We start from the raw sequence: 55,846 nt of genomic DNA, 5'->3' as shown, positions 1-55,846 counted from the left end.
TGGAGTAGCGCCGGCAAAAGGTCAGGAGGCGAAAAAGGTGTCGCGCATCACATCCGTCGAACAGCTCGAGGTCCTCTACGGCCTGCCGGGCGAGGCTTCGGTCGTCAAGGAACTCGACCATGTGATTCCCGAATATGCCGCCTTCATCGAGGCCTCGCCCTTCGTGGCGCTGGCGACGAGCGGGCCCGAGGGCCTCGACTGCTCGCCGCGCGGCGATCTCGCCGGCTTCGTGCGCATTGTCGACGACAAGACTCTGATGATGCCCGACAGGCGCGGCAACAATCGCGCCGATTCGCTGAAGAACATCATTCGCGATCCGCGCGTCGGCCTGCTCTTTCTGGTGCCGGGCTCGGGCACCACGCTGCGCGTCAACGGCCGCGCTCACATCACGACCGATGCCGGGCTTTGCGCGTCCTTCACGGTCGACGGCAAGCCGGCCCGCTCGGTCACTGTCATCGATGTCGATACGGTCTATTTCCAATGCGCCCGCGCTATCGTCCGCTCGGAACTATGGAACCCGGCCAGGCATATCGACCCGAAGTCGCTGCCGACACCCGGCCAGATTCTCGAGATCACCAGCCGTAAGAACATCGACGGCCAGAAGTACGACGAGGAATGGCCGGAAAGAGCGAAGAAGACGATGTGGTGATTGGAAGCCGCGCTCAGGCTTCCTTCAGCACGTCGGCGATCTTGCGCATCTGCTCGCCGATCATGTCGCACTGCTCCGGCGTCGACTGGCTCATCGCCTTCTCGATCAGCGCCATATGAACCTTCAGGGCCTTCATCAGCAGAGCCTCGCCCGCCTCGGTGAGGTTCAGCCGCAGCACCCGCTTGTCCTTCTCGTCGCCTTCGCGACGCAGCAACCCGCGGGCCTCGAGCTGCGGCAACAGCATGGTGATGTTGGAGCGGCCGACGAGCAGCTTGCGGGCAAGGTCGTGCTGCGACATGCCGGGGTGGCGGTAGAGGTTCATCAGCACGTCGAGCTGCGCCGGCTTAAGGTCGAGCGGGCCGAGCTTAACCGCCAGCGTGCGCTCCAGCACATGGCAGGCGCGCGCCACCGCAACCCAGTTGCGAAAGCGAGGGTTGTCCCAGGGTAGCTCTTGCTTAATGTTCATCTTTGAACTATTATGTTCATGCTTGAACGAATGGATGGACTGCCAATATGGCATCATTTGGAATGAAGGTCATCCGGGGCGTTTTCGGCGCGGCCGAGCATGTTGCGCCGCGTCTCGGCGGCCGTGCCGCCTTCGAATTGTTTTGCCGCACACCAAACATCAAGACCTTGAGCGACGGCGAACGCCGAGCCGTCGAGCGTGCCTCAGCCTTCATGGCCGAGGCGCGCCATCACAGGCTGAAAACCAGGACCGATTGCGTCGCAGTGCATGAATTCCGGCCGGAGCCGGGCAGGGAGTCGCGCGGCACGGTGCTCGTCATCCATGGCTGGCGCTCGCGCACCGAATATATGCGCGCCCTTATCGAAGGGTTTCGCGGCGCCGGCTACAAGGTTGTTTCGCTCGACCTGCCTGGGCATGGCCATTCGCTCGGCCGCCATCTCAACATGGTGACTGCCGTGGACGCGGCGCGGGTCGCCGGCGAATGGTTCGGCCCCTTTGCCGCCGCCGTCGGCCATTCCTTCGGCGGCGCGATTGCCGCCAATGCCGTTGCCGCATCGGTCAAGGGCATGCCGCCGCTTGCGGCGCAAAAGCTGGTGCTGATTGCGGCGCCGAGCTCGCTGCCTGCAATCTTCGACGACTTCAGCGATATGATGAATGTCGGGCCGCGCTCGCGCGTCGCCATGGCGGACAGGGTGAGATACCTTTCCGGGCGTCCGCTCAGCGAATTCACCGGCGACCGCCAGCTTGCGGAGGCGTCGGTGCCGACGCTGATCATCCACGCGCCGGACGATCGCGAAGTCCATGCCGATCATGCGAAGCGTTATGCGGGCGCCGGCGAGCATGTCCACCTGCATTGGGCCGAGGGGCTTGGCCACCGGCGTATCCTCACCGACAGGGACGTCGTCGCGCGCGCGGTCGGCTTTGTGACTGGGCAGCGGGAAACGGCCCTGCACTAATCAACCCATCAGTCCGCCTTCTTTTTCTGCCCCGGCTCTACGGGCAGGCCGGCTGCTTTCCAGGCGCTATAGCCGCCGAGGATATGCTTGACCTGCGTCAGGCCCATGTCCTGCGCCGTCTTCGTGGCAAGCGCCGAGCGCCAGCCTCCGGCGCAGAAGAAGACGAAGGTCTTGCCGCTGGCGAAGAACGGCTTGTGATACGGGCTTTCGGGATCGATCCAGAATTCCAGCATGCCTCGCGTCACATGCTTGGCGCCGGGGATCTTGCCGTCACGTTCGACCTCGCGCGGGTCGCGCAGATCGACGAAGATCGTGTCCTCATCCTCCAGCAGCCCCGCTGCCTCCTCAGGCGACACGACCTCGATCTCGGCATTCGCCTCGTCGAGAAGCTGGCGATATCCCTTCTTCACTGCACATCCTCCAGGCCGTGGCTCGAGGCCGCCGGAATTTCGATCACAAAGACCGCGCTTTGTCACGCCTTGGCCGTGCCGCACAGAGCGGCCGTCGAATCCGCCGGTGATTCCTGCTTGACGACAGTCCACTCGAAACGCTGCCCGCGTACCTATGTGACTTTTTCGCCTATCGGCAACGCCACGCCTGATTGTCCCGGGTGTCGGAACACTTGGAACGGCCAGCTCGTTTTAGGTCTCACAAGGATGTGAAACCGTTCTGCAACACGGCTCCGAAAATTTATGGAAGCTTAACGAAATCAGTATGAATCGGTATAGTCACGTCATACATCCGCCTTGCGGAGGGCGGGACCGTCCAGCGGCGTGGAACGGGAACCGGTTTCAACCGGTGCGGGTGAAGCATGAAAATCCTCGGAAACAAAAAAGCCGTCCTGCCGATCGCGGTCGCGGCGACTCTTGCCCTCGGGCAGCAGTCGGCAAGCGCGCAAGGGCTGTTCGACATGCTGTTCGGCGGCGGCATCCGGCACAGCCCGCAAGGCGAGTTTCCGCCGCCGCCAAAGCCGCGCAAGGTGCGGCCGGCCGGAGAGGATGGTGGCGGCGTCAGGATCAGCAGCCCGACCTATAACACCTACAGGGCCGACAAGCTTGTCCGGGTCGATTTCAAATCGCTGCTGCCGGCACCGCAGGCCGCGACCCCTCAGGACGCCGCCTTTGTCCCGTCGGTGACGAGCAATAGCTTCCGTGATGCCGTCGCAGGCTTGAGCGACTATGAGCTGTTTGCCGAGCCGGATATCGCCAAGGCGCTGATCGCCTATTATTCGGCCAATCCGGATTTCATCTGGGTGAGCGACAATACCCCCAACAGCCGGGCGCAGGATGCAGTGCGTGTCCTGGGGGAGGCGGCGAGTTACGGCCTGACGCCGGCCGACTACTCCGTCGATGTCCCGGCAGCCGCCAATTACGCCGCCACACCGGAAGAGCGGACCAAGGAACTGGTCCGCTTCGAGATGGCGCTGTCGGCCCGCGTGCTGCGCTATGCCCATGATGCCCAGAGCGGTCGCGTCGATCCCAACCGGATGACCGGCTATTACGATTTTCCGGCCAAGCCGCTCGATCTTGAAGGCGTGTTGAAGACGCTGGCGCATACCCAGGAGGTCCGCACCTATCTCGAATCGCGCCATCCGCAGAATGCCGAATACCAGGCGCTGCGCGTCGAGCTGGAAGCGCTCGAGGCGAGCGAGGAAAACGAGATCGTCGTCGATCCCAAGCTCCTGCTCAAACCCGGCGAAAGCAGCCCGGAATTGCCAAAGTTGCTGACGCTTATTTCCCGTAATCTCGATGACGAGATGGGCGGCAGCTATGGCGAAGTGCTCGCGAGGCTCGGCAAGAGCGAGCTCTACGATCCCGAGCTGGTGCCGGTGATCAAGGCGGTGCAGCAGCGCGCCGGCATGAAGGGCGACGGTGTCATCGGCCCGCGCACGGTGGCTTCATTGGCCGGCGCCTCAAAGGCGGACAAGGTCGAGAAGGTCAAGGTCGCGCTCGAGGAACTGCGCTGGATGCCGTCTGATCTCGGCAGCCCGCGCGTCTTCATCAACCAGCCCGCCTTCACCGCCAGCTATATCGACAATGGCGAGGAGAAGCTGAAGACCCGCGCGGTCATCGGCCGGGTCACCAACCAGACCGCCTTCTTCTATAACCAGATCAAGCAGGTCGACTTCCATCCTTATTGGGGCGTGCCGCAGTCGATCATCGTCAACGAGATGCTGCCAAGACTGCGCGGCGATCCGGGCTATCTCGACCGCGCCGGCTATGAGGTGACGGATTCGCGCGGCAAGCGCATCCCGTCGGCGGCGGTCGATTGGGGTGCCTATGGCGCCAACATTCCGTTCAGCGTGCGTCAGCAGCCGAGCGAGGCCAATGCGCTGGGCGAGTTGAAGATCCTCTTCCCCAACAAGCATGCCATCTACATGCACGACACGCCGCAGAAGTCGTTCTTCGAGCGCGACATGCGCGCGCTCAGCCATGGCTGCGTGCGGCTACAGGATCCGCGCGGCATGGCCGCCGCCGTGCTGGGCACCACGGTCGACGATATCGCCGAGAAGCTGAAGCACGGGCATTCGACCGAGAATGTCACGCGCGTCATTCCGGTCTATGTCGCCTATTTCACCGCATGGCCGGACATGTCCGGCAAGGTCGAGTATTTCGACGACGTCTATGGCCGCGATTCCAAGCTGATACAGGCGCTCGACGCGACCGAAGCGGTGCGCACGCCGTCAAGCTGAGCGCTTTTTACTCCAAGCAATTCCGGACGGAAGGTTACCGCGAAGCCGCCGAGCCCTGACCGCTTCACACTTTTCCCGAAATTGCTTTGATCAACGGCCGGCGCAATCCGGCGTTTCGCCCGGCGATCAGCCAATAGATCAGGCCGGCTACGAGGCCGCCGCCGGCGATGATGCCCATGTCGGCCCAGCGTTCCGGATCATTGGCGGCGTCCGGCCAGATCAGCATGAAACCGGCTGCCGCGGCAGCGGCGCCGAACAGCATATGCAGCCAGAAGCTCCGCAGCGAAAAGAACTCGGCGATCATTGCAAAGACCAGCGTCTGCATACCCGTCAGGATGATCGTCAGAAAGTAGATGAACATGCCGAGCGGCGGCACCACCAGTGCGGCGACCGGCGTGAACGCCATAAGCTCGAAGTAACCCGGAGCATTGGGCAGCGAACTCAATATCGCGTAGATCACCACCACGGCGATCAACCCGACAAGCACCGCGACCAGATAGCCGACAAGCACCATCAGGATGCGCTTCAGGACGTAGCCAATCATTGCCATGCACCCCCGTGCCCGCAATCACGGCGGGCAGTCAGCCACCAAAGTTGTGACGATGCAAGGGGTCCATCGCGCCGGAACGCGGCACAGGAGCGTTCAGGCGCTAGGTCAGGATGACGTTTCGTTGAATCGCCATCCGATCTAACTCTTGTTGGAGACGATCTTCTCTGAAAACCGGTTCCCACTTGTCGGGATAACGCTCTAACGCGCAGATGCCGGGGATCGGGCAGGGGTCCATTTGCCCCTAGTAGGTCTGGCGGAATGGCCGCAGGCGGACGCGGCCTATTTGGGTTCGCCGGTCACGGGATCGTAGGTGATTTGGACCTTGGCCTTGTCCGTCGTGTAGTAAGTGATGGTGTAGCCGTCGCTATCCCATTCGACCTCCTTCACATAGCGGAAGTCTGTGCGGTGCTCGACCTTGGCGACGATCTCCGAGAGCTTCTTGGCATTTTGCGACGGCAGTGGCTGGTCGTCCGCCGCAAAGGCTTGTCCACTGATAAGCAGGAAAGCGATACCGGTTGCTGAAACAACAGTGCGCATGAGAGCCCTCAAATCTCGTCGGCGTCAGTGCCGTCAGAAACTCGCGCGCAGGCAGGTTGGTTCCGCAGCGCCGCAATAACCGACTTTTGCGGCGCATTCCTCGATGCGGCCGCAGGAGCCGGCCAATATTGCGTAGCAGAGAAAATGTAATAATTTCAACTGGTAAGGTCGAACTTTGGATGTGTCTCCTGACGTAATGAACCACTAACCATGCGCCGGAGGGTGAATTCGCCATATTAGCTGTTCGTGGTAGAGCTTTCGGCAAGACCCTGATAGAATTCTGGTCATAAGAGGGTGGCAACAGTGCGCCGGGCCTGCCGAGGATTTCCGTCGGCAGCCGGTGACGCGTTTCTTTGAGCGCAGGTCGCCCGTTCTGGACTGCAGCGGGACTGGGGGCTCAATCATGGCTGAACGGAATTATACCCGTCAGCTTGCGACAATCATTTCAATCGACGCCGTAGGATTCTCGAGGCTTATGGGCATCGACGACGAGTTGGCTGTTGCCGCCTTCGAGGAAAGGCGCGACATCATCGCCGACAGTTGCGGAGCATTTGGCGGGCGCACGTTCGGCGATGCCGGCGACAGCATCATGGCCGAATTCGGCAATCCAATCGAAGCCTTGCGGGCAGCCTTCGATTTCCAGGCCCGGATCGTGGCGCTGAATGCCGCTGTCGCCGAGGACATGCGCATGCCTTTTCGCGCCGGGATCAACACCGGCGATGTCATCGTCCGCGAGGGCCGTCTCTATGGCGACGACGTGAATATCGCGGCCAGGCTTCAGGAATTCGCGCCGCATGACGGCGTCGCCATCTCGGCGACGACGTGGCATCACGTGAAGGACAAGACGGCGGCCGTATTCACCGATCTCGGCGAGTTCAGCCTGAAGAACATCGCCCTGCCGGTGCGGGTCCTAATCGCCGGTCGCGGCGGCAACGGCCCTGCCGCGACGGCTTCCTTCGCTTCCATTCCCGCCACGCTCAGTCATTCCAGGCCGATCGCCAAGGGCCCGCCGGCAATCGCCGTGCTGCCGTTCCAGGGCAACGGAAGCGAACCCGATGTCGGCTACATGGCCGACGGTATCGCCGAGGACATCATCTACGGTCTTTCCAACACGCGCTGGCTTTCGGTCATCGCCAAGGGCTCGAGTTTCCAGTTTCGGGACGACAGCCTCGGCACAAGGCTCATCGGCAACGCGCTGGGTGCCCGCTACATCGTCAGCGGCACGTTGGCGCGCTCCAACAGGCAGATCCGCCTTAATGCGTCGCTCACCGATACCTCGAACGGGCGCCTGGTCTGGTCGCAACGTTTCGACCGCGATCTCGTCGATATCTTCAGCCTGCGCGACCAGATCGGCAGCGAGATCGTTTCCATACTCGACAAGGAGGTCGACCGCGCCGAACAGGCGCGCACGTTCCAGGTGCCGTGGGAAAGCCTCGAGACCTGGCAACTGGTCAGGCGCGGCCGCTGGCACATGAACAGGCGGACACGTCGCGATACCGAAATCGCGCTCGACTTCTTCGACAAGGCCTACCAGGAAGATCCGAATTCGAGCGCCGTGCTCAACGAACTCGCATGGTGGTATTTCTGGAGGGCATGGCTGCGCTTCGGCGACAGCGACGATCTGGAGAAAGTCGAGACGCTTGCGCGCAAGGCGCTGCTGATGGACAGCCTCGATGCGCGTCCGCATGCCTATCTCGGCGCAGCCGACATCATGCGCGGCCAGCCGGCATTGGCGGCCGAGCATCTTGCCGAAGCGATCCACATCAATCCGAGCTTCGCCTTCGCCCGCTCGGCCATGGGCAGCGCACACCTTTTGCTTGGCGATGCGACCAGCGCGATCCCCTTCTTCCTCGACACTGACCGATTGAGCCCGTTCGACCTCTATCGCTTCCACAATCTGGGGGAACTGGCCGCGGCCTATTGCTTCGTCGAGGACTGGCAGGCCGCGATCGCCACCGCCGAGCGCTCGCTCAACCTGTCGCCAGGTTACTTCTACGCAAGATTCCTGAAGATAGGCGCCCTGATGAGAAGCGGTCGGCGCGACGAGGCGGCGCATGAACTCGCGATTTTCATGACCAGGCACCCCGATTTTTCCGAGCAGAGGATACGCTGGATACCATTCGTGGACCCAGCCAAGAACAATTTCCTGATCGGCAATTTCGATCAGGCCAAGTCTGCCGCATGATCGCCGGGGCCGACAACAAATGACTGTGAACGAATTCACATACGCCGGACCGATGCAAACCTAGGCCAGACAATGCCGGCATCGCATTGACGTGGATAGCCGGGGGGCTTGAACGCGATGATCACTTTGAAGTACTTCGCCGCCGTCCGCGCCGCTCAGAAGAGCCAGCGTCCGCTCGCCGAAATGCCACCGTTCGACATCAACCGGCTGCGTTCCAAGAGCGGCTTTGCTTCCCGCATCGCAGGTTTTCTTCTCAGCGATCCGCGCTGGCTGCTGGCGCTGCTGCGCCGTTTCTGGCCGAATCTCGGCTTCGGCAATTTCCTGCTCGTCACCAAGGGCGCGGATGTCCGCGACATATTGGAGCGGGGCGACGAGTTCGAAACGCCCTACGGGCCGGAAATGGCCGAACTCGCCCGGGGCTCGAATTTCATTCTCGGCATGCAGGACGGCGCCGCATACCGGCAGATGAAATCGGCGGTGCTGAGCGCGTTCCCGCCGGCGGAGGTCGAAGCCGCCGTCAGGCCGATCGCCGAGCGCCATTCGCACGACATCATGACCCGCGCCAGCCCCGGCTTCGATGCCATCGCCGGATTGATGAAGATCGTGCCGGTTCGCATCTGCCGCGATTATTTCGGCCTTGAGATCGACGACGAAACCGAGTTCGCCGACTGGTCGATCGCGCTCAGCGCGCTGTTCTTTTCCGATCCGACGGCAAGTCCCACCACGCGCCAGCTTGCCGTGGTCGGAGGCGATCGGCTGATCAAGGTCATAAACCGATCGATCGCGTCGGTCAGGGAAAGAGCGGACAAGGACGACCGGCCGCTTGCCCGCCTCGTCGCGCTGATGGACCAAGGGCGCCTGTCCTTGCCCGACATTCATTCCATCATGCTCGGCATGGTCGCGGGCTTTGTGCCGACGAACGTGCTTGCCGGCAGCAATTGCCTGGATGTGATCCTGTCGCGATCCGATGCACGGCAGGCCGTGGATGAGGCCATCGCGGCCGGCGACACCGACAAGCTCGACCGGGCGATCATGGAAGCCATGCGGTTCAAGCCGATCTGGATCGGGCCGTGGCGCTATACCAGGCGTGACGCGGTCATCGGCAAGGGCACGCGCCGCGAGCGCTTGGTCAAAGCCGGAACGGTGGTCATGCCGGCGACGCTTTCAGCAATGTTCGATCCGGAGATCGTGCAGCGGCCGAACGAGTTCGATACGTCGCGCCCGCATCGCGACTACATGGTCTTCGGTTACGGCATCCATCTGTGCATCGGCGCCGAGATCGCCCGCATCCAGATCGGCGAATGCATCCGCGCGCTGTTCGGCAAACCGAAGCTCGCCCGCGCGCGGGGCAGGGCCGGCAAGATGGTCAATGTCGGCGCCTATCCGGCAAGCCTCAAGGTCGATTTCGAGCGCCCGCCGCTTTGCCGCACCGCCGAGCAGTCGATGGTGACGGTTGTCTGCCCGATCACCCGCCCCACGCCGCTCGATGCGGTGCGCGACAAGGTCGCCGACCTAGGCAATCCCGCGATTGGCGAGATCAGCGCCGCACTCGACAAGGTCGCCACCATACATTTCACCAGCTTGGCCGTCGCTCCCACAGGCAGGGACAAAAAGACGGGGGTCGAGACCGGCGCGCTGGTGTTCGAAATCTCCGGCGACGGCAGCACCGACGACGTCATTGCCGCCATTGCGCAATCGATCGGGCACCGGCTGCGGCCGATCTTCAGGGAGGTCTGCGGCCTGCCCGATGGCGGTTCGCTGGAGGACTTCCTGAAGAAGAACCAAATCAAGATATCGCCCTCCTTCGGCAGCGCGGCAGGGCTGGTTTTTTCCGGCACGCCCGGCCATTCCGTACGCCGCATCCTTGCCGAGGCGCGGCTGGCCGACAGCGTGCGCGAGATCGTCGAAAAGCCGCGCGTGGGCGCCGGCAACGCGATGGATGTGCTGGCCGAAGCGCGCCGGCATGTCCGCTGCCTCGGGCAATTCGGTTGGGCGTTCGAGCCAGCCGAAAGCCCGCTGGAAAGGCCGCCCGGCCACTGGTCGCGCGCGCTGACAACGACGCTTTTGACGCCGGCGATGTTCGCCACCGTCGCGATCGTCGTTCTCGCCTTTTGGCGCATGACTTATGTGCTCGTGTTCGGGAACCCGCATGGCGTCACCTTCGCCAATATCGCTATCGCCGGCGCCGCGCTTCTGCTGACGGTGCTCGGTCTGCTGGCTATTCTGGCTCTGTTCGTGGGCCTTTGCTTCCTGGCGTTGCGGCGGCTCGAAGACAAGGACCGGCCGGCGAACACGCCGGTCGACATCGGCGCGCTGGAAAAGATCCTCGCCAATGAGGACCACTGCGCGCAGAACAATCTGACGGCGATCTCGACGATGAAGCCGGGGATCTTGCGGCGGCTGGCGCTAAGGCTCGCTTTCTACCTGATCTCGATATCGGCGCAGAAAGTGTTCAGGCCGGGCTTCCTCGCCACCATCAACACCATTCATTTCGCCCGCTGGGTGCTGCTGCCCGGCACCGACAGGCTGGTGTTCTTCTCCAATTACGGTGGCAGCTGGGAGAGTTATCTGGAGGATTTCATCGCCAAGGCTTCGGCCGGCCTGACCGGCGTGTGGAGCAACACCGAAGGCTATCCGCGCACGCGCTGGCTGTTCCTGGACGGCGCGCGCGACGGCGATCGTTTCAAGCGCTGGGCGCGGCGCCAGCAGGTGCCGACGCTGTTCTGGTACAGCGCCTATCCGCATCTCAACACACCGCGCATTCGCATCAACTCCAGGATCAGGCGCGGCATCGCATCGGCCACCGGCAACGAGGCGCGCGACTGGCTGAGCCTGTTCGGTTCGCTGCCGCGCCCGCAAGCACGGCCGGCGGACGCGACCAGCCTGCCTGAACCGCCGTCCGCGCCGCTCGAAGAACTGGAATCCGGAGAAATCCAGTCGATCTTCTTCGGTCCGTTCGGTGCGCTCGGCCATGCGCACATGCTTGCGATCGGGGTGCCGGACGGTTTGCCGGCAGCGAAGCGCAAGGCGTGGCTCGACTTCGTGACCGAAAAAACCAGTTTCGGCGACGGCGTGCCTGCCGGCCGCGCCATGACCGTGGCGTTCGGCCCCAACGGACTGCGCCGGCTGGGGCTCGAGGGCGGCGTCGACGACGAGCCGCTGGACACGTTTCCCGTGGCTTTTCGCCAGGGCATGGGAACGCCCGAGCGCAGCCGCATCCTCAACGATACCGGCCCCGACGCTCCCGACAAATGGCAGTGGGGATCGCCCGCTAATCCCGCCGACGTCGTCATCGTCTGTTATGCCGGGACGCCGGCCGCTTTGAAGGCGGAGATCGCGGTCATGAAGCGAAAGACGAAAGGCGCGGGGATGTCCGTGGCCGCCGAACTGCCGCTGACGGTTCGGCGCGACGGCAAGCGGGCCGTCGAGCATTTCGGCTTCGTCGACGGCATCTCGCAACCGATCGTTCGGGGCACGTCGCGCGCCGCCAAGGGAGCCGCGCCGATGCATTTGCTGGCACCGGGCGAGTTCCTGTTCGGCTACCGCGACGAGCACGGCTTCTACCCGGCTTCGCCGTCGGTGGACGCGGCGCTGGACCGAACCGGCATCCTGTCGCAGGTGCGGCGCAACCGTCAGATACCGGGGCAGCCGCCTCCGCCGCGCGATTTCGGCCGCAACGGCACCTTCCTCGTCCTGCGCCAATTCGAGCAGCATGTCGAACTGTTCGACGATTATTGCAGGAAGGCCGCGACGCAGGCAGCATACGAGACTGGCGACGCCGCCATCACACCGCATTGGGTGGCGGCAAAGATGCTCGGTCGCTGGCAGGACGGCAGTTCGCTGGTGCGCAATCCGAACGGACGCCCGGGCCGTGGCATCGACAATGATTTCGCGCTGGGCGCCGAGGATCCGCAGGGGCATGCCTGTCCGCTCGGCTCCCACATACGCCGGTCCAACCCGCGCGATTCGCTTGGCGAGGACCGCGAGACGCAGATCAGGATCGGCAAGCGCCACCGCATCCTGCGCGTCGGCCGCACCTATGAGAAGAAGGGCAAGGGCGGGAAGACCGAGAAGGGCCTCCTGTTCATGTGCCTCAATGCCGATATCGAGCGTCAGTACGAATTCATCCAGCAAACCTGGGTCTCGTCGAACTCGTTCCAGGGTCTTGTCGGCGAGACCGATCCGACGATCGGCGCGCGGGGCGGCGGCGGCCGGTTCTCGATCCCATCCTGGGAAAAGGTCACGGTGCTCAAGGATGTGCCGCAGTTCGTCACCACGAAAGGCGGCGGCTATTTCTTCATGCCGAGCCGGTCGGCGCTGCGCTATCTGATCTCGCGGCTCTGACCGGGTGCGCTGAAAGCAGTTCGTCGTTTCTCGAAAGCGACGAATCGGCGGAGCAATGGCGAAGGCGCCGCGCGGGCTACGGCGAAGGCGTCGAGCCTGCTCAGTCGTCGTCCTGCGATTCGGCGATCTGGTTCAGCGCGGCGGCGTTGGTGATGCGCAGGCCACCGCGCTTGATGGCGATCATGTGCCGGCTGCGCCAGTCGTTCAGCGTCTTGTTGACGGATTCGCGCGTAGCGCCGAGGAATTCGCCGAGCTCCGACTGCGAAATCGGAATCCAGCCGGCGGCGTCTGCCATCACGCCGCTCAGGAACACCAGCCGCTTTGCCAGCCTGGCCTCGATACCGAAAAAGGCCTGGTCGCCCAGCTCGCCGCTGACCCAGCGCAGCCGCGTGCACAGCAATTCGATCATCGCGCGGGCCAGAGACGGGTTTTTCTCAATGCGGTCGAAGAGTTGTGTTCGGCTTAGAGAAACCAGCTCGCATGCCGTAAGGCAGATGGCGGTCGCCGTGCGCGGGCGCCCATCCAGGGCTCCGATCTCGCCCACGAGGCTGCGCGACAGCTCGATATTGGCCACCAGCTTTTGCCCACCGGGCGAATAGATCGAAATCTCGACGGTTCCGCTCATCACGCCGTAGATGCGGTCGGAAGCGTCCTCCTGGACGAATAAATGCTGGCCGGCGGCATAGCGCTCAAGCTTGCAGCCGCCGAACAACAGATCGAAGTGGCGCGGGTCGATGCGCGCCAGGCGCGGCAGGTTCCTGTCGTCCGCGCCATTTGTAGCCATGATACGATTCCGCCTCTCGTTAGACGGAAATTGTAGGATAAGTGCGTGCTCGATCAAAGCGTCGTCTCCTTCTGTGTTGGCTGACCGAAATCGGCAGGTGGCGGACAGCCGTTCCAGGTCACGCGTCACACGCCGAAATTGGATAAGCCGGCAAACTGTAAGGAGACCGGGCGCACTGGCGGTTGCGGGCCGATCTTGGAAACGCCATCCGCGCGCTTGGGTGGGAGGTGCCCATGCGCGCAGACAGCAAACCTGAAAATGGCTAGGTGATCGAAATTTCTCCTCGAGAACCGCATCCATATCGCAGTCCGGCAGCAGCTTCGGACGCCATAGTCAGCTCGGGCCGTCGATGCCGCCGTTACAACATCTGAGCGCAAGCCCTGTTCGGCGTATGTGAAGGCGCTCACAGATATACGCATCGGGCGGACCGATGGTTATTTTAGAAGTGTATGGTCTTTGCTTTGCAACCGGCACGATTGCGTAGTCGGCAAATAGATCAACCGAAGTATGGCTGGAACCTTGTCTTGACTACAGGTGACGGTCGGCCTCATGGTTCATTTTGGGGAGGGGCAGGCCATGGCAGCCGCGAAGGGACTCCTTGTAAAGGTTCGCGGCGACGGCGCGGGGCTCTCGGTCCGAGGCGGCCCGCCCCGGATTGGCGGCATCGAAGCCTCGCCGATCCTCTCTCTGCCTGCCGACGCAAGCGCCGGCACGGCCGCGGCCCGGGATCGCGGCGCCACCTGGTTGCGGTTGGCCACGGACGCCGCCGATACGGACAACCCCTGGGACCATGCCCACGATCTTGTCGCCCGGAACCCGGCGCTGGCGGCCGCGGGCACCGAGGTGCTCGCAATCGAGCCCGATATCGTGCAGCAGTGGGATTATAAGGACAGCGGCGGCGATCGCGGCATGGCGGCAAGCGCAGCTCCGGTCTGTGCATTCGACGACCAGGACCCGCAGGGCGGACAGGCGGTGGTCGCGGGGCGCGTCGCCTGGAATGCCGCGCCGGACTTCAGCCAGTTCGCGGCGGCGCGCGAGAAGGTGGGCGCCAAGCAGGCCAACATCACCATCGCCCATCTCGATACCGGTTTCGATCCAGGCCATCAGACCATTCCCGCCGCGCTTCTTACAGCGCAGCAGCGCAATTTCGTCGACGACGGGACGGGTCCGAACAACGCGACCGACCACGCTCCGGCCGGCACGCTGACCAGCAATCGCGGCCATGGCACCGGCACGCTCAGCCTGCTTGCCGGCAACAAGCTCGACGGCTCCTCGCCGCACTGGCCGGGCTTCAACGATTTCGTCGGCGGTGCGCCACTGACGAAAATCCTGCCGGTGCGCATCGCCGACTGGGTGGTGCGGCTGACCACCGGCACCATGGTGCAAGGCATCGACTATGCACGCAAGCAGGGCGCGCAAGTGTTGTCGATGAGCATGGGCGGCCTCGCCTCGCAGGCGCTGGTCGACGCCGTCAACCTTGCCTACGACCACGGTGTGGTCATGGTCACGGCGGCCGGCAACAATTTCACCATCACGCCGCGCAGCATCGTCTATCCCGCGCGCTACAATCGGGTGCTTGCGGCCTGCGGCGTGATGGGCGACGGGCGCGCCTATGCCGGGCTCTCCTTCGGCACCATGCAGGGCAATTACGGGCCGCCTTCGAAGATGGATACGGCGCTCGGCGCCTACACGCCGAATGTGCCCTGGGCCGAGATCGATTGTCGCAAGGTGGTCGACATGGACGGCAGTGGCACCTCCGCCGCGACCCCGCAGGTCGCGGCCGCGGCCGCTCTCTGGCTCGCAGAGCATTGGGACGTGGTGAAGAAATATCCTCAGCCCTGGATGCGTGTCGAAGCCGTACGCAAGGCCTTGTTCGCGAAAGCCCTGAAATCGACGGCCAAGATGAATGCGGCGGAGACGAGGGAGAAGATCGGGCAGGGCGTTTTGCGGGCCTTCGATGCGCTGGGCTTCCCGCCGCCGGCAGCGAACAGCCTGACCAAGCTCGCTCGCGCCACCTATACGTGGAGCTGGCTGGACCTTTTGACCGGAGGGAATTCGTTGGCGGCGCCACCACCGGCGACGCTTCGGCAGCGAACGATGTTCGCGCTGGAACTGATGCAGATGGCGCAAACCACGGCGGCAGTCGACCAGGCGATTGCCGACCCGGATGGCGATCCGGACAAGGTTTCGGCCGCGGCGCGCAACCGCTACCTGGAGGCGGCGCTCGACCAGGGCAATCCGTCGAAGCCGTTGAAGGCCTTTCTGGAGGGATGGCTGGGCCGGCCAGGCGCCAGCGTAGCGGTTCCGGCGCCAGTCATGGGCCCGGCACCGGCCATCAGGCGCAAGCCGCGGCCGCTGCCGCCGCCGCAACGGCGCCTGCGCATCTACGCGCTCGATCCTTCGGTGGCGAAACGGCTGGATTCGGTTTCGGTCTACCAGGCGACGCTTTCGGTGCCGTGGGACGACGAGCCTGCGACCGACAGGCCGTTGCTGCCCGGTCCGATCGGCGAATATCTCGAGGTGGTCGATGTCGACCCCGCGTCCGACCGTCTACGATCCGGTCGACCTCAACGACAAGGTGCTGCTGGCGCAGGACGGCCTGCCGCCTTCGGAGGGCAATCCGAAATTCCACCAGCAGATGGTCTACGCGGTGGCCATGACCACGGTCGGCCATTTCGAGCGCGCTCTCGGCCGGCGAGCGTTGTGGGCGCCGCACTACGCCGAGGCTCCCGGCCGGGCCGGCGACATGACTGTGAAGGCGCATTACGTGCCGCGCCTGCGCATCTATCCGCATGCGTTGCGTGCCGAGAATGCCTATTACAGCCCGGAAAAGAAGGCGCTGCTGTTCGGCTATTTCCCGGCGACCAGCAATCAGGGCGACGTCACCACGCCCGGAACGACGGTGTTCTCGTGCCTGTCCAGCGACATCGTCGCGCATGAGATGTCGCACGCTTTGCTCGACGGGCTGCACCGCCGCTTCCAGGAAGCATCCAACCCGGATGTCCCGGCCTTCCACGAGGCCTTTGCCGATATCGTCGCGCTGTTCCAGCACTTCACGCTGAAGGAACTGGTCGGCTTCGAAATCGGCAAGGCGAGGGGCGAATTATCGGCCGCCTCGCTGCTTTCCGGTATCGCCAAGCAGTTCGGCGAAGGCAGCGGGCGGGCCGGGCCGTTGCGCGAATATGGCGGCGCCGGCATGGCCGAGCTCGACTACGACAAAACCTTCGAGGCGCATGACCGAGGCTCGATCCTGGTTTTCGCTGTCTACCAAGCTTTTCTGGCCATCGCCGACCGGCGGACGGACGACCTGATCCAGCTTGCCACTGGCGGCTCCGGCATCCTGCCGGCGGGAACCTTGCATCCGAGCCTGGTCGAGCGCCTGACCGACGAGGTCGCCAAGACCGCGAGGCAGATGCTGACCATGTGCATCCGCGCTCTCGATTATTGCCCTTCCGTCGACATCACCTTTGGCGAATATCTGCGCGCCCTGATAACTGCCGATCGCGACGCTTACCCGGACGATCCGCTCCACTATCGCCTGGCCTTCCTGGAATCGTTCCGCAAATGGAAGCTGTTGCCGCGCGACGTTCGCACCATCTCGGAGGAGACGCTGGCCTGGAGCGCGCCGGAAGATCCGTCGCCTGCCTGGCTGAAGGGTCTGCTCAGCAAGATCGATCTCGGCTGGAACCAGAAATTGAAGCGGGCCGAGATCTTCGCGCTTAACGACAAGAACCGCTATGCGCTGTGGAAGGCGATGCACAAGGCCTTCGCCTCCGATCCGGATCTCTACAAGCAGTTCGGCCTGCTGCCCGACCTGCCGCGCTACAATGAGGACGGCACGGTCATGCATGCGCCCAAGAAAGGCGAGACGACCTTCGACATCTACAGCGTGCGCCCGACGCGCCGCGTCGAGCCGGATGGCTCCTTCCGCGTCGAGGTGGTGGCGGTCATCCAGCAGCGCATTCCGGTTGCGCTGGACGGCACGGCGATGCCGCAAGGCATGGCCAAGGGCGATGGCTTCTTCTGGTTCCGCGGCGGCGCCACGATCATCATCGACCCGCGCGAGGGGTTCGAGGAGATCCGCTACTCCATCATCAAGAACACCGGCAGCACGGACCGGCAGAAGCGTCAGGCCGGGACGATGGCGGCCAATTATCTGTCGCCGCTGCGAGCGCTCTATTTCGGCGGCGAAGTGTCGGAGCCCTTTGCCTTGCTGCATGCCAGCGACGGAGACGACGACCATGTCTAGAAAGCCGGCGACGCGGACTAGGCCGACAAAAACGGCCGCAGCAATAGTGCCGGCATCGGGCGTTACCGTGCGGCATTATTGCCAAGGGATCGGCGATTGCCATCTGCTTACTTTCAAGAAGGCGGATGGAAAGCTTTTCCGTATGCTCATCGATTGCGGTATCCATGCTTCGATCACCGGCGGCCCGGCGCTGGTCGCCGACATTGTAGCCGACCTCAAGAAAGAGACCAGCGGCAAGATCGACATCCTCGTCGTCACGCACGAACACTGGGATCATGTCTCCGGCTTCCTGACCGCCAAGGACCTTTTCAAGGATTTTGTCGTTGGCGACGTCTGGATGGCGTGGACCGAGAATCCGGCGGATACCGAGGCCGCGGAGCTCGACAAGTTCAAGGGCCAGGCGATCGCCGCGCTGCAAGGCGTGGGTCAGAAGCTCGACGCAATGCAGGGGCTCAGTTCCTACATGGCCGGTGTCCGCGACGGGCTGCAATCGGTGCTCGGCTTCCAGTTCGGCGCGGCCGGTGAGCGGGTGCGCTCGGCCCGCGACGCTGCCGCCGAGCTTTCGCAGAAGCCGTCACCGACCTATTTCGAGCCCGGCGGGCCACCGGTGACGATCGACGCATTGCCCAACCTGCGCGTCTATGTGCTCGGCCCGCCACGCGACAAGGCGGCCCTTCGGCTGGAGGAAAAGGCGAGCGAGATGTTCCCGCTGGCCAGCGGCGGCCCGTACGCGCGGGCGCTGGCCAGCGGCCTCAAGATCAACGAGGCGGCCGATGCCGGTTACGTCGACGAGCTCAGTCCGTTCGAGCGCAATGTCGGCACGCCGCTTTCCGCGGCGCTCACCGGCGACAAGGGCAGCGACCCGGCCATCGACATCGCAACCTATGTGCGCAAGCATTATTCCGGACCGGTTTCGGCCGCGGCATCCATGGAAGACCGCGACCAGTCCTGGCGGCGCATCGACGCCGACTGGATGGGCATCGCTGCCGATCTCGCCATGCAGCTCGATCGCGGCGTCAACAACACCAGCCTGGTGCTCGCCTTCGAATTCATCGACAGCGGCCGGGTGTTGCTGTTCCCCGGCGACGCCCAGATCGGCAATTGGCTAAGCTGGAAGGACCTGAAATGGCCGGTCGGGCAGGGCACCGTCACACCGGCCGATCTTCTGGCGCGCACCGTCTATCTCAAGGTCGCGCATCACGGCAGCCAGAACGCCACGCCGCAGAAACAGGGTTTCGATCTGCTGACGAGCTCTGATCTGTCGGCCTTCATCCCGACCAACAAGGTCGATGCGCTGAAAGTGCACTGGGGCGAGATGCCCTATGACGGCATCCTGACCGCGCTCGAGACGAAGGCCAAGGGCCGCGTCATCCGCGCCGATGATCCGTGGCTGGCGGACAAGAACGGCAAGCCGGCCTTTGCCGCGCCGTCCGGTTCGATCCAGGCGGTGCGCAGCGCCCCCCGCGATGCGGCACGCGGGCCGGGCGGACTGTGGGTGGAAGTGGATCTGGTTTAGGACCACCGGAACGCCGCCGCGCGGCAGGCGCCGATCAGTCCGGCCTCAAAGCCGATTGCGAAAAATCGAAAACCGATTTATGGAGCGAGCGGCTGAATGAGGGCGGCCACTCAACACATTGCACAAGGTCGCCCCATGCCCGATGCATTCTCCCGCGTCATCGCCTTCCTTGCCGTGGTCACGGCCCTGCTGTTTGCCGGGCTGCATTTCCATCAAGGCCACATCATCGCCACGCTCTATTTCATGACCGGCGCCGTTCTGGTGACAGCGGTGACGCATATGAATGTGCGCAGAGGGCTGATCTAGAATCCGGTTGTCGGGCCATCCAAGCAGGTCGAATAGACGGTGCGTGGATTGAATCTGAGACCTTCTGTGTTCACCCACGCTGGACGGCGGCGGGCTGAAGCTTCGAGCGGAGGCGCCATGCCATTGCGTGGCCCAATCGAACGCCTGGACGTTCGACTGCCGTATGCTGCATGTGAGCCAGCGGAGTGATGACGAGGACCGAAAAGGCAAACGAGGCGAGTGCCAGTGTGATGGGAGAAACTCCTGCATTGACGGCCTTTGCGAGTAGCTCAGGCATGTTCCAAAGAGCGATCAGCGCCAATGGGTGCAACAAGTAGAAGCTGAAAGAGACGCGGCCGAAATACCTGGCCACAGCCATCAGACGACCTTTCCGCAACGGAACGCCATAGGCGATCAACGCCGAGATAAAACCCGCGAAAGCCGTCTCGAAAATCACGGACCAGTTGGACCACCATCCAAGCAAGGGGCGCGAGAGTGCGAACCCGGCGACCGCGAGGGCGAGCGACAGGGCCGGACGAGGAAGGCGAGCGACTATCTTCCTTCCATAGGCACAAGCGATCATTCCGGACACGAAGGAGTAGAGGTTTCCCAACGAAACGCCCTTTCCGGGCGTTCCAGACCACTGCCCGCTGAATGACAGGCCGAGCAAGATGAGGGCGGGCAGAACCAGAGCGACAGCGCCCCATCGCCGCCAGGACCAATAGAGCAAAAAAATCAATGGGGCCGCGATCATTTCGGTTTGGAGCGACCACATCACGCCGTTGATGTCGGTACGTAGCAACAGCGCATTGGCCATCACATTCCTGGTCGTATAGACCTCGGCCGGCCCAAGCGACATGCCGGTCAGCAGAAACAGTCCGACGAAGATCGCGATGGTTGAAAAGATGGCAGGGTAGATGCGCAGGACGCGTCCTATGAAAAATGGGCCGGCGCTGGCCTTGAGGTCATCCGTCTGCCGACTGAGCATCATCATGAGAACGAAGCCGCTCAGGACAAAGAAAAATACGACGGCGCCGTGGCCGTTCCCGGCGATGCGGAAAGCCGCATCAAGGTAGCTCTGGCTTCGATACGAGCCCTGCACCAAAGAGACCGCTTGCCGCGTCGCATCATAATATGTCGCCTGACCGCAATGAAAGAGCGCGACCATCAGCGCGGCGACGCCGCGAGCTCCTTCGAGGCCAGGTACGAATTCACGGCGCGAGATAGCGATATCCCCCATGTCGCTGACGTTTCCCCGCAATCTCCTCTTGATGCGCTCGGACGGCACCGGGCGGCATCCCCCGAAACCGACTGTGCCCAATTCGAGCCGCATAAGCTCCATTCCCTACGCGCATTTGCGCGGAGGTCGTCATAAGAACTGTGGAAAATCAAGGGAAATGGTGGGCGATGCAGGGATTGAACCTGCGACCCCACCCGTGTGAAGGGTGTGCTCTCCCGCTGAGCTAATCGCCCGCCTTAGGCCCGAAGGCCGAAGCGAGCCGCGATATAAGGTAGGCGAGCGCGCGAAGTCAAGGCGATGTGCCAAGCTTATCGCGCGGATCGGTTTCCGGTTTCTCAACCGTCCCAATCCGAGCGCGCTCAGCGTGCCGCCGCGATCAACCGCTCGGCCAGTTGCGGCGTCAGCGTGTCGAAATGCGAGATCACCAGAGTTGGCTCGAATTCGCGCACATGGCGGTCGGTGTAGCCAAAATCGACCGCGACCACCGGAATGCCAGCTGCCTTGGCGGTGTCGATGTCGGTCTGCGAATCGCCGATCATCAAGGCGTTCTCCGCATCGCCGCCCGCCAGCCGGATCGTCTCGGTGAGATGGCGCGGATCGGGTTTGCGGAAGGCGAAAGTGTCCTGGCCGCAGATCGCGGCAAAGTAGTTCGACAAGCCCAGCGCGTCGATCAGCGTCGCGGAATTGGCTTCGTATTTGTTGGTGCAGACCGCCATCAGATAGCCGGCGGCCTGGAAACGGTCGAGTGCGGCGACGACACCGGGGTAGGGGCGCGACTTGCCGGGAATGTTCAACGTGTAATGGTCGAGGAACAGCTTCAGCAGCCGGTCGTGCTCTTCCGCCATCAGCGCCTTGTTCTGCGCGGCATGCGCGCGTTCGATCATCACGCGGCCGCCATGGCCGACGAAGCGTCTGAAGCCGGCTTCGTTGACAGCTGCGAGGTCGCTCGCCGCGAGGCTGTGGTTGAGGCTGTCGAGCAGGTCGGGCGCGGTGTCGATCAGCGTTCCATCCAGGTCGAAGACGATGATCGGGCGGGTCATGGGTGGGTCCTGCGGCAATTGCGTTGCCGCAGCCGATACAGGCTGGCCCAAGTTCAAGCAAGAAGCCTCGATCGGTCCACAGAGCCTTTGAGGGCGAGCCTTTGACGGGACAGGCAAAAATGCTAGGAGGCGCGCGAAACCGGCGAAATCGGGGCTCCCCATGGATGCAAGGCAGTTGAAGGTCGAGGCCGCGCGGGCAGCGCTCGCCCATGTCGGCAGCGGCATGCGGCTCGGCATCGGCACCGGCACCACGGCGGAAGAATTCGTGCGGCTGCTGGCCGAGAAGGTTGCGACCGGCCTCAAGGTCATCGGCGTGCCAACCTCCGAGCGCACAGCAGCGCTCTGCCGCGAGCTCGGCGTGCCGCTGTCTACACTGGAAGAAACGCCCGAGCTCGACCTCACCGTCGACGGCGCCGACGAGGTCGACCCGGAGCTGACCCTGATCAAGGGCGGCGGCGGCGCGCTGCTGCGCGAGAAGATCGTCGCGGCGGCGTCCGGGCGGATGATCGTGATTGCCGACAAATCCAAGATGGTCGAAACCCTCGGCCGGTTCCCGCTGCCGATCGAGGTCAACAAATTCGGCCTGCGCGCCACCGAGATCGCGGTACGCGCCGCCGCGGCAGGGCTAGGCCTTTCCGGCCCGGTTACATTGAGGATGACGGGAAGCCAGCCATTTGTTACAGACGGCGGCCACTTTATCCTCGATGCATCTTTTGGCCGCATTCCGGATACAAGAGCGCTGTCGAATGCTCTCTTCGCCGTTCCAGGCGTTGTCGAGCACGGTCTATTTATCGGGCTGGCGTCAACGGCCATCATCGCCGGCGGCGACGGTATCGAAACCGTCCATGCAGCCTGAAACCAGGGAGTTCTACCGACTATGATTTTGCCTAAACGAGTTCGCCGCTTTTCGACGCTTCTGGCGGCCTCGGCCGTCCTTGCGCTGTCGTCGCCGGTGTTTGCTCAGGACATCAGCGAATCGCATCTGAAGGCCGCGCGCGCGGCTGTCGCGGCGATCCATGCCACGGACTCGTTCGACAACATCCTGCCGCAGGCGGCCGGCGCGCTGGAGTCGCAGCTCATCCAGAAAAACCCCGACATGCAGGAACTGATCGGCAAGACCGTGACCGAGAAGGCGCTTGGCATGGCCTCGCGGCGCGCCGACCTGGAAAAGGAGGCGGCAATGGCCTATGCCAAGGTGTTCTCCGAGAAGGACCTCAACGATATCGCCGCCTTCTACAGCTCGGAGGCCGGCAAGAAGCTGCTGGATAGCGGGCCCGCGGTGACGCGCGACCTCGTCAAGGCTGCCGATATCTGGCAAAATGGCGTTGCCCGCGATCTCGCCCAGCAGGTCGGCGAGACGCTTGCGGCCGCCGCCAAGGCCAAGGCGCCGGCAGCGCCGGCGCCGGCCGCCACCGCGCCCGCCGATGGTTCCGCTCCGGCGGACAATTCGGCTCCGGCTGACGATTCGCAGAACTGATCGCTGTCAATCCGCCGACAGCGGCTGGACCACAAAGCCCGGGTTTGCCCGGGCTTTTCTTTTGCCGCTTGGCAGCCTACCTCTGAGCCCTGTCTTTCTCATTCGCAGGAGCCCAAGCGATGGCCGCTTATGACTATGATCTGTTCGTCATCGGCGGCGGCTCCGGCGGGGTAAGGGCGGCCCGGGTGGCGGCGGCTCTCGGCAAGCGCGTGGCCATCGCTGAGGAATACCGCTTCGGCGGCACCTGCGTCATTCGCGGCTGCGTGCCGAAGAAGCTCTACGTCTTTGCTTCGCAATTTCCCGAGCATTTCGCCGACGCCGCCGGCTATGGCTGGACGGTGCCCGAGGCGAGCTTCGACTGGTCGACGCTGGTCGCCAACAAGGACAAGGAGATCGCGCGGCTCGAAGCGATCTACAAGAAGAATGTCGAAGGCTCCGGCGGCGAGACCTTTCATTCACGCGCAGTGCTCGTCGACACGCACAGCATCTATCTGGTTGCCGAGGACCGCACGGTCAGCGCCGACCAGATCCTGATCGCCACAGGCGGGCGTCCGGCGCCACATCCGGCGCTGCCAGGCCATGAATATTGCATCTTCTCCAACGAGGCCTTCGATCTCAAGGAGCTGCCGAAGGCGATCATGATCGAGGGCGGCGGCTACATCGCCGTCGAATTCGCCAACATCTTCCACGGTCTGGGCGTCGACACCACGCTGGTCTATCGCGGCCAGGAGATTCTGAGCCGCTTCGACATGGATCTGCGCCGCTCGCTGCACGAGACAATGGAGAGGAAAGGCATCAGGATTCTTTGCCATGCGGTTTCGGAATCGGTGCGCAAGACACCGGAGGGCAAGCTGGACGTGCTGCTGTCTTCCGGCCAAACGCTGACGGTCGACCAGGTGATGCTGGCGATCGGGCGTATCCCCAATACCGAGAATATGGGCCTGGAAGGCGTCGGCGTCGAACTCGGCAAGACGGGCGCGATCGTCGTGGACAAATATTCGCGCACCAATGTCGATAACATCTGGGCGATCGGCGATGTCACGCATCGCGTGCAACTCACGCCAGTGGCGATCCACGAGGCGATGTGCTTCGTCGAGACGGCCTTCAAGGACAACCCGACAGCGCCGGACCACGACACCATTCCGACGGCTGTATTCTCGCAGCCGGAAATCGGCACTGTCGGCCTGTCGGAAGACGACGCAATCGAGCGCTATGCGGATGTCGAGATCTACCGCGCATCCTTCCGTCCGATGCGCCACACGCTGTCCGGCCGCGACGAGAAGATGCTGATCAAGCTGGTGGTCGACGGCGCATCCAGGAAGGTGATCGGCGCCCATATTCTGGGCCCCGATGCCGGCGAGATGGCGCAGCTTCTCGGAATTCCGCTGAAGGCTGGCCTGACCAAGGAGGACTTCGACCGCACCATGGCCGTGCATCCGACCGCGGCCGAGGAGCTGGTGACGATGTACAAGCCGACCTATCGCGTGAAGAACGGCGAACGGGTCTGACCGGATCGTGGGATGCGACGGCCGCCGGCGATGCCGGTGGCCGTCAAGATGCTTCTACAGAAGCGTGCCGCGCAGGATCATCAGCGCCACCGAGAAGTAGATGACCAGCCCGGTGACATCGACCAGCGTGGCGACGAACGGCGCCGAAGCGCTTGCCGGGTCGAAGCCGATGCGCTTCAGCGCGAAGGGCAGCATCGATCCCGACAGCGAGCCGAAGGTGACGATGCCGACGAGCGCCGCTCCTACCGTCGCCGCGATCAGCATCCAGTGCGGGCCGTAGTCGTAGAAGCCGAAATACTGCCAGAGCGCGATGCGGCAGATGCCGACGATGCCGAGGATCGAGCCGAGCACAAGGCCGGTCGGCAGCTCGCGCAAGGCCACCCGCCACCAGTCGCACAGCCCGATCTCGCGCAGCGCCAGCGCGCGGATGACGAGCGAGGTCGCCTGCGAGCCGGAGTTGCCGCCGGAGCTCATGATCAGCGGGATGAACAGCGTCAGCACGATCGCCTTCTCCAGCTCGCCTTCGTAGCTCTGCATGGCGTTGGCCGTCAGCATCTCGCTAAGGAACAGCGCGCAGAGCCAGCCGGCGCGCTTCTGGATTATGGCGAGGAAGCTCATCTTCATATAGGGCTCGTCCAGCGCCTCCATGCCGCCGAAGCGGTGCACATCCTCGGTCGTCTCCTCGATCATTGTGTCGATGATATCGTCGATGGTGACGATGCCGAGGAGCTTGCCGTGGTCGACGACAGGCAAGGCGAGCAGGTCGTATTTGGAGATTGTCTGCGCCAGGGTCTCGCGATCGGTGAGCGGCGTCACCGTCACCGGCATGCGATCGGGCGCCACCGACAGGATCGAATCCTCCGGATTGCCGGTGATCAGCCGGCGCAATCCGGTCGCCCGCAGTAAAAGATGCGTCTCCGGGTCGACGATGTAGATGGCGTAGATGGTTTCACGGCTGCGCTCGACCTTGCGGATGTAGTCGAGCGTGCGCCCAACGGTCCAGTCGGAAGGCACGCTGACGAATTCCGTCGTCATGATCGAGGCGGCGCTGCCTTCCGGATATCCCAGGATGGACAGCAGCGTCGCGCGCAGCGGCGGCGCCAAGGCGCCGAGCAGCTCCGAGCGGGCCGGCTCGTCCAGCTCGCGCAGGATGTCGGCGGCGCGGTCGACCGACATGGCAGTCAGGAGCTTGCTCGCCTTCAGGCGCGGCAGGGCCTCGGCAAGCTCGGGTGCTGCTTCGAGCTCAGGCTGGTCGAAAATCTCAACCAGCCGCTCGAACGGCACGGCGCAGAGCAGCTCGATCGCCGTCTCGCGGGATTCATGGTTGAGGGCTTCAACGACGTCGGCGACGTGATCGTTGGCAAGAACACGGGCGACGGCGATTGCTTCGTCGTCCAATACGGGGGCGAATTCGTTCATGGCTCACTCCTTGCCGTCCGGCAGGACGTGAGCCGTCGGGTCACGTCAGGGCGGACGGCGGTTGCGTTCGACTGTGACTGTCGCCAGGCATGGCGGGTTGACCTTTCTGCTCGCGGGGTTCGAGTTTGAATTTGGCGAGCGGGCGCAACATAGGAGCGGTTTTTGCCGAGTCAATCGCGAAGGGCGCCGAAAAGGGACGCGGGCAGGCCGGATCGCGAGACTGTGATCGAAGACAGACCAAGCGGGACTACGGTCGCCGGTCAAGGGCTTGGTAGGACTGCTATTTCTGCTTCAGCCGGCGGAAGCGCAGCCACTTTTCCTCGACCGGCCGAGGCTGGGCGAGAATGGTGGTGAGCTCGCGCGGCAGGCTGGGCGCAAGCGGCTTCTTGGTGGCCACGCCGTCGGCAATCGAAACCACGCTGTGGTAGAACTCCTCACCGGACAGCGAGCGCGGCGCCACCGCCTCGTGCATGACGCTGATCACGGTGACGTTCGGGCAATTGTCCTTGATCGCCTGGTGGAAGGCGATCTTACCTTCGGGATCAAGCGCGCCGGTCGCTTCGTCGAGGAACAGAAGTCCCGGCTGCTGCAGGATGATGCGCGCGACCACCAGCTTCTGCTTCTGGCCGCCCGAAAGCACCTGGTCCCAGATCTTGCCCTCGCGGCTCTCGTCGGCCAGCTGCCCGATGAAGTCGCCGAGGCCGGCCTTGTGCAGGGCCGCGGCAACCTGCGTGTCGCTGTGATCGCTCTCTGAACCCGGCAGGCAGACGAGCTGCTTCAGCGAGACCTGCTGCAGCTTTACCTCCTGAGCGGCGTAGAAGCTCGTCACGCCCTCCGGGAAGACGATGGTGCCGCGGCCATATGGCCACAGGCCGTTGATAGCCTTGATCAGCGAAGTCTTGCCGCAGCCGGATTCGCCCTTGAGGAAGGTCCATTCGCCGCGGCGGAAGCGCAGATTGGCGGCGCTGAGGAAAGGCGTCGCGTCCTCGCCCTGATGCGCCAGCTCCAGCTTCTGGATGGTCAGGCCGAACACCGGGTTCTGGGTGGCGTAGCCGAAGTCGGAGCGGCCGGTCTGCTGATAGAATTCGCGCGGGTGCTGAACGTCCTCGATGGCGTCGGCGAGCTCGGTGACGCGCTGGCTGTTGGCCCTGAGCGTCGCGATCGCCGGCATCACATGGATGAACCACGAGCACTGGCTGATCAACTGGGCGACCATTTCGGAGCCGGTGATGTAGCCTTTGTAGTCGAGACGGTTGTGGATGAACGACACGAGGCCCGGGGCGTAGGCAACGATTCGGGCGCCGACGAAATTGTAGATCAGCTCGAACGACGTGTAGCTGGTGTTGACGATATTGAGTCGCCCCCACGTCTTGTCGATGTCGACATAGAGCCTGTCATGCATCGACTTTTGCACGCCCTCGCCATGTGAGGCGGCGACGTGGAAGCTGCGGCGCAGGAATGTCGTCAGTTCGCTGCGGTAGCTGCCCTCGGCCTGCTGCATGCGCACGTTGAGCCGCTCGAGCAGCCGCCCGAGCTTGACGGCGATCCAGGTGTTCAGCGGCACGTAGATGGCGACGGCGAGGAAAGCCAGCACCGCGGTGCCGTAGCCGCCGAGGAATTCCAGGCCCTTGACCTCGACCGAGGACCCGATCAGGTTTTCGCCGATGAAATAGAGCGAAGTCGCGACACCCAGCACGCCCATGGCAAGCCCGATGGCGCCGCCGGTCATGTCCTTGATGGATTCCTGGATGCGCTGGTCGATGTTGTCCGGAGCGACGATGCCGCCGGCCGCCGAGCCGTGCTGCGCATGAAAATGGGTATGGTTGCCGTCGAGCAGCGCCTGGTTGAACTGGCTGTTCAGCCAGCCCCGCCATTTGCGGTGCAAGGTCGTTGAAACGAGATTGCGCACGCCGGTGAAGCCGGCATCCTTCAGCACGACCAGCAGCACCAATATGCCGGCATTGGTCAGAATGGTCTGCAACGGGTGGGTGTTGGCGGCGTCGTGGAGGAAGGCGATCGAATTGCCCAACTCGCCCAGTGCCAAGGCGAACCAGACGCCAGCCTTGCTGGACAACGCCGTCAGCAGCGCGATGACGAATGTGAGGGTCCAGGCTTCCTTCCACCGGTCGGAGAACCAGTAGGCTCGCATCAGCCCCCAGAATGTGCGCATCGACGATACCGGCGTCAGCGACGAGGTCTTCGCCTCGTTGGATGTTTGCTCCGGTACTGTTCGTTGCGGTCTACCGACCCCAGTCACGATCCCGCCCAAACCTTTCTTAGTTTTGTTACACAGGGTAACACCAATTGATCATTTTCCATTAATTTTCTGCCAGGGAATGTGAACAGGGTTACTCGCCGTGGCATCAGGGCAACAGAAAGGCTGCGCCGGATGATCGCTACTCGCGGCGATTTCATCTTGTATTTCAGTTTGCTAGAGCTGTTTTTGCCAGCCGGCGGCAACCTTCCCTAAGGGAAGTGGAAAACACGGGTTTGTGAATGAAAAAGAAGTGTCCGCAGGCCGCGATGGCTAATGGCGGTGACCGGAATGACCGAAAATTTGCCGCCCGTGAGCTACTCAGGGTTTACCCGATTCGTCCTTTCCGGAGGCGCTGAAATGGCCGGAAATGGTCTTGCTGGCAGCGTCGTATCTGTCGAAGACGATCTCGCCGCTGCCGAAACGGACATGGCCTTCCGGCGATCAGGGCTGTTGCGGCGAGCTGACCAAGCTTGGCTAAGGCAACAGCTTCTTCCTGAGCAAAGCCAAAGCGACCGCGAAAACAGGAGGACAATTTTCAGGAAAGCGCGCGGCGGTCAGGTCGGCGGCTACGGATCGCGCTGACGGAACATTCAGTTCGCGGTTTCGAGCTCGCCGCGCGCCTTGGCCTGGGCCACCTGGCGGATGGCGTCGGCAAGCGTGTCGGCATCCTGCGCGCCCATCACGGCATATTTGCCTTCGAGCAGGAAGCAGGGCACGCCGGTGATGCCCATGCGCGAAGCGGTGGCGATCTCGTTGCGGACGGCCTCAACATCGGCGTCGGTCGGCAGCAGCGTCTCGACCACCGACGCATCCATGCCGGCCTCGCCGGCGGCCGTAACCAACACGGCATGGTCGCCGATGTTCACGCCTTCCTCGAAATTCAGCTGGAAGAGGCGGCGCACCAGCCGGTTCTGCACGTCTTCGCCGGCTGCGCCCGCCCAGCGGATGACGCGGTGCGCGTCGAGGGTGTTCGGCGCGACCTTGATGGCGCCAAAGGCAAAGCTGATGCCCTCGGCTTCGCCGAGCGGCTCGATGCGCGCGTGGATCTGATGGATACGCTCCTCGCTGCCGAACTTGCCGAGCATGTATTGGCGGCGATCCATGCCGGCTGGCGGGATGGTCGGATCGAGCTGGAATGGCCGCCAGCGCACGCGCACGTCGATGTCGCTTGCAGAAGCGATGGCCTTGTCCAGCCGCTTCTGGCCGATGAAGCACCAGGGGCAGACGACATCGGACACAACATCGACGGTGATGGTGTTCTTGGCGCTCATGCTCGTCTCCTGTTTGGTCTCTGCCGGTCGGGCCTGCCTCAGTTGGGCTTTCGCCACCAGGTCGGCAGCTGGTAGCCGAATATGGGGGTCTTTTGCGGATGTTCCAGATAGCTCCAGTAAGCGACCCATTGCTGCGTGTTGTACTGCATCGGCACCATGTAGCTGCCTGAGATCAGCAGCCGGTCGAGCACGCGCACCGCGGCGACATAGTCTTCCTTGGTGCGGGCGTTCAGCATCGCGTCGATCGCGGCGTCGATCGCCGGATCGGCGACGCCGGCGAGGTTGAACGATCCTTCCGTTTTCGCGGCGACCGATCCCCAGCGGCCGACCTGCTCGCTGCCGGGCGACAGCGAATTGCTGAAGCCGCTCGTCCCGATCAGAACCTCGAAGTCGAAACGCTGCTTGCGCGACTGGATCTGGTCGCCGTCGAGGGTGCGGATGCCGACGCCGATACCGATCTTTTCCAGTGTGCGCTGATAGACGGCCGCCAGCCGCTCTTCGTCTTGCGACGAGGTCAGGATCTCGAAGCCGAACCGGTTTCCCTGCGGATCGAGCATCTTGCCGTCCTGGACGTGGAAGCCGGCGCTCTTCAACAAGTCGAAGGCGGCTTTGAGCACCTTGCGGTCCTGGCCTGAACCATCCGTCACGGGTGGGCGCCAAGTGCCGTCCATCACGTCGGGCGGCACGCGGCCGGGGTAGGGCGCAAGCAGCGCCTTTTCGCGATCGCCCGCGGGGTGGCCGAGCGCCGAAAGCTCGGAATTCTGCCAATAGCTCATGGTGCGGTTGAACTTGCCGCCGAACAGATTCTTGTTCGTCCATTCGAAATCGTAGAGCATGCCGAGCGCGCGGCGGACGACGGGATCGGCGAATTTGGGCAGCCGGGTGTTGAACAGAAAGCCGGTCACAACCGGGGGAATGCCGGTGGTGAAATATTCTTCCTTCACATCACCCTTTCGGAAGGCTGGAAAGTCGATGTCGCGCTCACGCTTGACCGGATCGGTCTCGTCATCGAGAGCGCAAATTCCTTTCTTGAATGCTTCCGTCTTGGCGTTGGCGTTGAGAAAATACTCGATCGTGACCTGATCGAAATTGTCGAAGCCGCGCTTCGACGGAATGTCTTTGCCCCAGTAATGCGGATTCCGCTTGAAGACGATACGCTGCCCCGGCAGCACCTTGTCCACGGTGTAGGGACCGCTGCCGATCAGCGGCTTCAGCGTGGTCTTGTCGAACGTGTCCTTGTCGAAGGCGTGCTTGGGGACGATCGGCGTCAGCGCGACGATCAGCGGGAATTCGCGATTGGCCTTGTCGTTGAAGGTGAACTTCACGCTGTGCCCGCCGGTCTTCTCCAGCTTGGCGATCATGCTCATGCGGTCGCTGTAGGGCGGGCGGCCCTTCGCGGCGAAGACGTCGTAGGTGAACAGCACGTCCTCCGGCGTCACCGGCTGGCCGTCCGACCATTTTGCATTGGGGTTCAGATGGAACTCGATGCTCTTTCGCTCCGGGTCCATATCGGCGCTATCGGCAAGCAGCCCGTAGAGGCTGAAGGGCTCGTCATAGTTTCGCTGCATCAGCGGCTCGAAGACGAGATTGCCGTAAACCGTATCGATCATCCCGCGCGCTGTGGTGCGCAGGCTTTTCAGGATAAAGGGATTGAGGTTGTCGAAGGAGCCGACGACGCAATAAGTGACGCTGCCGCCTTTCGGCGCGACCGGATTGACGTAGTCGAAATGCTGATAATCGGGCGGCAGCGCCGGCTCGCCTTGCATGGCTAAGCCGTGCTTCGGCTCCGACTGTGCAGGAAGGAGCGAAAGAGCCAGAAACGAGGTCGCGGCGATCAGCCGGACGAGAACGCGGTCCATGACCGTCTCCTTGCCGGACGGCTTTGTGATTCGCCATGCACCCTAGAGCATTTCGCTATCCGATTGAATCGGCGCGCCAATGGGAATCGGGTTCCGCCGCTCCAGCGCCGATCGATGCTTGCCCTGGGGCATCGAACCGCGAAGAAATCGCGGAAACCGGGCTGGATTCGATGTCGCTGGCAGTGTAACACGCGCTCCGAAGTCATCCTGTTGCCTCATTTGGGCAACAGGTAGCTGGACCACACGGCACGAAGAAGCCGGTCCCCGGGATCATTTGAGAGGAAAGTGCACCATATGACGATCAACGCGTACCGCCTTTCGGTGCTGGCCGCAGGCGTGGTCGGCGTTCTGGGCGCCGGGCTTTTCACCGCCTCGGCCCAACAGCAGCCGCAGATCCCGCAGGGCTGGTTCAAGGCCTGCACCAAGCAGGAAGACGTTGACATTTGCAATGTGCAGAACATCGTCACGGCCGGCAACGGCCAGCTCGTCACCGGCGTCAGCCTGATCGAGCTCAAGGGCAAGGTGAACCGCAAGGTCTTCCAGGTCACGGTGCCGACCGGCCGCCTCGTGCCTCCCGGAATTGCGCTGCAGATCGATGCCGGCAAGGCGCAGAAGCTGGACTATGTGATCTGCTTCCCGGATCGTTGCGTGGCGGAAGTGCCGCTGAGCGACCAGCTCGTCGCTTCCTTCAAGAAGGGGCAGGGCATCACGCTCACCTCGATCAACTTCCAGAACCAGCCGAACCCGATCAAGATCGCGCTCACCGGCTTCAGCGGCGCCTATGACGGCCCGCCGCTGCAGCAGTCGGACATCGAGGACCGGCAGAAAAAGCTGCAGGACTTCGTCGCCAAGAACAATCAGGACTTCGCCAAGAAGCTCAAGGACGAGCAGGACAAGGCCAAGACCGCAAACTGATCGCGCGAGCGCGTTTCTCGGAAACAAAAGCGGGGCAAATGCCCCGCTTTTTTATTGCCCCGCGCCGCGCGCCCTAGGCGACGTTCGTTAGCGCTTCAGTGCTTCGACTGGCGCTTCGGCTCGTATCGGCCGTCCGGCAGCTTGTCGAACATCTCGCCGATCTGCGGATGCCGCACCGGCTCGCCCGACCGGTCCTCGAGCAGGTTCTGCTCGGACACATAGGCGATGTACTCAGTCTCTGAATTTTCCGCCAGAAGATGGTAGAAAGGCTGGTCCTTGCGCGGACGCACGTCGGCCGGAATAGCCTCGTACCATTCCTCTGTGTTGGCGAATTCGGGATCGACGTCGAAGATCACGCCGCGGAATGGAAACAGCCTGTGGCGAACCACTTGCCCGATCGAGAATTTGGCCGTTTTCATCACATTCACCACTTAGGGTCCGAGGCGCCTGTCGTGGCTGCGCGCAAGGCGCCTAAGGCCTTGAATTTACACATCACCCGGCCAAAAATCGACCCCGACTTTCGGCTGGTGCCTATTTGGCGCAGACGCGGCCGCAGTTCAATAGCCAACTGCTTGGCTGAAGCAACGGGTTAGCCCGCGCGGGAGTTTTCCGCCTGAGCGAAAAAATTCCGGCATCATCGGCCTTGGAATACTACCGGCCGACTTCTTTTCTTAGGCCGCCGGCAATGGCGCGAAAGCCGCTGCCCGGCCGCAGCCCCTCGCGCATGAAGAAGGCGCGCAGCGGCGCGAAGCCGCCAAGCGCACTAAGGCCGGCGCTGCGCGCCAGCTGCGCCGGCAGCATGTCGGACAAGAGCGACATGTTGAGCAGGTTCACGGCGCCGCTGCGCGCCCAAATGTCAGGCCGGCGCCTCGTGTCATAGGCGGCAAGGCTTCGGCGCGATCCTGGATCATTGCTGTTTTCACTCGCGATTCCAATCAGATCGTCGATATCCCTGATGCCGAGGTTGAGGCCTTGCGCGCCGATCGGCGGAAACACATGCGCTGCCTCGCCGACCAGGGCCACGCGGTTTTGCGCGAAGCGACCGGGCGAAGCGGCCGACAAAGGATAGACCTGGCGGCCCGGCTCGACAGAGACCCGGCCAAGCATCGATTGCATCTGCTCCTCGATACGCCCCGACAAGATTGCATCGTCGAGCGCGGCAAGCTCCCGCGCGGTCTCCGGCCTCACCACCCACACAAGGCTCGAGCGCCTGCCGGGCAGCGGCACCTGCGTGAACGGCCCTGTCTCGGTATGGAACTCGGTTGAAACGAAGCCGTGCTCGCTGCGGTGGCCGAAATTGAGCACAAGCGCCGACTGTGGATAGGGACGCGCAAAGGCGCGAATGCCGGCGGCTTCCCGCGCCAGCGACAGGCGTCCGTCGGCGGCGACAGCAAGCGATGCTGAGAGTTCGCTGCCGTCGGCCAGCCGGGCATGGGCCCGATCGGCGTCCAGGCGCCATGACTCGACGGTGGATTTCAGCCAGTGAATGCGATCATGAGCTGAAACCGCCTTGGCAAGAATTGTGATCAGGGCCTTGTTCGGCAGATTGAGCCCGAATTGTTCCTCGCCGATCTCGCTGGCGCGGAAGGTCACGGTTGGACTGCGGATCAGCCGCCTTGTGGCATCGACGATGCGCATCACCTTGAGCGCCGCGGCCTGCGGCCTCAGTTCGGCAAGGATGCCCAGTCGTTCAAGGACTTTCAGGGCGGGGTTCATGAGGGCGGTGGTGCGGCCGTCGGCGGTGTTGGCCTCAGGGCCGACCAGCGTCACTTCGAAGCCGGCCTCGGCGAAGCCGAGCGCGGCGATCAAGCCGGCCGGACCGCTGCCGGCAACCAGGATGCGGGCTTTGTCGTTGTGCTCCACGCCAGGCTTCCACAATGCGAGGCGACCCGTCGGGCCTTTGTCCGGATATAGGGCAGATTGGCCGGCTTGATCAACGCGGCGATTCAGCCCATTCGATTGCCATGAGCGGCGAGCAGCATGATTTCAGTCATCTCGACCGCGCCGGCCGCGCCACGGCTGGCGTGGCGCGCAGCCCGCGCCTCGCAGTCATGCTCACGATCGGTATCGGCATCGCCCTTGCGTGGTTGCTTCTCGGCGCAATGGCGATACGCGGCGCTGAAGGCAACCCCGTGGGCGCCCCCGGCGATATGCTGCTGAAAAATCTGCCGGGCCTGCCGTTGCCGGATTTTCTCGACCGGTTCTTCGCTCTTTGCCTCGCGCCGGCGCCGCTTGCCGGCATGGCCGGCCTGCAAGCGCCGGCGCTTGTGCTGATGTGGTTCCTGATGGCCGTGGCGACGATGCTGCCTTCGGCGGCGCCGCTGATCCGCACCTATTGCGAAATCGCCGATACTGCGAAGATCAAGGGAGAGCCGGTCGTTCATCCGCTGGTGCTTGTCGCCGGATACCTCGCCACATGGCTCGGCGCATCCGTGGGTTTCAGCGTGCTGACGCTCGCGGTGTACGCCTTTGCCGGTTCCGGCCGGATGCTCGACCCCGCCGTCGGGCTTGCCGGCGCTATCGCGCTGCTTGTCGCCGGCCTCTATCAATTCAGCGGCCTGAAACAGGCGTGCCTGGAAAAGTGCCGCAATCCGTTCTCGATCCTGTTCGCCAGGTGGAGCGCGAAACCAGGCCGCATCTTCCGGCTCGGCTTGGAACAGGGCGTCTGGTGCCTCGGTTGCTGCTGGGCGCTGATGCTGGTGATGTTTGCCGTCGGGGCGATGAACGTCTTCTGGATGGCGCTGATCGGCCTGTTCACGCTGATCGAAAAACAGACCGCCGGCAGGGTGGCCAGCCGTGTTGCCGGTGCGATACTGCTTGTGTGGGCGGCTGCCCTGCTATTAGTTTCGGCGTGAGGGAGAATTCGATGACCGACAAAAGCTGGGCAATGAAAGGGGAGCTGGTACTCTCCTGCAATTGCACGGTTTTCTGTCCCTGCGTGCTGTCGCTTGGCAGCCATCCGCCGACCGAGGGCTATTGCCAGACATGGGCAGGCTTCCGCATCGATGCGGGCCATTTTGGCGAGGTCGAATTGTCGGGCCTCAATCTCGGCCTGATCATGGAAATTCCCGGCTATATGAGCCGCGGCAACTGGACGGCCGGCCTGTTCATCGACAAGCGCGCGTCGATCTATGCGGCGAAGGCGCTGACCAAGATTTTCACCGGCAAGGCCGGCGGCACCACCTCGCTGTTGTCGATCCTCGTCGGGAAATTCCTCGGCGTCGAGCAGGTGCCGATCACCTACGAGACGCACGACAAGACGCGCGTCTTCCAGATTCCCAAGGTTATCGACGGCGCAGTGACGCCCATTCCTGGTAAGGACCGTGAGAAAGATACGGTGATCGCCAATTCGGAATATTGGATCGCGCCGGAAATCATCGTGGCGAAGTCCGACAAGAGCAAGATGCGCGCCTTCGGCCGCAACTGGAATTTCGCCGGCCGCTCGGCCGAAATCTGCAAGCTGGACTGGCGGGGACCGTGAGCAAGAACACAAGGGCCGGCAAGGCAGCAAAGAAGATCGCGCAACGGATCCCATTGCCGAAGAAGAAGGTGACGTGGCCGCAGGCGCGCGCGTTCTCCGTGCATCTGCTCACCGCGTCGGGATCGTTCCTTGCCTTCCTGTCGCTGGCCGCGGCGAGCGAGCAACGCTGGACGGCGATGTTCTGGTGGCTGGGGCTGGCGCTTTTCGTCGATGGTATCGACGGCCCGATCGCCAGGAAGCTCGAGGTCAAGGAAATCCTGCCGACATGGTCGGGAGAGCTCCTCGACAACATTATCGACTACGTCACCTACGTGCTCATTCCGGCCTTCGCGCTCTATCAGCGCGGCTTCATGGGCGAGAATCTGTCCTTCCTGTCGGCGGCCATCATCGTGGTCTCCAGCGCGATCTACTATGCCGACACCGGCATGAAGACGAAGGAGAACTTCTTCAAAGGGTTTCCCGTCGTCTGGAACATGGTGGTGTTCACGCTCTTCGTCATCGAGCCTGGGCAATGGGTGTCTTTCGCGGTGGTGGTGGTTGCCGGCATTTTGACCTTCATGCCGATCAACTTCATCCATCCGGTGCGTGTCGTGCGGCTGAGACCGGTCAATCTCTTTATGACGCTTTTGTGGTGCGCCTTTGGCGCGCTGGCGCTGGCGCAGGCAGCACTTGCCGCCTTCTATGACAAGATCGGCGTGCTGGGAGAGCAGGTCAGCAACTTCACCAAGATCGGCATCACGATCACCGGCCTCTATCTCGCCTGCATCGGAGGCATCATGCAGATGTTTCCCAATCTGGGCGCCAAGAAGTCCTGATCCTGGATCAGGATATTTTTGGCTGAATGGTCATCCTGGCCCTAGCTGTATATCGGCATGATTTTCCGAAAGTCGGTTCTCCCTTTCGCAATCATGTTTCCAGATTTGTGCACTTACCCTTCAGAGAGCTGAGCGATGTCCAAGGCAATCCGCATCCACGCCCATGGCGGCCCCGAAGTCCTGGCCTATGAAGACGCCGACCCCGGCCAGCCGGGAGAAGGCCAGATCCTGGTCCGGCACACGGCAATCGGCCTCAACTTCATCGACGTCTACTATCGCTCCGGGCTTTATCCGCCACTCGGCGGTTTTCCGCTGATCCCAGGCGGCGAGGCAGCGGGCGTCGTGCTGGCGCTCGGCCCCGGCGTCGACTGGCTGAAGCCCGGCGACCGCATCGCCTATGCCGTCAATGTCGGGGCTTACGCTGAGCAACGGGTGATCGCGGCCGACCGTGTGGTCAAAGTGCCGGACGGTATCGGCGACGAGCAAGCGGCGGCGATGATGCTGAAGGGCATGACGGCCGAATACCTCTTGCGCCGCACCTTTCCCGTCAAGGCCGGTGACACGATCCTCTACCACGCAGCCGCCGGCGGCGTCGGCCTGATCCTCGGGCAATGGGCAAAGCATCTCGGCGCGACCGTGATCGGCACCGCGAGTTCCGCCGACAAGATCGAGCTTGCGCGGGCGCACGGCTTCGATCACGTCATCAACTACAAAGAGCAGGATTTCGTCGCCGGCGTCGAGGCGCTGACGGGCGGGAAGAAATGCGACGTCGTCTACGATTCCGTCGGCGCCGACACTTTTCCGGCATCGCTCGATTGCCTGCGGCCGCTCGGCATGTTCGTCAGCTTCGGCCAGTCGTCGGGGCCGATCCCGCCTTTCTCGATATCGCTGCTGGCGCAGAAAGGCTCGCTCTATGCGACGCGGCCGACGCTCTTTGTCTACAATACCAGGCGCGAGGATCTGGTGAAGTCGGCCGAAGCGCTTTTCGACGTGGTCAAGAGCGGCGCCGTCGAGATCAAGATCAATCAGCGCTATGCGCTGAAGGATGCCGCAAAAGCGCAGGCTGATCTCGAAGCCCGCAAGACGACGGGAACGACCGTCCTCATTCCCTAAAGCGCTTCACGGAAGCGGCGTACCGCTCTATCGCAATTCCGGACGGAAAACCGCTTTACACCCTTCGGCACGGTGCTCTTTCGGGCTGCCTTGTTTTTCAGCGGCTTGCCGAGCCCGAAGGCACGGCTTGCCTGAAAAGGGACGCGGATTTTGCCGTTGTTCTCAAGAGATCTATCTTAGCCCTTGAGTTTCCGCTGAAATTCTTGAAGCTCTTTCAAGTCGGGTGCTGCTTTCCGACTGGAGCCGGCCGCGCATACCATGCTTTCGGGAACACAGAACATGTCTGGGAAACCGGATGGGAGGCACTGTGAGTGCAAATCATGACAGGGCGAACCTGCTCGAGGTTCGCGGCCTAACCAAGATATTCGGCACGCTGACGGCGTGCGATCACATCGATCTCAATATCGCAAAAGGCGAGATCCACGCGCTGCTCGGCGAGAACGGCGCCGGCAAGTCGACGCTGGTCAAGATGCTGTTCGGATCGCTCGAGCCGAACTCGGGCGAGATCTTCTGGGACGGCAAGCCGGTCAAGATCACCAACCCGGGCGCGGCCAAGAAGCTCGGCATCGGCATGGTGTTCCAGCATTTCTCGCTCTTCGAGGCGCTGACCGCGGCCGAGAACATCGCGCTTTCGCTCAATGATGGTTCGCCGATCAGCAGCATCGCCGCGAAGGCGAGGGCATTGTCCTATAGCTACGGCCTGCCGCTCGATCCGGATTCGCTGGTCGGAGATCTTTCGGTCGGCGAACGCCAGCGCATCGAGATCATCCGCTGCCTCCTGCAGACGCCGCAGCTCATCATCCTCGACGAGCCGACCTCGGTGCTGACGCCGCAGGAGGCCGACAAGCTGTTCGAGACGCTGGAGCGCCTGCGCTCGGAAGGCAAATCGATCCTCTACATCTCGCACCGGCTGGAAGAGGTCAAACGAATCTGCGACCGCGCCACGGTGCTTCGCCACGGCAAGGTCGTCGGCCACTGCAATCCACGTGAGGAGACGGCCGCATCGCTTGCCCGCATGATGGTCGGAAGCGAGGTGAAGGCGGTGGTGCGTGCGCCGGCGGAAGGCATCGAAACGGCGCCGGCGCTGCTGGAAATCCGCAGCCTCAGCCGCAAGCCGGCGACGCCCTTCGCCATCCCACTTAGGAACATCAACCTCACCGTACGTGCCGGCGAAGTGATCGGCATCGCGGGTGTGGCCGGCAACGGCCAGGGCGAGTTCTTCGAATCCGTCTCCGGCGAAGTGCTGCAGCAGGATACCGGTTCCGTGCGCATTCGCGGCAAGGACGCCGGCGGCCTGTCGATCACCGGCCGGCGGCTGATGGGGGCCGCCTTCGTGCCGGAGGAGCGGCTCGGCCATGGCGCAGCACCCCGCATGAAGCTTTCGGAGAACCTGCTTCTGTCTCGTCACGCCACTGACGGCAAGGCTTTCGTCGGTTCGGGCGGCACGGTGAAGAACAGCGCGGTTTACAGCGCTGCCCAGCGCATCATTAAAGCCATGGACGTGCGCAAGAGCGCGCCCGATCCGGAGGCCGCCGCATTGTCGGGCGGCAATCTGCAGAAATTCATTGTCGGCCGCGAGCTCGACCGCAAGCCGAGCGTCATGATCGTCAACCAGCCGACCTGGGGCGTCGACGCCGGTGCTGCCGCTCACATCCGCCAGGCCCTGATCGAGCTTGCCCGCAGCGGCTCCGCTGTCTTGGTCATCAGCCAGGACCTCGACGAATTGTTCGAGCTGTCGGACGCAATCGCCGTCATGCACAACGGCGAATTGTCGACGCCGCTGCCGATTGCCGAGGCGACTTTCGAGCGGATCGGCCTGTTGATGGGCGGCGCCGAGCCGGGCCACGCCGAACACAGGATGGAGGTGGCATGATGCGCATCGAACTCGTCAAACGCCCGCAGCGCTCGGCGCTGTTCTCGATGCTCTCGCCCTTCATCGCCTTCGTGCTGACGATCATTGCCGGCGCCATCATGTTTGCGCTGCTCGGCGTCAATCCGCTCAACGCCTTCGAGATCTATTTCGTCGAGCCGGTCAGCCAGGTCTGGCAGTTGCATGAGCTGGCGATCAAGGCAGCGCCGCTGATCCTGATCGCGGTCGGCCTGTCGGTCTGCTACAGGGCCAATATCTGGAACATCGGCGCCGAAGGCCAGTTCATCTTCGGCGCGATCTTCGGCTCGATCATCCCGGTGCTGTTCCCGCAGTTCGAAGGCCCGCTGGTGATCCCGCTGATGCTTCTGCTCGGTATGGTCGGCGGTGCCTTCTACGCATCGATCCCGGCGCTTCTGAAGACGCGCTTCAGCACCAATGAGATCCTCACCAGCCTGATGCTGGTCTATGTCGCGCAGCTTTTCCTCGACTGGCTGGTGCGCGGCCCATGGCGCGATCCGCAAGGCCACGGCTTCCCGCAAACCATCCAGTTCGGCGATTCCGCCGTGCTGCCTGAGTTGATGCCGGATGCCGGCCGCGCCAATTGGGGTTTCGTCTTCGCGCTGGTCGCCGCGGTAGCAATCTGGCTGATGATGAGCCGCATGCTGAAAGGGTTCGAGGTCCGCGTGCTGGGGTCAAGCCCAAGGGCAGGGCGCTTTGCCGGCTTCGGCTTCAACAAGATGGTGTTCTTCGCCTTCCTTCTGTCCGGCGCGCTGGCCGGTCTGGCGGGCATTTCAGAGGTCTCCGGCGCCATCGGCCAGTTGCAGCCGGTGATCTCGCCCGGCTACGGCTTCACCGCCATCATCGTCGCCTTCCTTGGGCGCCTCAATCCGCTGGGCATCGTCGCGGCGGGCCTGGTGCTGGCGCTGACCTATCTCGGCGGCGAGGCGGTGCAGAGCGCGCTCGGTATTTCCGACAAAGTGGCGCGCGTGTTCCAGGGCATGCTTCTGTTCTTCGTGCTCGGCTGCGACACGCTCATCCATTACCGCATCCGCCTGATCGGCATGGCGCTGACGAAGCCGAAGGGCGCGGCGCTCGAAGCGGCGCCCAAGCTCGAGGAGGCTCGCTGATGGACATCACCGTCAACATCCTTTTGACCATCGCGACCGCGGCGACGCCGCTTCTGATCGCGGCGATCGGCGAGCTGGTGGTCGAGCGCTCGGGCGTGCTCAATCTCGGCGTCGAGGGCATGATGATCATGGGCGCCGTGGGCGGCTTCGGCGCCGGTTACCTCACCGGATCGCCGTGGATCGGCCTGCTAGCAGCTATCATCGTCGGCGCGCTGTTTTCGCTGCTGTTCGCCGTCATGACGCTGTCGCTCGCGACCAACCAGGTGGCGACCGGCCTGTCGCTGACCCTGCTCGGCCTCGGCCTCTCCGGCATGATCGGCACCAGCTTCGTCGGCCAGCCGGGCGTGAGATTGCCCAATTTGGACATCCCGGGGATCAGCTCGATCCCGGTAGTCGGCAAGCTGGTCTTCGGCCAGGACCCGGTGTTCTACATTTCGATCGTGCTGACCGCGGCGGTGATGTGGTTCCTGTTCAAGACGCGCACGGGCCTGACGCTCCGCTCGATCGGCGACAGCCATACCTCGGCGCATGCGCTCGGCATCAAGGTCATCCGCTACCGCTATCTCGCAGTGATCTTCGGCGGCGCCTGCGCCGGCCTTGCCGGCGGCCACCTGTCGCTGGTCTACACGCCGCAATGGGTCGAGAATATGAGCGCTGGCCGCGGCTGGATCGCGCTGGCGCTGGTGGTGTTCGCTTCCTGGCGCCCGTGGCGGGTGCTGGCCGGCGCTTACATCTTCGGCGCCATTTGGATCGGCCAGCTTCACGTGCAAGCAATCGACCTTCAGAGCTTCATCAATGCCCCATGGGTGATCTATCAGGTCATTGCTTTCATAAAATCGTTCCCCGCCCAACTGCTTTCTTCGCTGCCCTATCTGGCAACCGTCGTGGTTCTCGTTCTAATCTCGCGCAACAAGCGGCTGACGATGATGAACACGCCGGCTTCGTTGGGGCAGCCATTTGTTCCGGATCGTTGACAACAACAAAAAGACGGGAAGCTCCAAGGCTTAACTCAGAGAGGTAACACAATGAAAAAACTGCTTATTGCGTTGATGACCACGGCCGCGGCCCTGTCCCTGGCGGCAACCGCCCAGGCCGCCGACAAGCTCAAGGCCTGCTGGGTCTATACGGGTCCGATCGGCGACTTCGGCTACTCCTATCAGCACGACCAGGGCCGGCTCGAAGTCGAGAAGGCGCTCGGCGACAAGGTCGAGACCGCCTATCTCGAAAACGTCTCGGAGGGTCCCGACGCCGACCGCGCTTTCGAACGCCTGGCACGCGAGAAGTGCAAGATCATCTTCGGCACCTCCTTCGGCTTCATGGATGCAGAAGTGAAGGTCGCCAAGAAGTTTCCCAAGGTGATGTTCGAGCATGCCACCGGCTTCAAGACCGGCGACAATCTCGGAATCTACAATGCCCGCTTCTATGAAGGCCGCTATGTGCTCGGCCAGATCGCGGCCAAGGAATCGAAGAAGGGCCTCGCCGGCTACATCGTTTCCTTCCCGATCCCGGAAGTGGTGATGGGCATCAACTCCTTCATGCTCGGCGCGCAGTCGGTCAATCCCGACTTCAAGGTGAAGATCGTGTGGGTGAATTCCTGGTTCGATCCCGGCAAGGAAGCCGACGCCGCCAAGGCGCTGTTCGACCAGGGCGCTGACATCATCGTCCAGCACACCGATTCGACCGCCGCTCTGCAGGTCGCGGAGGAGCGCAAGCTGCACGGCTTCGGCCAGTCGTCCGACATGATCAAGTTTGCACCGCACGCGCAGCTGACCTCGCTGACCGACGAATGGGGCCCGTATTACATCAGCCGCGTCCAGGCGGCGCTCGACGGCACCTGGAAGCCTGACAATGTCTGGCTCGGCATCAAGGACGGCGCCGTCAAGCTCGCCCCCTACACCAACATGGCTGACGACGTGAAGGCGATGGCCGAGGCGACCGAGAAGAAGATCGCCGGCGGCTGGAACCCCTTCACCGGACCTGTCTCCAAGCAGGATGGTTCGCCCTGGCTGAAGGACGGCGAGGTCGCCGACGACGGCACGCTGCTCGGCATGAATTTCTACGTCAAGGGCATCGACGACAAGCTGCCGCAGTAAGCGGCAAATCGCTGAGCCGAAAGAAAAAGGGCGCCGCAGGCGCCCTTTTTTATGCTGCGTGGGTCCGCGTGGGCCGTCAGACGGCCGAGCCGTAGAGGTCATAAGCATCGGCGCGGTCGATCTTGACCGTGACGATCTCGCCGGCACGCAGCGGCCGCCGCGACTGGATGTGCACGGAGCCGTCGATCTCCGGCGCGTCGTATTTGGTGCGGCCTTTGCCGGATGTGCCATGCGCCTCGTCGATCAGCACCGGCAGGCGCTTGCCGACTTTCTTGGCGAGCTGCGTTGCCGAGATCTTCTGTTGGCGCTGCATGAAGCGGTGCCAGCGCGCTTCCTTGACCTCCTGCGGCACCTGCTCCAGCCCGAGGTCGTTGGAGCGCGCGCCCTTGACCGGCTCATATTTGAAACAGCCGGCGCGGTCGATCCTGGCTTCGTCCAGCCAGTCGAGCAGCATCTCGAAATCGTCCTCGGTCTCGCCGGGGAAGCCGACGATGAAAGTCGAGCGGATGGCGAGATCCGGGCAGACCTCGCGCCAGCCGCGGATGCGGTCCAGCGTCTTTTCGCCATGCGCGGGGCGTCGCATGTTCTTCAGCACCTGTGGCGAGGCGTGCTGGAAGGGAATGTCGAGATAGGGGAGGATCTTTCCGTCCGCCATCAGCGGAATGACGTCGGCGACATGCGGGTAGGGGTACACATAATGCATGCGTATCCAGATGCCGAGCTTGCCGAGCTCCTCGGCGAGGTCGAGGAATTTCGCCCGCACCTCGCGATCGCCAAACATCGACGTCTGGTACTTGATGTCGATGCCGTAGGCGCTGGTGTCCTGCGAGATGACCAGGATCTCCTTGACGCCGGCCTTGGCGAGCTTTTCGGCTTCGCGCAGCACGTCCGCGGCCGGGCGCGAGACGAGATCGCCGCGCAACGCCGGGATGATGCAGAAGGTGCAGCGGTTGTTGCAGCCCTCGGAAATCTTCAGATAGGCGTAGTGGCGCGGCGTCAGCTTCACGCCCTGCGGCGGCAACAGGTCGATATAGGGATCGTGGCTGGGCGGCGCCGCCTCGTGCACCGCCGCCATCACGCTTTCATAGGCCTGCGGGCCGGTGATCGCCAACACGTTGGGATGCTTTTCGCGGATGACCTCCGGCTCGGCGCCGAGGCAGCCGGTGACGATGACGCGGCCGTTTTCGGAAAGCGCGGAGCCGATGGCGTTGAGCGATTCGTCGCGGGCGGAATCGAGAAAGCCGCAAGTGTTGACGACGACGAGGTCGGCGCCGTCATGCTTGCGTGCGATCTCGTAGCCCTCGGCGCGCAGCCGCGTGATGATGCGCTCGGAATCGACGAGCGCCTTCGGGCATCCAAGACTGACGAAACTGACGCGTGGGGCGGACATAAATTTGTTTTCCAAGAGATGAGGGCGAGATCGAGGAGCTTCAGGCTCCGAAGATCGATCTACGGCGCGCGGCTTTGAGCCATTTCGCGCGGCGCAATAGCACGCTTCGGCACAGAAGCAAACCTGCCAGCCGGCCATGACAAGGGGCGAGACGGCAGATGCTCGCCTTGAAAGAGCGTCAGTGGCCGTCCGATCCGAACCAGGGCGCCAGGAAAGCAAAATGGTCGGGAAATTGCTGCACGGCGCCTCCCAGAAGCATGTTCACCGCGACATAGAGGATGATCAGCAGGCCGACATAGGCGATCCAGCGGTATTTGTGCAGCAGGCGCGCGACGAAGGATGCGGCAAAGCCCATCAGCGCGATCGAAAGGACCAGTCCGATGATCAGCACCGTGGGATGCTTCATGGCTGCGCCGGCGACGGCGAGCACGTTATCGAGCGACATCGAGACGTCGGCGATGACGATCTGCCAGGCAGCCTGCGAGAAGGTCTTGCGCGGGCCTTTGCCGGCGATCTTGCCGTCCTTGTTATAATCGCCGTTCGACAGCGCTTCTGTCGCGTCGCGCTCATCCTCGTGGCTGACGCGCAGCTCGCGCCACATCTTCCAGCATACCCACAGAAGCAGGAGCCCGCCGGCAATGAGCAGCATCGGGCCAATGCTCAGCAGCCATTGCGTGATCAGGGCAAAAACGATGCGCAGGACGGTAGCCGCCGCGATGCCGACCAGGATGGCGCGCTTGCGCTGATCGACGGGAAGGCCAGATGCCGCGAGGCCGATCACAATTGCGTTGTCGCCGGCAAGCGCGAGATCGATTGCAACGACCTGGAGGAGAGCCGAAAGGCCTGCGGCAGTGAATATTTCCATCGACTAGAAATCCTTGCCTGAAATGAGCGTAGCCCTCTACCGGGACGGGCCTAAAGGCACGGTCCATCGGCGTCAAGACGCAGGGTTGGACATCGCCGGAAAACAAGGCCGGCAGCGCAAGCCCCCAAGGATCTAGGGTGGTCGCCGGCAAGCTGGCGAGGCCGAAAACCAGAGCGTTTCACCGTTTCACGGAAACGGCGAACCGCTCTATCTCTTTGTTTTGACGCAATTCCGGACGGGAAACCGCTACGCACTTTCCCTGGAATTGCTCTAGTCGTAGAGATTATATTTGGCCCAGTCGGATTCCGGGATTTCGTCGCCGATCTTGTAGCGGAACTGCAGCACTTCCATATGGTCCGGCGCGGTCTGGCATTTGAACTTCAGCCGGTACCATTGGCCATTGCTGCGGAAGGCGGCGCCCGAGCTCTTGATGGCATCGGCGCTCATCTGCGGCGTGGCGAAGGCGTAGGCCACGACGCGGTCGGCCTTGTAGTTGCGATCGTCGTGGCTGATCCGGTCGAGCACCTCGGCGTCACAGCGCTGCTCGAGGCGGGTCTGCGGATCGAGTTTCATCAGGCCGGCGCGCAACGCATTGTCCATCGCCTTGGCCGGCAAGACCGGCGTCAGCGACGCCAGAACCATCAGGCAGAGCTTTTTCATGGGCGCGACAAGCAGCATATTTTGTCCGATAAATCAAATAAACGGTGGTTTACCGCTTTCGGCTGCCAGCGCCGCATCGGCTCCAACGAATGCACCGTCTGCAACCCTTGATCGCCTCAAGCTGCAGACTCGCTAATATGCGTGGAATGTCTATGTCGTCGATGCCGGAATCCACGGATTTCAGGCAACTGAACCAGTCGGACTTGCGCTTCCTGGCGGCCGCGAAAAGGCTGGTCGCAACGCGTTGTCCATGCTAGGTTACATGTAACTATTGCGGAGAATGACTCATGGCATCGGCAAGAAGCGCGAAGCCCACGCGTGTGAAGGTGCAGGAACATCGGGAGCGGCTACGCGCCCAGGGCCTGCGGCCCATCCAGATTTGGGTGCCGGACGTGCGCGCCGCGTCGTTTAAGTCCGAAGCGCACCGACAGTCGGCGGCGGTGGCCGCGAGCGCCCGTGCGGCCGAGGATCAGGCGTTCATAGACGCGGTATCCGGCTGGGACGATGAATGAGGCGGGGCGAGGTCTGGACCGTCTCCGGCGGCAGGGACTATGCGGGCAAGCCGCGCCCGGCCGTCATCGTGCAGGATGACAGCTTTGACGCCACGGATTCGATCACGGTCTGCGCCTTCACCACGGACCCGACCGATGCGCCGTTATTTCGGCTTCCGGTGGAGCCGAACGAGAGCAACGGGCTGCGCTCTCCTTCTCGGCTGATGGTGGACAAGATCACCTCGGTTCCGAAGTCGAAGGTCGGCGACCGGATCGGGCGGCTCGACGACGAGGATATGGTTCGGCTCAATCAGGCGGTGATGGTCTTTCTCGGCCTGGCGGTATCGCCGAGGCTTGGCCGGAAAGCGGAATGATGGGCGCGCGTCGGCGCCCCCCTTATCCGGCAATCCGCGCCTGCCGCCTTGCGCCTGTCCTTGCCCGCCACGGCGCTCCGTGCGCGGTGTCCACTCAGGGACCGAAATGGCGGAGGGAGTGACCGCCTATCGGCGTAAACCTTTGAAATTACTAGTGCATTGATCTTGCTAATTGCCGTATTTTCCCTATTTTCCATAACTCGGTTATGGCAACGGGAATCGAAATGGCTCGCAACAAACTCTCTGAAACCCGGATTCGAACCTTGCCGGTCGGCATCCATAGCGACGGCGACGGACTATTTCTGCGTGTGCGCAAGGAGGGAAGCCGTCAATGGTTCTTCATCTTCAGGCGGGGGACAGCAAGGAAGGAATTGGGCCTCGGCGGATACGGTCAGGGGACGGCACCTGTAAGTCTGGCCTTGGCCCGTGAGAAAGCCGAGGCTATCCGCCTGCGACTGGCCAGGGGCGAAGACCTAGTTGGTGCCAAGACCTTCCTCGGTGTCATGGACGACGTGATTGCGGTCAAGGAAGCCGGCTTCCGAAACGAGAAGCACAAGGCGCAATGGCGGATGACGCTCGATGCCTATGCCAAGCCACTTCACAATCGCCCGATCGCCGACATCACCCGCGACGATGTGGTTGAGACGCTGAAGCCGATATGGGACAAGATCCCCGAAACGGCAGACCGCCTCCGAATGAGAATTGCCGCAGTGATCGACCACGCAAAGGCGAGGGGGCTTTACGCTGGCGACAACCCTGCCGATTGGCGTGGCGGTTTGAAGGAGCTTCTCCCGGCGCGGAAAAAGCTCACCCGCGGTCACCATGCGGCGCTCGATTACAAAGCCATTCCAGCGGCGATCGGGAAGCTAAGACGATCGTCTGGCACGTCGGCGAGAGCGGTTGAATTTGCCTGCCTGACGGCCGCCAGGAGCGGCGAGGTGCGCGGCGCAACTTGGGGCGAGGTCGACCTTGATGCCGCCGTGTGGACGATCCCCGCGAGCCGCATGAAGGCCTCCCGCGAACATCGCGTCCCTTTGTCGGATCGCGCTTTGTCTATCCTCCGCAGCCAGAAGCAAGCGGCCACAGGCGACCTCGTGTTCAACGGTGGGCGGGAAGGGATTCCGATATCGGACACGGCCATGGTTAAGGCTCTACGACTGGCTTCGCCCGACAAGGGAGCAACGCTACATGGCTTGCGATCAAGCTTCAGAGATTGGGCTGGTGACATGACGTCTTATCCACGCGATCTGATCGAGACCGCATTGGCACACACATTGAAGGACAAGACAGAGGCAGCTTATCGGCGCTTGGACGCGCTCGAAAAGCGCCGGAACCTAATGAGCGATTGGGAGGAATATTGCGGAAAAGCGCAATAGGCGCATTTTCGGTATTGACTTGAGAGGCGAAAACCCCATAATGCCCGGTTACGCTGAGCGCACCAAGCGCTATTTAAGCATCAGTGTAAACCCCTAGCTTTCATCAAGTCAACCCCTTGGGTGTAAAATGCCTGCCGCATCGAATGACAATGCGCCGCGATTGATGGCGCCGAAAGACGCAGCCATAGCGACCAGCCTTTCCCGCCCCCTCCTGACTCTCATGGCGGACGCCGGAGAGTTCCCGAAACCAGTGCGTCTCGGCGAGCGGCGCATTGCCTACGTCCGCGCCGAGGTTGAGGCCTGGATTGATAGCCGGATCGCGGCGAGGGCGGTAGCATGAGTGACTACGCCGACGCCATTGAGCCGCACCATGCCGCGATGCACATGATCCGCGAGGCGATCGGCGAGCTTTTCGGCCCCGTCGCCGATCTGGAAAGCGAGGACACCGTTCTTCTGCGCGGCCCGGAGCCGCATCATCAGGCCGAGGCGATCATCGCAGCACTACAGAAGGTCGCGGCGGCACTTGCTGCGGAACGGGAGAGGAACGCGACACCATCAATCGACTGACCCTAGCAACCCACCTCAAGGGCGCCGCGGGCAGTAACCATAAAACACGCCCGAACCAACGGGCGCCGCAACCCCGACCCACAACGGGAACAACCCCCCTTGAGAGTATTGGACATCAGACCTGCGCCGCCGGGCGTGGGGCGCACTGTTGCGCACTTCGACGTGCAATTGACCGACAATTGCAGGCTGTACGGCGTTCGCCTTGTAAACGGCGATGGTGGCAAATTCCTTGCCTATGCGCCTAACAGCCACGGCGTACGCGTGGCCACTTTCACACGTGAGCTAGCAGAACAAATCACGCGCGCGGCAAGCGCAGCTTGGAGTGCCTATCTTGATCACCATCAATCTTAAGCAGGCCGCCACAGCCCTTGGTGGGGACGTGACCGGCCGAAACAGCATCCATTGCCCTGGCCCCGGCCATAGCAGGCGTGACCGCAGTCTGCAGGTGACATTCAAGCCGGACGGAACATTCATCTGCCGTTCCTTTTCGGGTGACGACTGGAAGGACTGCCGCGATCACGTGAAGGGCGCGCTTGGCCTGTCCGACGAGCGACGCCCAATTGCCGTCAACGACAGCCCTCAATCTGACCATACCGCGCTCATTGATGAGAATCGCCGTATCGATATTGCGGCCCGAATCTGGGCCGAAGCTGTGCCGCTGCCAGACACGCTTGCCGAACGTTATCTGGCCAGCCGTGGACTTACTTACGGCGGCGACGAGCTTCGCTTTCACCCCGCCAAGCGGATGATGGTGGCACTGATGACAGATGCCGTCACGGGCGAGCCGTGCGGCGTGCACAGAACCTTCCTTGAAGCCGATGGTCGGAAGGTCGACCGGAAGATGCTTGGCCGAGCCAGGGGCGCGGTTGTGCGCCTGTCGTCTGACGAAGACGCGTCGACCGGCCTGGCAATCGCGGAAGGCATTGAGACGGCCTTGGCTGTGCCATTCCGGCCTGTTTGGGCATGCTTATCGGCCGGATCAATGGCCGTCCTTCCCGTGCTTACAGGCATCGAATCGCTGACTATTTTTGCCGACCAAGACAAGACCGGCCTGCATGCGGCCAATGTCTGTGGCGAGCGCTGGCACGCGGCCGGCGTCGAGGTGACGATGGCCGCGCCGTTAAAGGGTGACTTCGCCGACCTTCGCGAGGCCGCATGATGGCGCCACTTCCAACAATCAAAGTGAAGAATGAGCCCGGCAAGCCCTTTAAGCCGCTGGAGGCGGCAAACGATAACAACGGCATCCAGCTTCTATCTTACGAAGAGTTTAAGGCACAGGAACACGGCACGGCAGACGCCATCATCAAGGGGCTTGTCCGAACCGGCACGCTGATCGCCGTGGGCGGCAGACCTGGTGCAGGTAAGACCGCCCTGATGGTGGCGATAGCCGACACATTGGATAGAGGCGAGCCCTTTTTCGGACGTGATACGAAGCAGACAACAGTGGCGTACATCGCGGCGGAAGATGGCAGCGACGTCGCCAATCGTTTGGAGGCCATCGGCAACACGAGCATCAAGATCGTGAAGTCGGCCGAGGGATTCCCTCTTACGAATCCGAAAAAGGCAGTGGCTATCGCAAAGGAGATAGTGAAGCAGGCAAAGGCACTGGATCCCGATCGCCACGTCATGCTGGTTGTTGACACCTTGCGCGCTGCGCTGGGCGGGCAATCGGTACTTGATGACAAGTATACCTCGCCGGCACTCAACGGCCTGCGCGAAGTAGCGGAGTCGGAGGGTGTCGTTATTGCGGTGCTCAACCACACCAACCGCGAAAACACAAAGGCTACTAAGGGCGAAACGCTCGAGGCCGTGACCGCTCTTGAGCTGGTGCTGCTGGATGGCGATGGCGGATGGTACACAGTCTATGTGGGCAAGAACCGTACCGGGCCTGGGCAGCGGAACATTGGCAGGGTTCGCTATACGTCTGTGCAGGTTGGCGACGTTACGGCCGCCATCATTGACGAGATGGTGGCCGACGACACGCCTGCCAGCGATGAGCCCAAGGAGCGCAAGACGCCAGATAACGCCCGGCTTCTAGAGGGCATCATTCGAACTGCTCTGATCGACTCCCAAACGTACCTGACGCCCTTTGGCAGCGAAGGGCCGAAGGTCAAGGCTGCGGACATAGCAACCATTCGCGAGCAGTTCTATGCGCGGAAGGCCGGACTCGCTGACAGCAAACTGAAGGCGTTCAACCGTTCACTGGAACACTGGCTGCGCAAGGAATGGATTGTGAAGGGCGACTTCGGAATCGAGGGAGCGATCTGGTTCGGCAAGCCGGACACTTAAGCAAGAGCTAAACTAATGCCGGACAATCCGGACGGACAAGTCCCCAACCTAACAACTGTCCGTCTTGTCCGGTTCATTAAAGCCGGACGGACAGGACGCGGATATAGGAACCTGTCCGTCCTGTCCGGCTACCTGCAACCCGCCCTTGCGGGCACGATCCAACAGAGGAGAACACCCATGAAAGCACATCAATGTTTGCAATCGAGGCATATCGAGCCGAGCGGCAGGTCTACAAATCCGAAGCCAGCGGCGCCATGACGTCAACTTGGGAACCGTGTTTGGTTGTTGGTGTCACCAAAGATGAGGACGGCGAGTTCGTCTATGTCGTGGAAATGTATTCCGGCCAAGACTGCCTGCTGGCAACCGAGCCATACGTCAGGCGACTACCGTGAACAGGAGCAGCAATGGCAGCAACCCACCCGTCCGACTCCGACAAACCCTATCGAGGCAGGCGCATGTCATGGAGCGAGTTCAAGAGGTTGATGGCCGACAACGACAATGACCGGCGCGACGACGAGCCGGCAGCACCTATGGTGCAGCGCACAGCGGCCGATGGTGCAGTGCGGTAGGGGGCGAGTCAGGGTCTGGGGCGGCCGATCCCTAGGACCGCGCTGGCCCCACAGTGCACAATCGCGCTGCCCCGATTCAAACCAGATTCGACCGCGCCTTTCAGCACAAGGCGTTGAGGCCAAAAAAGGTAAAAATTAAGTCATGCAAACCAGCGAAAACTCACCCAAACCACCGTCGCATCTGTCGAAACCAGCCAAAAAGTGGTGGAAGGCCGTGGTCGAAGATTACGACCTTGATGCGCATCATATTCACCTGCTCCGGCTGGCTGCTGAGGCGCTAGACCGCGGCACTCAAGCGCGCGAAATCATTGATCGCGACGGCATGACGTTCACAGATCGCTTCGGCTGCCCGCGTGCTCGCCCGGAGGTGGCTGTTGAACGGGACTCGCGTATCGCCTTCGCCCGGCTTGTGCGGGAATTGGCAATCGATGCGCCTGCACCTGACGCTCCAAGGCCGCCGCGCACTGCGGACTACGCAGGTCGCCGCTAATGCCTGTACGTCGCAAAATAGATCGCCATCGGCCAGCCGAGCTTGCCGTTTGGCGGGACTGGTTCGCATGGGGGCACGATTTTTTTGGCCACCTGCTGGACGCCGGCATTGTCGATGAGCGCATTGACCAGCCAGACGAAGAGATCGCCAGGGCTGCATGGCGCCGTTGCGGTGACGCATTCCTTGCGGAGTACGCGACCGAACAGGCTCGGGAGCGCTATCCACGAGAAGAGCCGCCGCATGCGCTCACCTTGTTCGGGCCACCGAATGGGAGGCGCCGCTTTGCCAGTTAGACAAAGATCGAACAAGCGAGCCGCGCGCGCTGAGTTTCCGGTCTCGCCAGCGTTGCGGGAGGCATTCCGCGCCTATGTTGAAAGCGAACCTGTGGCGCCAGAAAGTGCCTGGCCGGAATTCCGGCGATTGGCCGACTTGCTTGGGGATGCCGGAGCTCCGGTTGAACCGCTGCTTGCCGGTTGCACGTGCTGGCATCCGCAAGCTGGTGGTGAGAGCATGCCGGAAGCGCTGGCGGTTTATCGGCGATTGGCGGCGGCTTAGGTGGCCCGACTCAAAGCTCTTCGTAATCGAGGGACCTCAGCCGGCGACGCTCGTAATCGACGGGCGGTAGCGGGAACAACTGGCCCTCGACGCGGCCGACTTCACGGCCGAGTTTGTAAAGCAACACAGCTGCGCCGATGGCGGCTAGCAATCGCAACATAGCGACCTCCTTTGGACGTGGGAGAAATCGCGAGCGCGCAACATGGTTCCCGCCAGGAGGCGGCAAGGCAAGGCAAAGGGAGGTTGAGATGCAAAGATCGAGTAGAAGGGAAATCCTGGCCGAAGCGGACGTTTTCCTGAGGGCCTACCCCGAACCAACGGTGCCAGCGGTGCGCGTTCGCTACCGCGGCGGCAGGCCAGCGTTGAATTGGCTCAAGAAGCACGACGCCCTTGGCGCCGCGGCTTTATGGCTCCTGGCGCGCGAGCGCCTGCCGGTGGCTGCGAACGACAATGATGCCCACGCCGAAGGCTTGGCCGTTGACCGCAGCCGCAAGGACGGCAAACCCCGCGGCAAGAATGCGGATCCGCGATCGCTGGATGCATATCTGGCGCTTCCGCCGATACAGCCACGCCTCGGCGACTCTGATCTGCAACCGGCACGACTTGGCCAATGGGATGGCGATTCACGGGGGATAACGATCAAACCGCAGCGACAGCCTGGCGACTATGATCTGTACCGGTTCGGTAGGTACACGAAATGCCTGCCGGCCATCGCCGAAGGAGCGTCGTTCATCGGTGCTGCTGGCGGGCTTGGCCAACCCAAGAAGGGTAAGCGCCGAGGCGACATCCGACGAGTGGAGGGATCAGAAACCCAGACGCCGCCCGCTGCGGTGGACAGCGTGATTGAGGTAATTCTGGCTGGCGGAAATGTTGCTGATGTCGGCATTGCGTTTGGTGCGCGTGGCGGTGGCGCCGATCGGCGCGGTGGCAAGGAGTTGCGTGCAGCCGGCGCATGGGCAAGGACCGCAGTGGCCAACAATAACTGGGTCACCAGTGCAGCAACAGGTTCAGAAGCAGCGGCAACAGTGGGATAAGCTTAAACACCTCTTCCCTCGAGAGGTGCCACCACTTCCGCTTTTTTGGGGGAGGCCTGCGCATACAATTCTCCATTTGAAAAACTCAAAAGAAGAATCGGTGTCGGGCCGATTTCTTATCTGGATCATGCCGAACCCGGTTCGGCAAGAGGGAGCGATTCAGAAAATGCAACTTGCAGCGTGATTATTGCGTGACTTTCAACCAACCCGTTGTTTTGGCGTATTTCTTTTCGGTGTGAAAGGCGGGTACGAGACCTGTGACTTTTCGAGATTCCCCCCGCGTTTGGGGATAGCTGTGCCAAATCGTGGCCGCAAAAACCTATAGAGCAACGAAACGGGCCATCCACCATGTGGTGGGGTGGCCCTTTGTATCGGCGCTCAGGTTTTTGCTCGATCCCTGACTTGCCTGCCGTACGATCCCTCAGCGAGCGGCAACCCGGCATTGGTTCAGTAGACCAGGCGGGACCAACCAAGCCGCCGCGCCTTCCGATGTGTGCGGCTCTTTTTCATCCCAACAATCCAAATTTCTAGGAGTCATAAATGGCCAACCTCGCCGCGACCGTTGCGGCCATCGAAAAATATTGCGGATTTCCAGCCGCCCGCATTCGCACCGTGGCAGAGCGCTTGCTTGAGGCCAAATTGCTTGAGCCTGGGGCGCCTGGCGTGGCTGTGGTGATCGGCCCGGCAGACCTCGCACTTCTCATTTTCGGGCTGGCATCTGGTGCGCCTCTTCGCGCAGTTGCTGACCGAACAGCCGACCTCTGCTCCTGCGTCCCCGATGGTATCGACGTCAACGTGATGCCCGAAGCAATTCGGTCGACTCAGCGCACCGCTTTTGATGTGTTGCACGACATCGTTTGGAACGCCGCTCATGGCGATGGGCAACTGCGTTTCGACGTCGAAGTGGTTGAGACATTCCCGGAAGTCTCCTTTCGCACACCAGATGGCGTCGCCCGCTTTCAGCCGGCAGGAAGCCTCTCAGGCCACTGGCAGAGCGGAAAGCAACGCTGCGCCACGACCATCCCGCACTCCGCCTTGCTCTTGGCGGCACGAAACCTTTTCTCGGAGAAGAATTAAATGGCAAAACAATCCACACAGATCACCATCCCGCCCCTCACTATCGACGCCGAGTACAAGGACATTTGCGAGCGCGAACTGTCGATCAATGGCGGCCTCAGAACTATCCGCGGGGAGATTGCTGAGGTCGAAGCGGCCATCATGGCAGAGCGCGCCATCGAAGGACCGCGCCTTCGCAGCTCCGTCGCAACGTTGGTCGGCGACGAGGATACGGCAGCGGTAGACCGCCGCACAAAGTTGCGCGAATTGCGGCATGCCGAGCACGATCACGATGAGGCTCTTGCCGTTATCCAGCGTCGAAAACGCGGCCGGCTGAGCCATGCCTCGCGTGCCGTCATTTCGGCGGTGCGGGGGGAGCTTGATAAGAGGGCAGCGGCCATTGCGACCGCGACTGACGTTGCGCTGGCCGCCCAGGCAGATCTGGAATCTCTGCTCCGCGACCTAGAGGCCGAGGGTGTCGAATGTGACGCTCTGCGTTCTGGCAAAGTGGCCTTCTTCCTTACCACGGGCCAGGCGGCCCGGTATGTCGCTGAGCATGGTGGCGGCAATGGCTGAACATCGCGAGTACGAAAAGGCTACTGGCGATACCATTAACAAGCGCCGGCAACTGGTCAGGATGCCTGGTGAAACGCGACACAGGGAATGCTCCGACAGCGCGAACGTTATTGCTCGGAAGATACGCTTAGCCAAAGCCGAAAGGCGCCTCCGGAGCCTAAAGGATGGCTGAACCATTCATCTCGGGCTACGCGATACAGTGGAACAGGCCCGCCATCATTGGCGGGTTGTGGGAGGAGCGGTGGGCTAGAGGTTCCCTTGATAAATCATTGCGGGACTATCCCGATGTTGTGGCGTTATGGTCCCACGATGTCAGCAAGCCACTCGGACGCGTGGGCAACGGCACGCTCACGGTGAAGGCGGATGCTATAGGGCTTTGGTATGCACTCACACCAAACCCTGATTCACCAAATGGGCAGGAGGCATTGGCGACTGTCGGACGCGGCGATCTCGGCGAGGTAAGCATTGGCTTTATTTGTGAAGTCTCGGAATGGGATGACTCCGGGGACCTGCCAAGCAGACTCGTCACGCAGGGGCAACTGCTCGAAGTTAGCTTGGTCACATGGGGCGCATTCGGCAAAGACACTTCGGCAGCCCTGTCCCGCTCTGACAATGCGAGCAATGCAGCCGAACGGATCCGCCGACAGATGGAAATGGAGCAGAAGATTCGCGGAATTCGGTAGGTTTACTGGCTTCCGCAACGTCAGCAACCAAGCGTGAACGGCCGGTGAACGTAAGGAGCGACGGCTACGGGGCATACGAGTATTGCGCTGATCGCGCCAAGAGCATGTGCCTCGATTTGTCGCTGAAATATAGCTAGAAAGAATTACTTCTTTGGCGGCTTCGGCGGCGGTGG

General features: G+C 62.5%; 53 protein-coding genes and 1 tRNA gene. 35 read left to right on the top strand and 19 right to left on the bottom strand.

Features of this window, described 5'->3' with window-relative positions:
- Positions 1–37 precede the first annotated feature (37 nt).
- Positions 38–649, top strand: coding sequence for a pyridoxamine 5'-phosphate oxidase family protein (locus LB552_RS15360; protein WP_224532253.1), 612 nt, complete (start codon positions 38–40; stop codon positions 647–649).
- Between the two features lie 13 nt (positions 650–662).
- Here the strand turns inward: LB552_RS15360 and LB552_RS15355 are convergent, their stop codons facing one another.
- Positions 663–1,115, bottom strand: coding sequence for a MarR family winged helix-turn-helix transcriptional regulator (locus LB552_RS15355; protein WP_095765406.1), 453 nt, complete (start codon positions 1,113–1,115; stop codon positions 663–665).
- Positions 1,116–1,162: 47 nt separating this feature from the next.
- Here LB552_RS15355 and LB552_RS15350 point away from each other — a divergent pair, with 47 nt between their 5' ends.
- On the top strand, positions 1,163–2,071 hold the full coding sequence (locus LB552_RS15350) for an alpha/beta hydrolase (RefSeq protein WP_224607834.1): 909 nt from the start codon (positions 1,163–1,165) through the stop codon (positions 2,069–2,071).
- Between the two features lie 8 nt (positions 2,072–2,079).
- Here LB552_RS15350 and LB552_RS15345 read toward each other — a convergent pair whose 3' ends face one another.
- A complete protein-coding gene (locus LB552_RS15345) occupies positions 2,080–2,481 on the bottom strand; it encodes a rhodanese-like domain-containing protein (protein ID WP_224607831.1) in 402 nt (133 codons plus the stop codon).
- 401 nt (positions 2,482–2,882) lie between these two features.
- On the opposite strand from LB552_RS15345, the gene LB552_RS15340 reads away from it, so the two are divergent.
- Entirely contained in the window at positions 2,883–4,763 is a 1,881-nt protein-coding gene (locus LB552_RS15340) for a murein L,D-transpeptidase (RefSeq protein ID WP_224607828.1), read from the top strand.
- 64 nt (positions 4,764–4,827) lie between these two features.
- On the opposite strand, the gene LB552_RS15335 is transcribed toward LB552_RS15340, so the two are convergent.
- Entirely contained in the window at positions 4,828–5,307 is a 480-nt protein-coding gene (locus tag LB552_RS15335; RefSeq protein WP_411966096.1) for a hypothetical protein, read from the bottom strand.
- A gap of 285 nt (positions 5,308–5,592) precedes the next feature.
- Positions 5,593–5,850 carry a PepSY domain-containing protein gene (locus LB552_RS15330; protein ID WP_224532248.1) on the bottom strand — a complete coding sequence of 86 codons (258 nt, stop codon included), beginning with the start codon at positions 5,848–5,850 and terminating at the stop codon, positions 5,593–5,595.
- Between the two features lie 403 nt (positions 5,851–6,253).
- On the opposite strand from LB552_RS15330, the gene LB552_RS15325 reads away from it, so the two are divergent.
- A complete protein-coding gene (locus tag LB552_RS15325; RefSeq protein WP_224604815.1) occupies positions 6,254–8,035 on the top strand; it encodes an adenylate/guanylate cyclase domain-containing protein in 1,782 nt (593 codons plus the stop codon).
- 117 nt (positions 8,036–8,152) lie between these two features.
- Complete coding sequence (locus LB552_RS15320) at positions 8,153–12,379, top strand: cytochrome P450 (protein WP_224607822.1); 4,227 nt, start codon at positions 8,153–8,155, stop codon at positions 12,377–12,379.
- Positions 12,380–12,479: 100 nt separating this feature from the next.
- Here LB552_RS15320 and LB552_RS15315 read toward each other — a convergent pair whose 3' ends face one another.
- Positions 12,480–13,163 (bottom strand): Crp/Fnr family transcriptional regulator, encoded by a 684-nt coding sequence (locus LB552_RS15315; RefSeq protein WP_140843458.1) that lies wholly within the window; start codon positions 13,161–13,163, stop codon positions 12,480–12,482.
- Positions 13,164–13,739: 576 nt separating this feature from the next.
- Here LB552_RS15315 and LB552_RS15310 point away from each other — a divergent pair.
- The 3 genes from LB552_RS15310 to LB552_RS15300 all read left to right on the top strand — a co-directional run bounded on the left by LB552_RS15310 (position 13,740) and on the right by LB552_RS15300 (position 19,234).
- A complete protein-coding gene (locus LB552_RS15310) occupies positions 13,740–16,103 on the top strand; it encodes a S8 family serine peptidase (protein WP_224607818.1) in 2,364 nt (787 codons plus the stop codon).
- A 1,451-nt stretch (positions 16,104–17,554) separates the two neighbouring features.
- Positions 17,555–18,928 (top strand): MBL fold metallo-hydrolase, encoded by a 1,374-nt coding sequence (locus LB552_RS15305; protein WP_224607816.1) that lies wholly within the window; start codon positions 17,555–17,557, stop codon positions 18,926–18,928.
- 135 nt (positions 18,929–19,063) lie between these two features.
- Positions 19,064–19,234: a hypothetical protein gene (locus LB552_RS15300; RefSeq protein WP_176476917.1), complete on the top strand. Its 171-nt coding sequence runs from the start codon at positions 19,064–19,066 to the stop codon at positions 19,232–19,234.
- Positions 19,235–19,304: 70 nt separating this feature from the next.
- Here the strand turns inward: LB552_RS15300 and LB552_RS15295 are convergent, their stop codons facing one another.
- The 3 genes from LB552_RS15295 to LB552_RS15285 all read right to left on the bottom strand — a co-directional run bounded on the left by LB552_RS15295 (position 19,305) and on the right by LB552_RS15285 (position 21,493).
- Positions 19,305–20,453: an acyltransferase family protein gene (locus LB552_RS15295; RefSeq protein WP_224607813.1), complete on the bottom strand. Its 1,149-nt coding sequence runs from the start codon at positions 20,451–20,453 to the stop codon at positions 19,305–19,307.
- A 158-nt stretch (positions 20,454–20,611) separates the two neighbouring features.
- Positions 20,612–20,686: transfer RNA gene (locus LB552_RS15290), tRNA-Val, on the bottom strand.
- Between the two features lie 126 nt (positions 20,687–20,812).
- The gene (locus LB552_RS15285; RefSeq protein WP_224607812.1) at positions 20,813–21,493 is read right to left on the bottom strand and encodes a phosphoglycolate phosphatase; all 681 of its coding nucleotides are present in this window, start codon (positions 21,491–21,493) and stop codon (positions 20,813–20,815) included.
- Between the two features lie 160 nt (positions 21,494–21,653).
- Here LB552_RS15285 and rpiA point away from each other — a divergent pair, with 160 nt between their 5' ends.
- From rpiA to gor, 3 genes are all read left to right on the top strand, one after another.
- On the top strand, positions 21,654–22,349 hold the full coding sequence (gene rpiA, locus LB552_RS15280; RefSeq protein ID WP_224607807.1) for a ribose-5-phosphate isomerase RpiA: 696 nt from the start codon (positions 21,654–21,656) through the stop codon (positions 22,347–22,349).
- Positions 22,350–22,370: 21 nt separating this feature from the next.
- Positions 22,371–22,970, top strand: a complete 600-nt coding sequence (locus tag LB552_RS15275) for a DUF2059 domain-containing protein (RefSeq protein ID WP_095765420.1) — start codon at positions 22,371–22,373, stop codon at positions 22,968–22,970.
- Between the two features lie 119 nt (positions 22,971–23,089).
- A complete protein-coding gene (gene gor, locus LB552_RS15270) occupies positions 23,090–24,478 on the top strand; it encodes a glutathione-disulfide reductase (RefSeq protein WP_224607804.1) in 1,389 nt (462 codons plus the stop codon).
- Between the two features lie 54 nt (positions 24,479–24,532).
- Here the strand turns inward: gor and mgtE are convergent, their stop codons facing one another.
- Positions 24,533–25,897, bottom strand: a complete 1,365-nt coding sequence (gene mgtE / locus LB552_RS15265) for a magnesium transporter (protein ID WP_224607800.1) — start codon at positions 25,895–25,897, stop codon at positions 24,533–24,535.
- Between the two features lie 280 nt (positions 25,898–26,177).
- Positions 26,178–28,067, bottom strand: coding sequence for an ABC transporter ATP-binding protein/permease (locus LB552_RS15260; RefSeq protein ID WP_224607797.1), 1,890 nt, complete (start codon positions 28,065–28,067; stop codon positions 26,178–26,180).
- A gap of 375 nt (positions 28,068–28,442) precedes the next feature.
- Here LB552_RS15260 and LB552_RS15255 point away from each other — a divergent pair, with 375 nt between their 5' ends.
- Entirely contained in the window at positions 28,443–28,736 is a 294-nt protein-coding gene (locus tag LB552_RS15255; RefSeq protein ID WP_224607794.1) for a hypothetical protein, read from the top strand.
- Between the two features lie 8 nt (positions 28,737–28,744).
- On the opposite strand, the gene LB552_RS15250 is transcribed toward LB552_RS15255, so the two are convergent.
- Both LB552_RS15250 and LB552_RS15245 read right to left on the bottom strand, forming a co-directional pair.
- A complete protein-coding gene (locus tag LB552_RS15250; protein ID WP_140843327.1) occupies positions 28,745–29,425 on the bottom strand; it encodes a DsbA family oxidoreductase in 681 nt (226 codons plus the stop codon).
- A gap of 38 nt (positions 29,426–29,463) precedes the next feature.
- Positions 29,464–31,284, bottom strand: coding sequence for an extracellular solute-binding protein (locus tag LB552_RS15245; protein WP_224607791.1), 1,821 nt, complete (start codon positions 31,282–31,284; stop codon positions 29,464–29,466).
- A 294-nt stretch (positions 31,285–31,578) separates the two neighbouring features.
- Here LB552_RS15245 and LB552_RS15240 point away from each other — a divergent pair, with 294 nt between their 5' ends.
- On the top strand, positions 31,579–32,199 hold the full coding sequence (locus LB552_RS15240; RefSeq protein ID WP_095765425.1) for an invasion associated locus B family protein: 621 nt from the start codon (positions 31,579–31,581) through the stop codon (positions 32,197–32,199).
- A gap of 95 nt (positions 32,200–32,294) precedes the next feature.
- Here LB552_RS15240 and hspQ read toward each other — a convergent pair whose 3' ends face one another.
- Entirely contained in the window at positions 32,295–32,618 is a 324-nt protein-coding gene (gene hspQ, locus LB552_RS15235) for a heat shock protein HspQ (RefSeq protein ID WP_040983419.1), read from the bottom strand.
- Positions 32,619–32,850: 232 nt separating this feature from the next.
- Positions 32,851–34,062, bottom strand: a complete 1,212-nt coding sequence (locus LB552_RS15230; RefSeq protein ID WP_224607788.1) for a UbiH/UbiF family hydroxylase — start codon at positions 34,060–34,062, stop codon at positions 32,851–32,853.
- A 101-nt stretch (positions 34,063–34,163) separates the two neighbouring features.
- On the opposite strand from LB552_RS15230, the gene LB552_RS15225 reads away from it, so the two are divergent.
- The 8 genes from LB552_RS15225 (at position 34,164) to LB552_RS15190 (ending at position 42,698) form a co-directional block, all read left to right on the top strand.
- Positions 34,164–35,054, top strand: a complete 891-nt coding sequence (locus LB552_RS15225; protein WP_224607785.1) for a DUF2182 domain-containing protein — start codon at positions 34,164–34,166, stop codon at positions 35,052–35,054.
- 11 nt (positions 35,055–35,065) lie between these two features.
- Entirely contained in the window at positions 35,066–35,680 is a 615-nt protein-coding gene (locus LB552_RS15220) for a DUF1326 domain-containing protein (RefSeq protein ID WP_224607782.1), read from the top strand.
- A complete protein-coding gene (gene pcsA, locus LB552_RS15215; RefSeq protein WP_318012043.1) occupies positions 35,677–36,495 on the top strand; it encodes a phosphatidylcholine synthase in 819 nt (272 codons plus the stop codon). The genes LB552_RS15220 and pcsA overlap by 4 nt, the downstream gene beginning before the upstream one ends.
- Positions 36,496–36,630: 135 nt before the next feature.
- A complete protein-coding gene (locus LB552_RS15210; protein WP_224607780.1) occupies positions 36,631–37,608 on the top strand; it encodes a quinone oxidoreductase family protein in 978 nt (325 codons plus the stop codon).
- Between the two features lie 295 nt (positions 37,609–37,903).
- The gene (locus LB552_RS15205) at positions 37,904–39,481 is read left to right on the top strand and encodes an ABC transporter ATP-binding protein (RefSeq protein WP_224607777.1); all 1,578 of its coding nucleotides are present in this window, start codon (positions 37,904–37,906) and stop codon (positions 39,479–39,481) included.
- A complete protein-coding gene (locus LB552_RS15200) occupies positions 39,478–40,605 on the top strand; it encodes an ABC transporter permease (RefSeq protein WP_224607774.1) in 1,128 nt (375 codons plus the stop codon). Before LB552_RS15205 ends, LB552_RS15200 begins: the two co-directional genes overlap by 4 nt.
- Positions 40,605–41,579, top strand: a complete 975-nt coding sequence (locus LB552_RS15195; protein WP_224607771.1) for an ABC transporter permease — start codon at positions 40,605–40,607, stop codon at positions 41,577–41,579. Before LB552_RS15200 ends, LB552_RS15195 begins: the two co-directional genes overlap by 1 nt.
- A 51-nt stretch (positions 41,580–41,630) precedes the next feature.
- Positions 41,631–42,698: a BMP family ABC transporter substrate-binding protein gene (locus tag LB552_RS15190; RefSeq protein WP_140700241.1), complete on the top strand. Its 1,068-nt coding sequence runs from the start codon at positions 41,631–41,633 to the stop codon at positions 42,696–42,698.
- Between the two features lie 76 nt (positions 42,699–42,774).
- On the opposite strand, the gene rimO is transcribed toward LB552_RS15190, so the two are convergent.
- From rimO to LB552_RS15175, 3 genes are all read right to left on the bottom strand, one after another.
- Positions 42,775–44,088 (bottom strand): 30S ribosomal protein S12 methylthiotransferase RimO, encoded by a 1,314-nt coding sequence (rimO, locus tag LB552_RS15185; RefSeq protein ID WP_224607768.1) that lies wholly within the window; start codon positions 44,086–44,088, stop codon positions 42,775–42,777.
- Between the two features lie 178 nt (positions 44,089–44,266).
- The gene (locus LB552_RS15180) at positions 44,267–44,953 is read right to left on the bottom strand and encodes a TerC family protein (protein WP_224607767.1); all 687 of its coding nucleotides are present in this window, start codon (positions 44,951–44,953) and stop codon (positions 44,267–44,269) included.
- Between the two features lie 270 nt (positions 44,954–45,223).
- Entirely contained in the window at positions 45,224–45,631 is a 408-nt protein-coding gene (locus LB552_RS15175; protein ID WP_224607764.1) for a DUF930 domain-containing protein, read from the bottom strand.
- Between the two features lie 269 nt (positions 45,632–45,900).
- On the opposite strand from LB552_RS15175, the gene LB552_RS15170 reads away from it, so the two are divergent.
- From LB552_RS15170 to LB552_RS15125, 10 genes are all read left to right on the top strand, one after another.
- Positions 45,901–46,125: an antitoxin MazE family protein gene (locus tag LB552_RS15170; RefSeq protein WP_224607761.1), complete on the top strand. Its 225-nt coding sequence runs from the start codon at positions 45,901–45,903 to the stop codon at positions 46,123–46,125.
- Entirely contained in the window at positions 46,122–46,478 is a 357-nt protein-coding gene (locus tag LB552_RS15165) for a type II toxin-antitoxin system PemK/MazF family toxin (protein ID WP_224607758.1), read from the top strand. Before LB552_RS15170 ends, LB552_RS15165 begins: the two co-directional genes overlap by 4 nt.
- 224 nt (positions 46,479–46,702) lie before the next feature.
- The gene (locus LB552_RS15160; RefSeq protein ID WP_224607755.1) at positions 46,703–47,854 is read left to right on the top strand and encodes a tyrosine-type recombinase/integrase; all 1,152 of its coding nucleotides are present in this window, start codon (positions 46,703–46,705) and stop codon (positions 47,852–47,854) included.
- 127 nt (positions 47,855–47,981) lie between these two features.
- Positions 47,982–48,194 (top strand): helix-turn-helix transcriptional regulator, encoded by a 213-nt coding sequence (locus LB552_RS15155; RefSeq protein WP_318012042.1) that lies wholly within the window; start codon positions 47,982–47,984, stop codon positions 48,192–48,194.
- A complete protein-coding gene (locus LB552_RS15150) occupies positions 48,191–48,421 on the top strand; it encodes a hypothetical protein (RefSeq protein ID WP_224607751.1) in 231 nt (76 codons plus the stop codon). Before LB552_RS15155 ends, LB552_RS15150 begins: the two co-directional genes overlap by 4 nt.
- Positions 48,422–48,752: 331 nt before the next feature.
- Positions 48,753–49,580, top strand: a complete 828-nt coding sequence (locus LB552_RS15145) for a toprim domain-containing protein (RefSeq protein WP_224607748.1) — start codon at positions 48,753–48,755, stop codon at positions 49,578–49,580.
- Positions 49,577–50,710 (top strand): AAA family ATPase, encoded by a 1,134-nt coding sequence (locus tag LB552_RS15140; RefSeq protein ID WP_224607745.1) that lies wholly within the window; start codon positions 49,577–49,579, stop codon positions 50,708–50,710. Before LB552_RS15145 ends, LB552_RS15140 begins: the two co-directional genes overlap by 4 nt.
- A gap of 191 nt (positions 50,711–50,901) precedes the next feature.
- Positions 50,902–51,102 (top strand): hypothetical protein, encoded by a 201-nt coding sequence (locus LB552_RS15135; protein WP_224607743.1) that lies wholly within the window; start codon positions 50,902–50,904, stop codon positions 51,100–51,102.
- Between the two features lie 12 nt (positions 51,103–51,114).
- Positions 51,115–51,279 carry a hypothetical protein gene (locus LB552_RS15130; RefSeq protein ID WP_224607741.1) on the top strand — a complete coding sequence of 55 codons (165 nt, stop codon included), beginning with the start codon at positions 51,115–51,117 and terminating at the stop codon, positions 51,277–51,279.
- A gap of 142 nt (positions 51,280–51,421) precedes the next feature.
- The gene (locus LB552_RS15125) at positions 51,422–51,769 is read left to right on the top strand and encodes a hypothetical protein (protein ID WP_224607738.1); all 348 of its coding nucleotides are present in this window, start codon (positions 51,422–51,424) and stop codon (positions 51,767–51,769) included.
- Here the strand turns inward: LB552_RS15125 and LB552_RS15120 are convergent.
- Both LB552_RS15120 and LB552_RS15115 read right to left on the bottom strand, forming a co-directional pair.
- A complete protein-coding gene (locus LB552_RS15120; protein WP_224607735.1) occupies positions 51,766–52,011 on the bottom strand; it encodes a hypothetical protein in 246 nt (81 codons plus the stop codon). The two genes, LB552_RS15125 and LB552_RS15120, sit on opposite strands and share 4 nt — an antisense overlap.
- A 323-nt stretch (positions 52,012–52,334) precedes the next feature.
- Entirely contained in the window at positions 52,335–52,484 is a 150-nt protein-coding gene (locus tag LB552_RS15115) for a hypothetical protein (RefSeq protein ID WP_224607732.1), read from the bottom strand.
- 88 nt (positions 52,485–52,572) lie between these two features.
- On the opposite strand from LB552_RS15115, the gene LB552_RS15110 reads away from it, so the two are divergent.
- The 4 genes from LB552_RS15110 (at position 52,573) to LB552_RS15095 (ending at position 55,673) form a co-directional block, all read left to right on the top strand.
- A complete protein-coding gene (locus tag LB552_RS15110; RefSeq protein ID WP_224607729.1) occupies positions 52,573–53,358 on the top strand; it encodes a hypothetical protein in 786 nt (261 codons plus the stop codon).
- A gap of 540 nt (positions 53,359–53,898) precedes the next feature.
- Positions 53,899–54,435, top strand: coding sequence for a hypothetical protein (locus LB552_RS15105; RefSeq protein WP_224607726.1), 537 nt, complete (start codon positions 53,899–53,901; stop codon positions 54,433–54,435).
- Entirely contained in the window at positions 54,436–54,990 is a 555-nt protein-coding gene (locus LB552_RS15100; protein ID WP_224607724.1) for a hypothetical protein, read from the top strand.
- A 164-nt stretch (positions 54,991–55,154) separates the two neighbouring features.
- Complete coding sequence (locus LB552_RS15095) at positions 55,155–55,673, top strand: HK97 family phage prohead protease (RefSeq protein WP_224607721.1); 519 nt, start codon at positions 55,155–55,157, stop codon at positions 55,671–55,673.
- The last annotated feature ends 173 nt before the right edge of the window (positions 55,674–55,846 follow it).

Source organism: Mesorhizobium sp. CA7 (assembly GCF_020165015.1).
GTDB lineage: Bacteria > Pseudomonadota > Alphaproteobacteria > Rhizobiales > Rhizobiaceae > Mesorhizobium.
Note: the sequence above shows the minus strand (reverse complement) of the source record. Positions and strands in the feature narration are given on the sequence as shown.

Excerpts from the sequence above, each read along its gene's own strand:
- LB552_RS15355 (WP_095765406.1), bottom strand. The coding sequence starts at position 1,115 with ATGAACATTAAGCAAGAGCTACCCTGGGACAACCCTCGCTTTCGCAAC.
- LB552_RS15350 (WP_224607834.1), top strand. The coding sequence starts at position 1,163 with ATGGCATCATTTGGAATGAAGGTCATCCGGGGCGTTTTCGGCGCGGCC.
- LB552_RS15340 (WP_224607828.1), top strand. The coding sequence starts at position 2,883 with ATGAAAATCCTCGGAAACAAAAAAGCCGTCCTGCCGATCGCGGTCGCG.
- LB552_RS15335 (WP_411966096.1), bottom strand. The coding sequence starts at position 5,307 with ATGATTGGCTACGTCCTGAAGCGCATCCTGATGGTGCTTGTCGGCTAT.
- LB552_RS15330 (WP_224532248.1), bottom strand. The coding sequence starts at position 5,850 with ATGCGCACTGTTGTTTCAGCAACCGGTATCGCTTTCCTGCTTATCAGT.
- LB552_RS15325 (WP_224604815.1), top strand. The coding sequence starts at position 6,254 with ATGGCTGAACGGAATTATACCCGTCAGCTTGCGACAATCATTTCAATC.
- LB552_RS15320 (WP_224607822.1), top strand. The coding sequence starts at position 8,153 with ATGATCACTTTGAAGTACTTCGCCGCCGTCCGCGCCGCTCAGAAGAGC.
- LB552_RS15315 (WP_140843458.1), bottom strand. The coding sequence starts at position 13,163 with ATGGCTACAAATGGCGCGGACGACAGGAACCTGCCGCGCCTGGCGCGC.
- LB552_RS15310 (WP_224607818.1), top strand. The coding sequence starts at position 13,740 with ATGGCAGCCGCGAAGGGACTCCTTGTAAAGGTTCGCGGCGACGGCGCG.
- LB552_RS15305 (WP_224607816.1), top strand. The coding sequence starts at position 17,555 with ATGCTCATCGATTGCGGTATCCATGCTTCGATCACCGGCGGCCCGGCG.
- LB552_RS15300 (WP_176476917.1), top strand. The coding sequence starts at position 19,064 with ATGCCCGATGCATTCTCCCGCGTCATCGCCTTCCTTGCCGTGGTCACG.
- LB552_RS15295 (WP_224607813.1), bottom strand. The coding sequence starts at position 20,453 with ATGGGGGATATCGCTATCTCGCGCCGTGAATTCGTACCTGGCCTCGAA.
- LB552_RS15285 (WP_224607812.1), bottom strand. The coding sequence starts at position 21,493 with ATGACCCGCCCGATCATCGTCTTCGACCTGGATGGAACGCTGATCGAC.
- rpiA (WP_224607807.1), top strand. The coding sequence starts at position 21,654 with ATGGATGCAAGGCAGTTGAAGGTCGAGGCCGCGCGGGCAGCGCTCGCC.
- LB552_RS15275 (WP_095765420.1), top strand. The coding sequence starts at position 22,371 with ATGATTTTGCCTAAACGAGTTCGCCGCTTTTCGACGCTTCTGGCGGCC.
- gor (WP_224607804.1), top strand. The coding sequence starts at position 23,090 with ATGGCCGCTTATGACTATGATCTGTTCGTCATCGGCGGCGGCTCCGGC.
- mgtE (WP_224607800.1), bottom strand. The coding sequence starts at position 25,897 with ATGAACGAATTCGCCCCCGTATTGGACGACGAAGCAATCGCCGTCGCC.
- LB552_RS15260 (WP_224607797.1), bottom strand. The coding sequence starts at position 28,067 with ATGCGCACATTCTGGGGGCTGATGCGAGCCTACTGGTTCTCCGACCGG.
- LB552_RS15255 (WP_224607794.1), top strand. The coding sequence starts at position 28,443 with ATGACCGAAAATTTGCCGCCCGTGAGCTACTCAGGGTTTACCCGATTC.
- LB552_RS15250 (WP_140843327.1), bottom strand. The coding sequence starts at position 29,425 with ATGAGCGCCAAGAACACCATCACCGTCGATGTTGTGTCCGATGTCGTC.
- LB552_RS15245 (WP_224607791.1), bottom strand. The coding sequence starts at position 31,284 with ATGGACCGCGTTCTCGTCCGGCTGATCGCCGCGACCTCGTTTCTGGCT.
- LB552_RS15240 (WP_095765425.1), top strand. The coding sequence starts at position 31,579 with ATGACGATCAACGCGTACCGCCTTTCGGTGCTGGCCGCAGGCGTGGTC.
- hspQ (WP_040983419.1), bottom strand. The coding sequence starts at position 32,618 with ATGAAAACGGCCAAATTCTCGATCGGGCAAGTGGTTCGCCACAGGCTG.
- LB552_RS15225 (WP_224607785.1), top strand. The coding sequence starts at position 34,164 with ATGAGCGGCGAGCAGCATGATTTCAGTCATCTCGACCGCGCCGGCCGC.
- LB552_RS15220 (WP_224607782.1), top strand. The coding sequence starts at position 35,066 with ATGACCGACAAAAGCTGGGCAATGAAAGGGGAGCTGGTACTCTCCTGC.
- LB552_RS15210 (WP_224607780.1), top strand. The coding sequence starts at position 36,631 with ATGTCCAAGGCAATCCGCATCCACGCCCATGGCGGCCCCGAAGTCCTG.
- LB552_RS15205 (WP_224607777.1), top strand. The coding sequence starts at position 37,904 with ATGGGAGGCACTGTGAGTGCAAATCATGACAGGGCGAACCTGCTCGAG.
- LB552_RS15200 (WP_224607774.1), top strand. The coding sequence starts at position 39,478 with ATGATGCGCATCGAACTCGTCAAACGCCCGCAGCGCTCGGCGCTGTTC.
- LB552_RS15195 (WP_224607771.1), top strand. The coding sequence starts at position 40,605 with ATGGACATCACCGTCAACATCCTTTTGACCATCGCGACCGCGGCGACG.
- LB552_RS15190 (WP_140700241.1), top strand. The coding sequence starts at position 41,631 with ATGAAAAAACTGCTTATTGCGTTGATGACCACGGCCGCGGCCCTGTCC.
- rimO (WP_224607768.1), bottom strand. The coding sequence starts at position 44,088 with ATGTCCGCCCCACGCGTCAGTTTCGTCAGTCTTGGATGCCCGAAGGCG.
- LB552_RS15180 (WP_224607767.1), bottom strand. The coding sequence starts at position 44,953 with ATGGAAATATTCACTGCCGCAGGCCTTTCGGCTCTCCTCCAGGTCGTT.
- LB552_RS15175 (WP_224607764.1), bottom strand. The coding sequence starts at position 45,631 with ATGCTGCTTGTCGCGCCCATGAAAAAGCTCTGCCTGATGGTTCTGGCG.
- LB552_RS15170 (WP_224607761.1), top strand. The coding sequence starts at position 45,901 with ATGGCATCGGCAAGAAGCGCGAAGCCCACGCGTGTGAAGGTGCAGGAA.
- LB552_RS15165 (WP_224607758.1), top strand. The coding sequence starts at position 46,122 with ATGAGGCGGGGCGAGGTCTGGACCGTCTCCGGCGGCAGGGACTATGCG.
- LB552_RS15160 (WP_224607755.1), top strand. The coding sequence starts at position 46,703 with ATGGCTCGCAACAAACTCTCTGAAACCCGGATTCGAACCTTGCCGGTC.
- LB552_RS15155 (WP_318012042.1), top strand. The coding sequence starts at position 47,982 with ATGCCTGCCGCATCGAATGACAATGCGCCGCGATTGATGGCGCCGAAA.
- LB552_RS15150 (WP_224607751.1), top strand. The coding sequence starts at position 48,191 with ATGAGTGACTACGCCGACGCCATTGAGCCGCACCATGCCGCGATGCAC.
- LB552_RS15140 (WP_224607745.1), top strand. The coding sequence starts at position 49,577 with ATGATGGCGCCACTTCCAACAATCAAAGTGAAGAATGAGCCCGGCAAG.
- LB552_RS15135 (WP_224607743.1), top strand. The coding sequence starts at position 50,902 with ATGTTTGCAATCGAGGCATATCGAGCCGAGCGGCAGGTCTACAAATCC.
- LB552_RS15130 (WP_224607741.1), top strand. The coding sequence starts at position 51,115 with ATGGCAGCAACCCACCCGTCCGACTCCGACAAACCCTATCGAGGCAGG.
- LB552_RS15125 (WP_224607738.1), top strand. The coding sequence starts at position 51,422 with ATGCAAACCAGCGAAAACTCACCCAAACCACCGTCGCATCTGTCGAAA.
- LB552_RS15120 (WP_224607735.1), bottom strand. The coding sequence starts at position 52,011 with ATGCGGCGGCTCTTCTCGTGGATAGCGCTCCCGAGCCTGTTCGGTCGC.
- LB552_RS15115 (WP_224607732.1), bottom strand. The coding sequence starts at position 52,484 with ATGTTGCGATTGCTAGCCGCCATCGGCGCAGCTGTGTTGCTTTACAAA.
- LB552_RS15110 (WP_224607729.1), top strand. The coding sequence starts at position 52,573 with ATGCAAAGATCGAGTAGAAGGGAAATCCTGGCCGAAGCGGACGTTTTC.
- LB552_RS15105 (WP_224607726.1), top strand. The coding sequence starts at position 53,899 with ATGGCCAACCTCGCCGCGACCGTTGCGGCCATCGAAAAATATTGCGGA.
- LB552_RS15100 (WP_224607724.1), top strand. The coding sequence starts at position 54,436 with ATGGCAAAACAATCCACACAGATCACCATCCCGCCCCTCACTATCGAC.
- LB552_RS15095 (WP_224607721.1), top strand. The coding sequence starts at position 55,155 with ATGGCTGAACCATTCATCTCGGGCTACGCGATACAGTGGAACAGGCCC.